This window comes from Citrobacter sp. RHB36-C18 (genome assembly GCF_013814485.1).
GTDB lineage: Bacteria > Pseudomonadota > Gammaproteobacteria > Enterobacterales > Enterobacteriaceae > Citrobacter > Citrobacter braakii.
This window is the reverse complement of record NZ_CP057125.1, coordinates 2936556-2992542: the sequence shown is the minus strand read 5'-3', so window position 1 is coordinate 2992542 and position 55987 is coordinate 2936556. Positions and strand designations below refer to the sequence as shown.

The window sequence follows — 55987 nt, the reverse complement described above, 5'->3', positions numbered from 1 at the left end:
CCTGCTTAGCTGGGCCTTTCGGAAACAGGCGATAGAGATAACGGCTGTTGCCTTTTTCTTCACCAAACTTGTTGGCCATCGCTTTTACCAGCATGCGGATTGCGGGGGAGGTATTAAACTCCAGATAAAACTCGCGAACGAAACGCACCACTTCCCAGTGTTCGGGGGAGAGAACGATACCTTCGTTTTCGGCGATTTTCTCCGCCAGCGGCTCGCTCCATTGCGTGGTGTCTTTCAGATAGCCTTCGCTATCGGTCTCAATTTCATGGCCTGCAAAAATGAACATAGTGCTCTGTCGATAAAGTAAAAACCGCCCTTAGTTTAGCAAATAAGGGGCGGCGTGAGAAACCTCGACCTACAGAAGAAGCTGTAGCAGATTGTTGGCATTAAGCTTCTTCAGCGCGTTGCATTTATACGTCGATACCTGTTTTTCGCTAATCTGCGTCATATGCGCAACATGTTTTACCGATTGACCGTTAACCAGCCTGTCGAGAACATTGAACTCCATACCAGTCAGGCAGCAATTCAGACTGCGTACCCGACGGGGCTCTTTAGCAAGCAGATACGCCGCATCCACGACGGCAATTCTGTCATCAATGATATGTAAGGTCAGCGTGGCAAAACGCTTTCGTAAATGCGTGGCCAGTGCCCAGCCTTTTTCATTGCACACCAGATAAACCGTTCCCTCCCAGCGCCTGGCCTCCAGTTGAAGCAGAATGTCGACCAGCGCCAGATGCGTCCTCGCGACGGAAAAGCGGCAACGCACAACGAGGGTGTCGCAGGCCAACAGCGAACGGTGCCACTGTAACGCGCCGCTCTCAACTTGAGTGTGAGCGTTACGGCGCAGAAGGGCGTAGCGCAACCCTTCGGCATAAAAACGATTATTATCAAGAATGACGTAATTCACGGCGGCCTCTTTATAACGTACTGGGTGTGTAGATGATGCGTAGCGTGCCGGTGTAATCCCCGGCGTTTTTACTGCTGGCTGCAAACGCTGGGGTTTTCAGAACAATAGGGGCAGGTACGCACAGTACGCTCTCACGTCCGCCGGGCAGGACGACCTGACGCAGATGCTGCGGATCGTTGGTGCCTTGCCAGACCAGGGTTTTACCGTTGGCGACGGTTTCGGTTGCGCCCGTGACGGGATTAGTGACGAAGACCTGATAGTCGAGACGATCCCGCGCATCGGTCTGACTTCCGCCGCGTCGCCGGATTGAAAATGCCTCTTCAGCACGGTCCGTTGAGGGGAGTCCGTCGTCCTCAAACCGAAGATAAGTGCGGGTGCTGGTACTGTTTTTGCCGTCGTACAGGCACATATCCAGCGTGTTTTCACCCTGGATTTCACTGCCACCCGGCCGCCCCGGGAAGTTGGTCAGGTTGAGGTTAACGATAGGCGTTGAGTGCGGAAATGCCGGCAGATAAATCTGCTGATTACCCGGATCGACAACCTCAATGCGCATCGTGGCCTGCCAGCTAGCAATGGCGCGATAGCCTGGACATCCGGTATTGGGGTCAGCGAAGTTCCCGCCGCAGTTGCCACTATCCCATTGACGCAGGTTCTGCCTCAGCGTTGCGGTCCAGATACCCGGCAGAGCGAGCTTTTCCAGTTCGCTTTTCACGATATAGAAATCGAAGTAGGGTTCTCTGGTCCAGTTTGCAACAATCTCTGTCCCTCCCGTGATAAAACTGGGATAGGTAAAGACTTTATTATTGAAAAACATGTAGTGGTCGCCATAGACCTTAAGATCCACCGTTTTGCTGGTAAGGGCATGCGTAAAACGTAAATTGATGGCATAAGGTGTCCCCGGGTTCGCCGTGAACCAGGCCGGGGCGGTCATGCAGGCGCCAACTGTGGAGTCGGTACGGGACAGACACGTCAGAGTATTACGTCCCCACTTTTGCGGATCGGCGACATCATAGCCGCTCGGTTCATGAACCCAGATATCAAAGCGCGCGGGGGGGGCCATGCGATCGAAGCTGATATCGACGCTGGTGTTTCTTCCGGCAGGGGCCGCTGCCTGGGTTTGGCCCGCCCACAGGCTTAAAAAAAGTAAAATAATTAAGTGCTTGTTCACATCATTTCCCTTTTGTGACGTTGTCTGCATTCATGGCAGTTGGACCCGTTGGTACCGATCGTCCGGCGAGCATCAGCTGTGCCTGTTGCTGGACAGTATCCGGCAGGGCAGAGAAGGTTAATTCCCGGCAAGGGATCGACCCGACGTAACGCACGACGTCGCGCATAGTCTTTACATTCAGCTCGCACTGATAAAACTGCTGCTGACGCACCAGGTAGAGGTTATGCAGCAGAGCGTCGCTTTGAGCGCTAAACCCGCCGTTGCCAAGGTCGCTCCAGCCATTAACGTTCAGTGGCACGCCGCCGATAAACGGCGAATGTTGCTCGTCAGTTAACTGGCCGAGCCAGGTGTAGCTTGCCGTGGTTTGCACGTCCCGGCGGAGCAGTTTGCCTGGCACCATAAACAACGTTCTGCTGCCTGAACCTTGTGTGATTTCACTGCTGGCACCCCGCGAGACATCCAGCGATTCGTTAATCGTCAACGTAGTCTGCTGATAGCCCGGCACGGCGAAGAGGGCGCGGCTATTGCCTGGAATGTCTGCGCTGCCGCCGTTATCCAGCGACACGGCAATGCTCGGATCCTGGGAATCTTCCGGTGTGGCAACGTTAACCGCGATGGCTGAAGCAGGACGTCCGTCGCTCCAGCGGCCCAGCCACAGACCAGAGCGCGACAGCGCAAGCGTGGAGTTGTAATTGCCGCTGCTGCTCAGGGTATGGCGCCCATCCTGACGATCCCAGGCATCGCTGACTGTCAGGCTCCCGTTGCCATATCGTCCGCCCTGGCGCGTGTAGGCAGAGGTATTGAGTGAATCGCTGTTAATACCTGATGCGCTCAGTCCATACTCATTTTCACCACGTGCGTCGGCATACCAGTTGTGCGCCACGTTATAGCTCAGCTGGTTTTTATCATGCTGCTGGTGCTGCCATGTCGCGCCCAGAGAGGTATAGCTTGTCGCATTGCCCTGACGGTTATGCGCCATTGACAGACTCACGCTCAGGTAGCCGCCTTTATCCCTGCCTTCGCGCGAGTCATCGTTACGCATGAAAAGGTTAATACTGCTGTTGATGTTCAGACCGCGCGTGCTGAAAGCCGTACTCAAGCCACCCTGCCAGGCCCGCGTGCGTGAGCGGGTCATATAAACCGACTCCCAGGGCAAGCCTGCATCGTGGCGATCGTCACTGTCCGGGAGTTCCCGACGAGAAACGTACCGTCCTTCGTTGCGGTTATCCGAATATCCCAGGCTGGCGTACCAGGTGCCGACAGGGACGGAGAACATCACCGACAGGCTTCGATAACAGCCATTTACGGCGTCATATCCCGCGCTTCGGGTATTGCAGTTTTCCGCTGATAACGCGTTGCGATAGAAGCTCAGTGAAAAACCGTCGTTATAGCTGATTTGCTGAATATTGCCGCGTTGTCCTTCGCTGCCGTAAAGGTAGCTAAACCGGGTCGAGAGTACGCCATCGATCGGACCCGCATTGAAACCACGACTCCAGTCGAATGCATTTTCCAGAAAACGTTGGTTTTTCTTTATCGCTGCGCCACTGGTGAGTGCCAACGTTGGAGTGACAGGCAGGCGGACACCCGCCTGCGCGACCGCGCTACGTTCATCGTTTTGATTGTTATTGTCGGTTTCGCCCGCCTGCAGGAACCACTCGACGCGGTCAAACGGCGTAATACCGGTGCGGGTAAACGGTATCTGCTCGGTACGTGTCAGCCGGTTATTTTCATAGACGGACAGCGTCACGGTATAGCTCCCATCGGGGAACGATCGCGTGTCCAGGGTCTGAGCCCCGGCATTGAGATAAAAACTGGCCAGCAGTTGATTGCCCCGGCGGGCGTCAATACGCGCATCATGGGAAAGCAGCACGGTGATGGGGGTACCCTTTGACTGCTGAACCGGATTGATCCATGCCCTTGTCGAGCCTGTGCGCAGGCCGCGAATTTTGCCCAGCGGCAGTTGGCTGAGGTTGATATTCCCACCAGCATTACTGAACAGATCGCGGGTATCCATCTCGCCTAACTGAATATAGTACTGACGCCAGATATCCTGGCGAAACCAGGCATTGTTGACGGTTATTTCTTGTTGCTGCTGGTGCCTTGAACGCTGCCCCAGCCAGGTCCAGTCGAGATTAAAGTAGCCGTCCTGCGTCATGGCCAACGCGCCATTGCCCTGAACGGTGGCTGACTGGTAATCCCTGTCGGCAACAAAATTGATATTTTGTTGATGGATCAACGCATTCTCAGTGCCTTGCGTAGGCTGATACCACTGGTTTTCTGTGGTCTGTTTAGGCAGAAATTTCTTGTCCAAAAACAGGCTAATGCGCGCGTTATTCTCATCATAGATAATGGCCGCGCGATGGGTATCAATGTAATCACATCCCGTTGCGGAGCCATTGCTGCTGCACGCCAGGTTGCCGTTACGGGCAAGTGGAACGGCGAGGGCTGCAGACACGGTGGCAACGAGGGCAGGAGCGTCATTAAACTGACGTTTGATAGCCGCGACCACGGTTTCGGGTGCGACAAAACTTACCGATTCAAGTGTGATATCCGTTTCAAAAAGGCCAAGCGATTCGCCATAGAGGTTAACCTCTATCCACAGGCGCTGCGTTTTCGCCAGATCTTCGAAACCTGCCGGGACGGCCATCTCGGCGCAGGCGAGTTGGATGGATGCGGGTAATAAAGCAACTAAGAGGAGAGTATTTCTGTGAAACGCCATGACCAAGCCTCGACATCATCCTGACGTCAGAGGGTGGGCACCCTCTGACGTTATCCCTTATGTACTGTGGTGTTACGCACCGCCTTCCGTGGTCGTCGCCTGCGTCAGCATCAGGCTGACAACGCCGCTGTACTGACCGGTTTTCAGAATGCCTTTGGTGGTCTGAGAAATGGTCAGTGGCAGTACCGCTGAACCGTTTTCAATGCTGCCTGGGAACAGTTCAGTTCCGGTAAATTCGGCATCGGTGGTAGACAGTGTTTTATCACCCAGAATCACCGTCATCGGTACAGTCTCGTCGCCATCCATATTGGTGAGCTTAGCTGCGCTAACGAGGCGCACTTTGACATTGCTGGTGGCGGAGTTCGACCACACCTTGGTGTTCAGGCGGTAGCTTTCCAGCCCACGACCTGGCAGGTACTGCATGTCGATGCTGGCCGGCAGTGGCGTGTTATCGGCCTGAGTCATATCCAACTGTGAGTCAACGCTGGCGTTGACGGTAATATCTTTTTGAATCGCCAGCGCGCTAAAGGACGAGGCCATCGCGGCAACAATCATCAGAGGTTTAATATAGTTACGCATTGATATCTCCATATTTACAAATGAGCACCTTGGCTCTTTAAACAAACTACGTGGGTTTTTACTGTGCCGTCGTGTTATTGCACGACGGGTAAATCAGCTTCTTCAGCGGTTTTATTCACCCAGTTGAAGTAGCGGAACTTATATTTCTGACCCTGTTTCATAGTGAGCGTTTTTAATTTCCGTTCAGTGTCCGGATAAATCGTCGCGTCTTCTTTTATCCATTTACACGATGAAACAGCATCACAAATACCAATCTCTCTGAGTGGCACACGCAATGTGCCGTTGTTTTTTAACGTTCCCCGGCGAGGGTCAATCGACAGTGAAATTACGTTTTCTTCTGGAGCAATGTGGACCAGTGCGCCCCAGATCACATTGACACCTAATGTCGCCATTGCTGCAGGGGTTTCTGCCTTGCCCGGAATAATGCTGTCTGGTTGTTTTACCCCTTCAAAATAGACACGCCAGGTGGTCTCTTTTTTCGGAGGTATAAGCGATACCAGACGAACAACGCGCATCGCGCCCGCAGCTAGAGCAAATTTCTCGGGCGTAACCACCACGCCACCTTCTTTCCACGAAGCGACGTCAATTTCTTTTTCCTGGGCTGTTCCGGGATTAAGAATTTTCTTTTGCCTCACCCGAATGAACTGAATATCATCCGTTTTTGAAGCCACCTTAATTTGCGCCGCACCGGATCTGTCTACATTCAGCTCCATGGGATACACGCTCATATTGGCCATTGTCATTTCTGAGAAAAATGGCAATGACAGCGCGGCGACATAAAAGGCGGTTGTCATGCTCACTCTTTTTTTCTGTTTCACAATCAGTCTGCCTGCTCTGAGTTTAAAGGCGGCGCGTTAACACCAGGACACCGTCTGCTTTCGTATCGCTTCAGGGCAGGGAAACTTTAACCAGAACAGCGATTTGTGAAAATTTGTATTAGTTAACTCGTTATATACAGTTTTTTATCCTGCTTTTCTGGCTTTAAGGTTGTATAGTTAAGCGAAAATACCGCGGCCAAGGATGGGAGGAAAATTCCTTCTGATGAAAAAATAAGCAGGTCAGGGGGCGGTTTTCATATCGACGTACCAGGGAATAAAAAGCATGCGGTAACAGCCGAGAATAAAAGATGTTTTTTATATGCAATAATTCGTTGTTATTTGATCCTGAAGCACATGCAATAAGTCTTGTTGGACAACCCGAGTCTGTATTAACACTTTCGGCGCCAGCCGTTCGTCTTTTACAGGAATTCATTAAACACCGAGGACGCGACTTAAGCCGGGAGGAATTGATCGCTCGCGTGTGGGAAGAATTTGGCTTTACGCCATCAGGAAATAATCTCAATAAAGCGGTAAGCGAACTGCGTAAAAGCTTCCAGTCTCTGGGAGAGGGGCACGAATTGATCGTCACTGTCCCGCGCTATGGTTTCCGTTTTGATGCTGATGTGATTTTTCAGCCTGGAGAGAAAATTCAAGCCGTTGATCCGCAACCCCCCTCAGCGCAACAAGACGTTCTGCCCCGGCGAGTATCCCTGAAAAAGTGGTTCAGAATAGGGGCATTGATTGCCGTGCCGTTGGGAGCGATCTTTTACGTTAGCCGCCCGCAGGAGATAACTGTTCCGGCGAAATTAAAGCCGGTCCAGGAAAAAATCGCGCGTTGTAGTATCTGGGTTATCGAAGATCATGGACGGCCGTTAGTGCTATCAAAATTAGCTGAGCGACTGGAGGCCAATGACGTGGCTTGCGAGCGCGAGGAGTATGCTATTTATTTTTTCAGCGCCCGTTTTTCGCTTGCAACTGCTGATGAACTGTTTATCGGGGCCTGCCCGGTCAATAAAACACGTCTGTGCAAGACCATTCGCTATAAAAACGGGGCTGGAAAATGAAAATAAGGCTTCTTTTTGGACTGGGCGGAGCCCTGGTCGGCGGCGCGCTGGCGCTGTTTTACTATTGCGGCGCGACGGGAAAAAGCGATGTGCTGGCCTGCAGCACTGAATTTAACTTTACGCGCAATGAAGGGAAAGCAAGTGAAGTGAAGGTAAATGCCCTTGCTCAGTTCTATTTTCATCGGGACGGTACAGGGTTGACCACCTATAAAGGTGCGGCAAGAGCTGGCGGGCAAAATTTTATCGTTGACAGGGATGTAGACTTTACGTGGGAGCAGCGGGACGATGACAACGTCATTGTATTGACCTACACCAAAACCTGGCTTCGCCACAATGACAATACGCCGAATGCCCAATGGGGGAGTTTCGCCTATCCGACCTCACGCTACTACCTGACGATCTCTGAACTTTCACCTGCTGTGTGGCTTATTCAGGACCGGCGCTATCCTACCTATATCTGCCGGGGTCAATAAGGTATAAAAAAAGAGAATGCCATTGGCATTCTCTTTTTTCGTATCAGTGATGCTGCTTAATCGCGGCTGGCGAAGCCCAAAATGCTCAGCAGGCTGACGAAGATGTTGTACAGCGAAACGTACAGGCTGACGGTGGCACGGATATAGTTGGTTTCACCGCCACGGATGATATTACTGGTTTCAAACAGGATTGCGCCTGAAGAAATCAGAATAAACACCGCGCTGATCGCCAGATGTAAAGCCGGCAACTGCAGGAAGATATTCGCAACCATACCAATGAGCACCACCACGATCCCTGCCATCAGCATACCGCCGAGGAAGGACATGTCTTTCCGCGTGGTCAGCACGTAGGCTGAGCAGCTGAAGAAGACCAGCGCCGTACCGCCCAAAGCCATGGCGATAACATCACCCATGCCCGCAGACAGGTATGTGTTCAGGATCGGTCCCAGAATGTAGCCCAGGAAGCCGGTGAAAGCGAAAGCTGACAGAATACCAACCGGTTTATCCGCCGTTTTATAGGTCAGGAACATCAGACCATACATACCCACCAGCGTCAGGATAAGCCCCGGAGAGGGCAACATCAGTACGGTACTGGCAGTCGCAGTGAGCGCCGAAAACGCCAGCGTCAGGCTGAGCAGGAAATAGGTATTGCGCAGCACCTTATGCGTGCTGAGTAGCGATGTACGATCGCGTGAAGAACTAATAATACGATCCATGAGTCACTCTCTTATGACAGATGTAATTAATGATGGAGGATAATGAAATCAAGGGGAATGACACAGCGGTTTTACCCATCTTTACGCATTTTAACCCGCCAGGCTTAAGCATATTATTTCAACAAAAGCTCCCGAATCAGATGTTAGCACTATATGTGTAAAAATGCCTGTTAGATATCTGCCAGGTAACTGAAAAATATTGCGTTATTCCTGTTTCTCTCTGACAGTGACAGCGGTGTCTACATAAAACAGAGCAATAAGGTAAAGGGAATGATTCAACATAAATCGAAGATATTGACGTTTACGCTGTTGACTGTCTGTTTGATGTCTATCAACGGCGCGGCGATGGCGGCAAATGTTCCCGCAGGAACAATTCTTGCAGAAAAACAGGAACTGGTCAGAAACAATGGCAGTGAGCCAGCGTCGCTGGATCCGCATAAAGTCGAAAGCAACGTTGAGTTTAATTTAATCAGCGATATGTTCGACGGACTGGTGGCGGTTAAGTCGGATGGGTCTATCGAACCCCGGCTGGCCGCGTCCTGGGAGAACAAAGACAACACCGTCTGGACCTTTCATTTACGTCCGGGCATAACCTGGTCAGATGGGTCTGCCATTACCGCACAGGATGTCGTCTGGAGCTGGCAGCGTCTGGTCTCACCGCAAACAGCTTCACCTTATTCCTCGTATCTGGGCAATATGCACGTAGCAAACGCCCTCGATATTGCCCAAGGGAAAAAAGATCCTGCCGATATCGGGGTCAAAGCCCTGGATGATAGCACGCTGGAAATTACCCTGACGCAGCCAACGGCGGCTTTTCTGGCGATGCTAGCGCACCCGTCACTGGTTCCGCTGGATAAAGTGCTGATCGGCCGCTTTGGTGATAAGTGGACCCGGCCAGAACATTTTGTCTGCAGCGGGGCGTACAAGTTATCGCAGTGGGTAGTCAATGAGCGCATCGTTGCCGTGCGTAACCCGCATTATTGGGACGATCGGCACACCGTCATTGATAAGGTCACTTATTTGCCCATCAGTTCAGAGTCCGCAGACGTTAACCGCTATAAGGCCGGCGAAATCGACATTGTGTATAGCGTCCCGGTCAATCAGTTCGCGCAGTTGAAAAAGACGATGGGCGATGAACTCCATGTCTCACCTCAGCTTTCAACCTATTACTATCAGTTCAATACGACTCGAGCGCCGTTTAATGACCCGCGCGTGCGCCGGGCGCTGAATATGGCGTTAGATAAAGACATCATCGCACAAAAGGTGATGGGGCAGGGGCAACGCGCGGCGTGGGTTATCAGCCAGCCGGAAATAGGGGGAGTGCAACTGCATGCGCCGGAATATGCGGCGTGGCCGCTCGAAAAACGCATTGCCGAAGCTAAGAAACTGCTGGCTGAAGCTGGTTTTGGCCCTGAGCATCCGCTTAGCCTAAATCTGCTCTATAACACCTTCGAAACGCACCAGCGTATTGCCATTGCCGCATCGTCAATGTGGAAGAAAAACCTCGGCGTAGAGGCGAAGCTGCAAAATCAGGAATGGAAAACCATGCTGGATACCATGCACACCGGTAATTTTGACGTCGTGCGCTACGCATGGATCGCCGATTATGATGATGCCTCAAGTTTCCTCAATATTTTCCGTACCGGCGATAGCGAGAATACCACCAGGTACAGCAATCCCGCTTTTGATGACGCGATGCGCAAGGCGGCGAAAGCAACTTCGCTGGAGGAGCGAGGCAAATACTACCAGCAGGCTGAAGACCTTTTAGGAGAGGATGTGCCAGCGATTCCGGTTTACCACTATGTCCGCACGCATCTTGTGAAGCCGTGGGTGGGAGGATTTGCGCCAGATAACCGGGGAAATTACTACACCAAAGATATGTTCATCAAAAAACATTAAGCGCTGTAGCCAGTATTTGTGCTGAATAAACGGTCAATCTGTTGTTATTTCAGTCGATTAACAATATTTTGGCTGTTTTTCAGGCAAACGAACGCATTGGTGCTTTACAGGTCCGTTCGGGATGTTTATAGTGCGCCTCATTGGAAGCGTGGCCGAGCGGTTGAAGGCACCGGTCTTGAAAACCGGCGACCCGAAAGGGTTCTAGAGTTCGAATCTCTACGCTTCCGCCAAACATAAACCCCGAGCTATTTAATAGCTCGGGGTTTTTTCGTTTTGTGCAGTTAATGTCATGCCATCTTTCACCAGCCTTAGTCGCGCAAGGGCAACTCAGCGCTGCTGCCCGGCGGAAAGCTGACGAACTGAATCATCTTCATATCTGGCAAGGCCTACATGAGCGAACGCCTTTTCATTCGTCGTAATATCCATAGCAGCCCCAGCATAAAGGCCAGGTAGCCCATAACGTAATATCCCAGCTGTCTTCTTTCTGCGAGCGTTGGGTCGGCTGCCCATGCCAGAAAGGCGGTGACATCCCTGGCATATTGCTCTTCCGTTTCAGCTTGTAGCGACGCCGGGTGCCATTGAATCTCTCCGCTGGTCAACGGTTTCGGCATGTTAATCACGCCGCCGGGAAAATAGCGATTAGCCTTCAGTTCGGGATCGGCAGGTTGATAACCGGTTAGCAGTGCGTAGACGTAATCTGCTCCCTGGTCCGTGTAGGGCAGAAAAGCATCCAACAGAAATTGCGGGAATCCGCGATCGTATGAGCGGGCACGTACGATATAGCTCAGGTCAACGGGAGAAGCGCCATTGTTAAGGTATCGTGCTTCCTGCTCGTTTAGATATGGCGATATGAAGCTGTCATTTAGCGTCCCGTCTCGCTCGCCAATCTGGCCGTCATCCTGAAGCTCAGGAAACTGATAGCCGCTGGCGATACTTCTTGCTTCTTCAGCCGTGAGTTCCGGACCGCCGGGCCTGGTCAACGACCGAAAGCTAAGGTGCTTTATGCCGTGACAAGCGCGACACTTCTCTTCATAAACCTGCAGGCCACGTCGAAGCTGCGCTTTATCATACTGGCCATTGATGCCGCTGAAGCTCCATTCCTGCCGTTCAGGCGTGGCTTCCTGCGCATAAGAGGAACCTAGTCCCAACAGAGAAAAGGACAGAATGCTGATTTTCAATAGTTGTTTCATCATCAGTCCTGTTTTTCCAGAAAACGACGGCAAGGTAATACGATTAAAAACCAGGCAAACCAAATCAGAGTCGAAAGCTGCGATGCGGCACGGATCCAGCCCTCTTCGTTACGGAAACCGTCAATAAGATCGGGGCCAACCAGCGCTTTCGACCCTAACCAGCCTAAAAAGCAGGCATTAATGACCCACAGCCAGAATCCGCATTTAACCAGTTTGCTGTAATGGCGAAAACGAGCCCGGGAAGTATCAAGCCAGGGAAGGAAATAGAAAATCAGTACCGAGCTGCACATTGCGGCTAAGCCAACGAATTCATTTGGGAAGCAACGCAAGATGGAGAAGAAGGGAAGAAAATACCATTCCGGCGCAACAATCGCGGGTGTAACTGTTGGGTCCGCAGGAATAAAGTTATCGGCGCTGCTCAGATAGTGCGGCGCGAAGAATAAGAACCAGGCGAAGATCATCAAAAAAAGGATGATTTTGATGGCATCAAGATCGGTAATTTTGTAATCGAACAGCAGGCTCCTGGACTCTTTCTCGCTAAACCTCTTTTTCATCGCCTGCGCAAACGCCGACTGTACGGTGCGAATATGAAAAACCGTTGCGCCGACAATCACAAAGGGAAGAATAAAGTGGAGAACAAAAAAGCGGCCAAGCATCGGCGTTCCCGGAGTATGGCTGCCGACTAAATATGCGTAAAGGGTATCACCCACCAGCGGAATGGCCTGGGCAAAGCGGGTAATTACCGTGGCCGCCCAGTAGCTTTTTTGCCCCCAGATAAGGCTATAACCAAGAAATGCGGTCATCATCAGCAGGATATATAGCGTCACGCTAATCATCCACATTGTCGTCCAGGGCTTGCGGTAAACGCTGTAGTACATGCCACGAAAAATATGCAGATAACAGGCAAAGAAAAAGAGCGACGCGCCAATAGCATGCATGTTGCGTAACAGTTCTCCATGGCGAACCGCACGCATAATATGAATAATGGAGTCAAATGCCAGCTCGGCTGTCGGCACGTAAAACATCGCCAGCACGATACCCGTAAGGATCTGCACACCGAGTATAACCAGCAGGATGGCGCCGATTGCGAATACCCAGAGTCCGGCAATCGAGCGAGGAAACGGGATACGCCAGCGAAGCGAATAGACGCGCTCACTCCTCATTTCAGGCTTCCTTCGTGCCGATACGCACGGCCTGACCATCCGAATGAATAACGTAGTCCGGGATTGCCAGGTTGGTCGTCGCGGGGCCGCGCGTTACGCGCCCGGAGGTATCAAACTCTGAGCCGTGGCACGGACAGATCCAACCCACCCCTCCTGGTCGGGCGTTGGGTACGCACCCGGCATGTGGGCAATACCCTTGAACCACCAGCCATTGAGGATGAGTAGCAGAGACCCTCTCGCTGTCCGGTTGTGGGTCGATAAGCGTATGCCAGTCGGCACTTCTGGCAGTAATAATCTCATCCTGGGTGCGATGGTGAATAAGAATCAGCTTTCCCTGCCATACGCGTCTGACGGTTTGTCCAGCAGCAACCCCCGCAAGAGAGACATCAATCGGTTCATTTTCCGCAAGAGTCTTCTCATCCGGGCCCAGGGCCGCAACCAGCGGCCAGACGGCAGCAGCGACGCCTGCTGCGCCGACGAATTTTGTCAGTTTACACAGGCATTCCCGGCGCTGTTCCTGGATTTCGCCATCTGCAAGTTTATTCTCTGTCACCTCGTATTTCTCCCTGAGCATCGCGGATTAACGTTTGTCGATACGCGCGTAAATTTCCTGAAAGCGCTTATCAGCAATGCCCGGCGCTTTGAATGCCCGATAGCTTGCTGGTAACTTGGCATCTCCAACCTTTATCAGCATCACCATGCCCTGAGCGTAATGTGGTGTACATTTGATGCCGTAAAATCCGGCATTGTCATAAGTTACTTCGATCTCTTCATCTATTTTTCCCATAAAACCGGGATAGTTAGCCGGAGACAATTCAGCGATTGAAGCCGCGTTGTGGCTCTTATGTTTACGGATAAACTTCACCGTATCCCCGGGCTGGATCTCCAGATAATCCGGCTCATAGACCATTGGTCCCGCAGACCCTCGATTTTTCATCAAAACGTCGTGAGTTTGTGCGAAGGTTGAAGAGGCGAGGGCGAGTAAACATAAAACTTTCAGGCTCTGTTTGAGATATTTCATCGATTCTTCCTTAAAATTCATCAGGTCTTTGATAACGGATAAAACAGTTTTCAGCGCCAGTTTCATGTTCAACAATGGCGTCGATACCAAACCAGGCATGGAGGTTTTCACGGGTAAACACGGCGCAAGGAGTCCCCTGCATCGCCATATGCCCGGATGTCATGACGATGATGCGATCGCAGAACATCGCGGCATGATTGAGGTCGTGCAGAGCGGCAATGACCGTGAGCTTTTCACGTTTAACCAGACTAAGCAGGCCAATCTGATGTTGAATGTCGAGATGGTTGGTGGGTTCATCCATCAGTAACAACTGCGGCTGCTGCGCCAGCGCCCGGGCGATATGCAGGCGCTGTTTTTCTCCCCCGGAAAAGGTATGCCAGCATCGGTGCTGTAATTCACGGAGATCGACCTTCCCCAGCATAGTTTGCACGATATCGTCATCTTTGGCGGACCAGGGCGAGAGCAGGCTAAGCCAGGGCGTCCGCCCCAGAGAAACGGCTTGTAAAGCGGTAAGACGCTCGCTGGTTTCTGCCTGTTGTTCGACCAGCGCCACCCGCTGCGCAAGGTGACGCCGCGAATAATGCTGGAGCGCCTTTTGCTGCAGGGTGATACGCCCGGAAGTTGGCTTCAGCAAACCGGCCAGCAGTGAAATCAGTGACGTTTTGCCCGAGCCGTTGGGACCGATGATGCCGACAAACTCGCCGGGCGTTACGCTGAGCGAAATATCTTCAACAATCGTCTTACCTTTTACCCTCCAGTACAAATTACAGGCTTCAATAACGACTTGCGCAGAGGCAGCGAGTGGCTGTACGAGGTTCACCGTCATTTGTTCTGGTTTCCTCTAATCAGAATGATTGAAAACGCAGGAGCGCCGACCAGAGCCGTGATCACGCCTATTGGGAGTACCTGACCGGGTAGTAACGTGCGGGAAATAACATCAGCGATAATGAGGAAAATAGCTCCGGTAAGCGCACTAACCGGCAGCAGTCGATGATGCTGGTTGCCGACCAGCAGACGAGCAGCATGAGGGATCACCAGACCGACAAAGCCGATCGCACCCACAATGGAGACCATAATCGCCGTCATGCCGGTGACGGCGGCAATCAGTACTGCACGGGTACGTTTTACCGGAATGCCCAGCGATGCCGCAGACTCCGCACCAAAGGAGAAAGCATCAAGATGGCGGGCATAACAGAAGCACAGCGCGATACCGACCAGAGCGGTAGGAATGGCTAAGACTACATCGGGCCAGCGTACACCGCTCAAATTGCCCAACAGCCAGAACATAATACCGCGTGCTTGCTCGGCGTTTGCTGAGCGGGTGATGATAAGCGATGTAATCGCATTGAAAAGCTGGGAGCTGGCGATCCCGGCAAGGATGATTTGGGTTGTTACACCCCCACCTTGTCTACCGCCAGCGGCCATCGCCAATAGCGCAACGAACAGAAATGCCGTCAGCGCACCAATGAAAGCGCCCAATGACATACTGATGATGCCAGCCCCAAGTCCAGTGAGAGCAATCAGCACCGCTCCGGTGGACGCTCCGGCAGAAATCCCCAGTAGATAGGGTTCGGCGAGCGCATTGCGTAGCAGCGACTGTAACACTACGCCGGAAACAGCCAGGCACGCGCCGCAACTGGCCGAGACCAGCGCTCGGGTCAGGCGGTAGTTCCAGACGATCCCTGCATCCAGCGCATCGACAGGATAGTGTGTATCAAAAAGATGATTTGCCAGCGTGCTGAGAACATGCTGCCAGGGGATAAGCGTTTCGCCGATGGAAATCCCCGCCAGCAGTACGCCACACATTAGCGCACTGACCCAAACGGCATGCCCACTGACTCTCACCGCAAGCTGACCAACAGCGCGACGCATCCTGCGTGAATCACTCATGATTATCTGCGTTCCTGAGTAACGGAGATGCGCTACACCGTGTGAGGATATAGCGCAAAACGTAGATTAATGAGCAGCCTGCGGATGTGCTAAGCCATATTCAACAAGGGCATCAGCCAGTTTTTCCACACCATCAATAGTTCTGATTCCGGCATTCATGGTCTGTACGTCAATGACCGGTAGATGGTTTTCCTTGACAGCAGGAACCAGTTTGGCGACAGGATCGGACTTGAGGTATTCCATCTTGACCTTCCAGTCATCCGCCGGGAAGCGGCGACGGCTCATCTCACCGAGCACTATGAGTGAAGGATTCGCTTTTGCGATGGTTTCCCAACCCACCGTTGGCCACTCTTCAGCAGAATCAATCACATTCTTCACTCCCAGCGTTTGGGCGATCCATGCCGCCGGACCAAACTTCCCGGCAACGTAAGGGTCAAGCTGGAGATCGGCGCTTGAGAACCAGAACACGGCGGAAACATTCTCATTCATTCCGGTAATTTTGTTTTTCGCTGCGGCTTCACGTGCTTTAAGGCTGGCAATCAGTGCCTCGCCTTTATCCTGAACATCGAAGATTTTCGCCAGATCGGCGACTTCCTGATACACCATGGCAATATCAAACATGCCCTTACGGACACCATCACCACCATCTTCGTTATCTTTCGCACAGTCAGCTGGCGCGGTGTAAACGGGAATTTTCAGTTCACTAAACTGTTCGTAAGAGGCAACCGTGCCAGCAGGGCCGATTTGCCACTCAAACTGACTGGCGATCAGATCCGGTTTTTTCGCCACGATCCCTTCAAAGCTTGGAATATTTTGCGCGATAACGGCGACTTTTTCGTTTGCTGTTTTATAAGCCTCCAGTACCGGGCCAAACCACAGCGAAGTACCCACGACGCGATCGGCCAGCCCCAGTGAATAGAGAATCTCGGTACTGTTCTGACCCACCGTCGCCACGCGCGTTGGTGCCTGATTGAAGGTAATATCGCGGCCACAGTTTTTAATCGTCAGAGGATATTCGGTTTTTGCTGCCTCGGAAAAACCGGAAGTAAGCAGGAGAGCAGTCGTGCCAAAAATAGCCAGAAGCGTTTTTTTAGAGAAGTAAAAGGTAGAATTAGCGTGCATTATCATCGTCCCGTTGATGCCAGAATCTTAAGGTCTGGTCATGGCTTATTTCATTCCATATATCGGGAGGAGACATGAAGATAGATGACATTGAATCGTGAAATTTAAGAATGAAGATATGCAAAAAATGCAAATAAGCTTTACTCAGCCAAAATCTTATTCATAAATACACTACCGCTTGCGTCAAATAATTCATCCCATGGACCATCCCGTCCACTCAATGGCATATACCTTTGACAGCAGGTCTCCTGACTCACGGTAATCAGAATATCGGCCTTCCCATAAAGATGAACTTTACAGTGACCTGTGGTTTATGAGCCACACAGGGATATTCTGCATCCGCCTACAGTTGCGGGGGCAGTTATGGAATTGAATTGAATAATTCTCACCATATTCCTATTCATATACAAAAATGTAATGAAATGCTGTCGAAAGCGACTCTAACGGCAATTGTTAACAAGGTCAACCATAGAGGGTAAGAGATAAAAGGTAGTGGTGTAGAAAGAAATACCCATTTAATACAGTGAGTTATGATTTTGTTGGTTACTGCGATGTTGTAAATGAAAATAACAACAGGAAGCTAAATGAGAATTGGTTGATATTGATCAAATTACACGCATACTGAAATTTCTGTGTATGAAACATATTGATCACCATCAAAAGTTCCGCATATCAGCGCTTGACTCTTTTTTTTGTGTACTCTCCATATGTACCAATTGCCACTCATCCTGCATATCCATAATCACGTTAAAATTGTTACGCAACCAGAAATAATACCCTCCGGGTAAAAAATGATGTGTATGGAGATACAAAGTCTTATATTGATGTCGCTGACAGAATACCTCAGCTAAAGCAAACAATTGACTTCCGATCCCCTGTCTGCGGTAGCGCTCATCCACGTAGCAACGACAAATTTCCGCCGTTTCAGACAAGTTATAGCGACCACGTAGTTCAGTAATACGATCATCATATTGACATACCGCCAGTGTGGCGATTAATTCCTGGTTTTCACTCCACGCGCAAAGCAATGAATTCCTTTCCTGCAAGATATACTGTTGTTCGAGATCAAAGAGATCTTCTTCGGCAGAAGGCATGGCTCTACCGGCATTGAAGTATAAATTAAGATGCTCAACAAGAAACGACTGAACAGCAGGAATATCGGCGGGAGTCATCTCACTAAACCTAAATGGGATCATGGCAGCATAACTCAAATTTAGAACGGAAAATGATAATAACAATAAGACCACTTTAAAAACAATATTGAGCAGTAAGAGACAGACTCGCAATTGCATACGGAGCTATTCTCATTACGGGTTATAAATGGGTGTTTGGGCGGCCACCACAGAGTGCAATCAGGCAGAAACACTTAACAAAACTCTTCGCGCAGAAGGTCAGGCTGTCGCGAGAACTAAGGTTTTCAGCGTCTTCTTGGGACAGAAAAAAGAATTGCATCCTATTGGGCTGCCAGGTATTTGCAACTGAGGCTGCATTTTTTTCTTCATTACCTGGATTGCCCTAATAGAAAAGCATCTGACATTTTGTTTTTGAAAACGACGTCTCAAAACATATCTGTATTCATTCTCTAAGCAGAATATTATAGAAACTAAATTATGAGTGGTAAGAGTAAATGTCACAACAAGGCGATTTACAATATGGATTATTTCATACTGTAATAGTTGATTAAGGTTAGGGTTTAGAGTATCTTTAATCTAATCGTAGATTTTCAAATAAAAGCAGACAATAACAGTATGAAAACCAGACTCTATAATTTTTCAGAAGACACAAATGAAATTTTTGTTTTTAGATGGACTCGGAAGCACTATGAATTTTGCATGGATAACGATATCTTTTTGAATCATAGAGGTAAGAAAGTTTATAAAGAAAGAAATTTGTTACTGTTCGCGAAAGGTGACAAAATTAGAATTGAAGCTGATGTTATTGCTGAACAATATTCCACAATGCCAGTAAAAAGTTTTTCTAGCGTTGGTGCGTTTTCATTTCCAACCTGTTATTTTCCGGGTAATGTAAATATCGGAAGATTTTGTAGTATTGCATCAAACGTAAAAATCATGGGAGGAAACCATCCTATGAATCGTTTTACAACTCATATGCTTACTTATAATGGCGAGTTTGATAAATATGCTGCCAACGAGTTCGGACAAAACTGGGTATTGAAACCATTTATTACAAAGCCTAAAAATACAACGATTGGCAATGATGTCTGGATTGGCAATGATGTCGTTTTAAAAGGTGGTATTTCAATTGGTGATGGTGCTGTTGTTGCAGCAAATTCCGTTGTTACTAAAGATGTGCCTCCATATGCTATTGTTGCAGGGGTTCCTGCGAAAATTATCAAATACAGATTTGAGTCAGATATTATTGAACAGTTGTTAAAAATAAAATGGTGGAACTATAATTACACCGATTTACCCGATAACAGCAAGTGTGATGATATTATAAATTTTGTCACTGAAATGAGCTCGTTGATATCGAATGGCACTATAAAAGAAAAAGCATATAAAAAATTTAATCTTACCGAAATATTTACAACTCTTTAGTTTAATATGTCATTGTTGGGACTGTTATCCGGCGAAAGCAAAATGAGATAAGGACAACACGATGACAAAAGTTAGCATCTTGCTAGCGATGAGCGTTTTGCCATTGTCAGCATACGCAGCAACGACCGGACTAACCAGACTGGCACCGAGCGTCTGTGTAGAAACGATCGCTATTTCGGGCCAGATGGTAAGCGTAGCGGGAAAGTGAATACTCGTTACACCGCTCTATTGTTCAGACAGAACGATAAATCCTGATAGTCCTGCGCGTTTTCCCTGCCTGCGCGGCGGGGACGCCGTTTTCTGCTTTTCCATCTGCCCGCAACACTAACTCTCAGAAATGAGAGGCCGATCCTCTGAGCAGGACTTTTGTCCTCAATCCTGTGCAATCCTCTGGTTACAATCCCTGCATATCTTCAATACCCATAATTCAGGAATTGTTATGACTGCACATATTAATGCCAAAGCGGGTGATTTTGCGCCAACCGTTATTATGCCGGGCGATCCGCTTCGCGCTAAGTTTATTGCCGAAAATTATCTAATGGATTACCGCGAAGTCACCAATGTACGCAATATGCTGGGCTATACCGGTCTTTATTTTGGGCAACCTGTTTCGGTGATGGGACATGGCATGGGTATTCCGTCAATGACGCTTTATGCTCATGAACTGGTACATGACTTCGGTGTACAGAGAATTATTCGTGTTGGCAGTCTTGGGGCAACACAACATCATGTCAAAATGCGAGATATTATTCTTGCCGTCGCCGCCGGAACGGATTCCGTCACAAATTTAAAACGTAGCGCGGGCTACACGATGGCGACATCTGCCCATTTCCCATTATTGCAGCAGGCGTGGGCATTGGCGCAGAAGGCCGGTATTGACGTTAAAGTCGGCAATGTCTTCAGTGGCGATCTTTATTACGATCCTGACGAAAATTTAATACCTGCACTGGAAAAGTTTGGTGTGCTGGGTATGGATATGGAAGTGGCAGGGTTATACGCTTTAGCGCATCAGTTTAATATTGAAGCGTTGGCTATATTAACCGTATCCGATCATTGCCTGACAGGAGAAGAAACAACGGCGGAAGAACGGCAGTTAACCTTTAAAAATATGATAGAGCTGGCGCTTAATACAGCTGTTACGGCTTAGCATCAGCATTTAAATGAACCAATCAGAGATGGCATTATATGAAGAATAAAATAGCACTTACGCTGATTAGTTTTCTGGCAAATTTTATTATGGCAGGATTTGCCAGTCAGTTTGGCATGCTGATTGAACCGATTGCAGTACGCTACAGTGCCGATGTGAATACCGTCGCCTCGATATTTTCGTTGCTTAACGGTGGGGCGTTAGCCGGGACCATCGCCGCCTTTTTCCTGATTGAGAAAATCGGCGTTAAGCGTATGACGCTCATTATCTATTCGATAGTGTTCCTCTGCGCTCTGGCAATGCACTTAAGCCCTGGCTTATGGCCGGTGATGGTCGCCATGACCCTGGTGGGTTTCTGCGGCGGGATTGGTCTGTGCGTGGCGGGAACGATCGTGGTGTCGGTTTGGCAGGATCGCATTCAAAGTACGATGCTGGTGGTGCAGGACGCCACCTTTAACGTCGCGGGCGTAGTTTTCCCGCTGATTACCACCTTCGCCCTGACGCACAATATGTCGTGGAGTTACAGCTATCTTAGCGTAGGCATAGTGGCCTTACTCACGTTGGGCGTTGTGGCTCTCACCCGCTTTACCGCCTGTGAAACGGCTCCTGCAGCGGATAGCGCAGACCCGGTGAAATCCGAGTGGAATCCAGGGATTATCAGCGGAGGCATTGGCCTGTTCTTAGGTATGTTGGCGCTGTATACCTTCCTGACCTGGGCACCATTATTTGTGAAGAACAAATTTGGTATTCCCTTCGAAGAAGCAGGTAATATTATTACGCAATACTGGGGTGCTGCGCTGGTCGGCGCGTTAGTCTCAACCGTTATTGTTTCCCGCGTAAAGATACATTATTTTCTGCTTAGCATTATTTTGTTAGCTTGCGTTATTACTACCATCATTGTCACGAAGGAAAATATCTCCGGGCTTGATTATCTGGCCTATAGTTACGGGTTTGTCTGCGCAGCGCTGTATAACTCCTTTATTGCCTACGGGGTTTCTTTCGTGAAGCGCGCGAGTAGCCAGAACGTTTCTTATATTTTAATTAGCGGTAGTGCTGGCGCCATGTTCAGTCCGGAGATCAGTGCGTTAATGGAAAAAACTATGGGATTGCAGAAAATTATGTACGCAATACCGGTGTTGTATTTAATTATCTTTATTATGTTGATGGGTACATTAAAACTCAAACGTAATTAAACACAGTAATAACGCTTACCTCTTTAATTAGATAGCCCGCCGTCACGCCATTTATCTGGTGGGGCGACACTCAACCTTGCTCAAAGGAATTGAAAATGCTGAAGAAAAATAAATCAATGATGAAAAAAACAGTTCTGGGTGCGGTAATTGCGATATGCTGTACGCAAGCGCTTGCGGCTGATTATGCCGATGGCAACATCCGCAAAAATGATTTTAACTGGATGCAGATGAACTTAATGCAAAGTGTGGATGCGAAAGTGCCTTATGGTATTCGTAATGACACCTATCTTGAGCTGGAGTTTGGCGCACGATCCGGGATTATCGATCTGTATGGTTATGTGGATTTCTTTGATATTTTGGATCGCGAGCAGGACGATCGTCACGGGGGGGATAACTTCTTTGCCAAGATATCTCCACGTTTTTCCCTGGACGCCATTTTTAATAAAGATTTATCCGTTGGGCCATTTAACGAATTCTATATCGCAACGGTAAATAACATTGGTGACCGGGAATTATTTGAGCATTACGTTGGTCTCGGCACGGATGTTAAAGTGCCGTGGTTTGGTCTGGTGGGAATGAACATTTATGCGCACTATGTACGTGAAAATTACGGTGCAGATAACGAAGGCAAGTGGGATGGTTACATGTTCTCGACCAACTGGTCGACGCCGTTCTATACGTTCGCCAACGGCAGTTATTTGAACTATCAGGGTTACTTTGACTACCAGTTCGCCGCGAACAAGATTGCTAACCAGCCGTTATATAGCAATAACGCGATTGAATGGTATAACGGCATCTACTGGCATTCAGAGCATTATGCGGTAGGTTATGGCTTAAAATATTTCCGCAACATGGCATTGATGGAAAACCACGGTGGAGCAGGGCGTACCACCGGGCTGGGTCACTATTTCAACCTCACCTATAAGTTCTGATTGCGCTGAAATGACACACCAATGCTCCGTTTGCCAGGGTTGGTGTGTCAGTCAATGATGTCATTGCCGAGAAATTTACGCAGCCCATCCAGATCCTTAATCTCCAGTCCTTGCTTCGTGCGCGTTACCAGCCCGGCATCCGTCAGCGCTTTCACCGCCCGTCGATAGACCCGGTCGGTGGTGCCGAATCGCTCAGCTTCCTGGTATTTTTTATGAAAACCATCCATTGGCTGCTTGTCCTGATGCTGGCGATACAGGTCATACGCTACGTTATGTACGATAGGGTAGAGCATCCGGTGCAGGAAGATTTCCAGCATATCCTGATAATCAACGGCCATTGCGCTGGCGAAAAATATCGCCAGTCTGGGGCGCTGGTTCAGCGCTTCCTCCAGACGGTCACAGTTGCATACCGCCACGGTCAGCGGTTCTTCGGCTACGATATCAAGCTGGCAACGATACCCGGTAAAAAACTCCATTTCGCCAAACAGTTGCTCATCACATTCCATTGCACCCAGTTGGAAACGGCGACCATTCTCCGCGCTATAACGCAGAGAAATTCTCCCTGACTGCACCATGATTAGTCGATCGACTACCTGTCCCTGGCGGTAAAGATAGTCATCTTCCTGGATAATCTGTGTTTCAGAGAGCAACTCCTGGAATATCTTCTCAATTAAGGCATCATCTTGCTGCCAGATATTGTGAAAACGACCTTTTGTGAGGGGCTTAAGCTGCATGGCTCAACGTCTTATTGTTTGAGATAATTCTTATCGCTGACTGTATGCCATCTGCTGCGCAATGTCATTAAGAGCGGGTTGCGGATAATAAAAGGGCCAGCACCATGCTGGCCTTGACACACTAAGGATGGCTGATAAAGCGAGACAATCGCTGGCGCAGCAGGCGGTTTTCCTGCCGCAGTTGAGCGTTATCTTCCAGCAATGTCAGCGCAACGGCAATTCCCGGCCAGTCAAGTTCCAGCTCCTGACGCAGGCGTATCGCGCGACGCATGACGGTCAGCGCATGATCGTCAAAAGTCTCGTCTTCATGAGGTTCTATCACCCCTAAGCCGACAATCTCATGTAGCTCTTCTTCTGACACACCGGTGTACAGACAAAACTCGGTAATGGTAAAGGTGACGGTGACGTTAGCCATTATGCTTTCCCCCACTCTTTGCGCGGATCAAAGGTCTTTTGTGCATCCGCCAACTGCTGCCACAGGGCGGCGCTGGCGTCGTCAGGTTTCGGCGGCATGACGATTTTGATCACCGCATACAAATCGCCGGTATGTTTTTTACTTACCAGACCTTTGCCCTTAATGCGTAACCGCTGCCCGGCCTGGCTGCCTGCAGGAATGGTCAGCAGGATGCTCTCTTTTAACGTCGGAACGGTTACTTTCGCGCCCAGCGCGGCTTCCCACGGCGCCAGGGGAACGACCACTTCCAGATCCTGATTAACGATATCGAACAGCGGATGTGGCGCGATATGAATCACCAGCCACAAATCACCGTTTGGCCCGCCGTTTTCACCGGGGGTGCCCTGGCCTTTCAGACGAATACGCTGACCGTTACCGACGCCAGCCGGAATTTTCACATTCAACGTTTTAGGAATTTCACGTTCGACCATGCCGAACGCATTGTAAACTGGCAGGGTGTAACTGATCGTGCGGCTATGCTCAGTAAGCGTTTCTTCGAGGAATACGGCGACTTCAATTTCAATATCGTGCCCGCGGCTGGCATGACGCTGGCGAGACTGTTGCGCATGCTGACCAAAAATGGAGGAGAAGATATCGTCGAAATCTTCGGCGTTATAGCGTTGATTCTCTCCTTGTTGGAATTGACGGTTGAACTGTGGGTCGTTGCGGTGCTGCCACAACTGGTCGTACTCGGCGCGTCGCTGTTCATCACTCAGGACTTCCCAGGCTTCAGCAACCTCTTTAAACCGGGCCTCCGCGTCAGTCTCTTTGCTGACATCAGGATGATATTTACGGGCGAGTCGACGATAGGCGGTCTTGATTGTCTTGAGATCGTCTGTCGGTTTCACGCCCATAATGGCGTAATAATCCTTTAATTCCATAGCGTTCTCTCGTGTAAATCAACACTTGCAGAAGGTGAACCCTGACAACAGGTATCACCGCTAAGTTTAGGGTAATCCTGATAACGGAGAATGCCAACCGGGAAGGGAGGATATTGCTATAAACGATGCGGGCATTGCACCACCAACAGCGCTTTTTAACGTTATGGCGTCTGTTGTGTGGTGCGAATAGTGAGATTAGCTAAACATCAGGATTTAGTGATCAGAAAGCGGACCGTATCAGCATAGTTTTGTACGAACGCGTTAAGGTCATCAGATTTCAGTCCTTTCGGATTGATCATATATTTACCGTTGATAAAAATGGCGGGCACCCCGGTTAAATCTACAGCTTTAGCCATTTCTTGCTGTTTGGCGGTTAGTGATTTTACGGCAAAACTATTCCATGCAGCATCATAATCACTGGCACTGACGCCCGCGCTGATAAATACGTTACGTATATCGTCCGCCGATTTAATGGTTTGTTTTTTCTGCACGGCATCAAAAAGCAACGGTTTGACTTTATCTTGCACGTTCAACAGCATGGCGACGGACCAGGCGTGCGTCATTTCCTGCCCCAGAGGGCCTAAAAAGTCGACGTGGTATTCGGTGAGTTTGACGTCAGCAGGCAAAACTTTTTTCACGTTATCAGTGATTTCAAAAACTTCATCGTACTGATAGCAGGAAGGACAATAGAATGAGAAAAACTTCAGCGCTGCCGGGGCTGAAGCGACGGGTTTTTCCAGTGAGATAAACTCTTTGCCGTCGGTAAATGGTGCTGCCTGAGCGCTAACGGTAAAAAGTAACCCAATCAGGGGTAATAAATATTTTTTCATTTCCATATACTCTAAATAACATTCAATAAACAAATTTTCTGCGAATGAATACGCTCTTCATTGCGTCGGGCTATAATACGATAATCACCTAAAAATGCGCTGACCCTTACTTTCATTTACGCATCAATACGTAGCGGGACAGTATTTATGTACTGTTCTGCGAATATCCTTTGGTACTCTTCGTAAATAGTGAATGATCACTTCCGTGATATTTTCGCAATTACTTTGGCAATGTTATATTGTAATAAATAAAAACGGAAATATGATTAATAATCATTTGATTTATAAAACGTGAGCCGCAACGCCTTGCGCTATGTTCTGTCAACGCAGCCGTAAGATTCTCTTTTTCTTGTAGCGTGTGAATGAATAGGGTAAGTGTCTGAGATGAGCAACCAAAATGGATATCGCTATGATTGACCACCTGGATCATCTGGTATTGACCTCCAATAATGAAGAGGCATGCGTTCGTTTTTATGTCGAACTTTTAGGGATGAGGCTGGAAACCTTCGCGCAAGGGCGGAAAGCCTTCGTCTTTGGCAATCAGAAAATTAACCTCCACATTCGGGGAAAAGAGTTTGAACCCAAAGCTTACGCGCCAACGCCGGGGGCGCTGGATTTGTGTTTTATCACCACACGTGCGCTGGAAGAGGTGATAGCCACGTTTCAAACGCACGGGGTAGATATTGTTGAGGGACCGGTTGCACGAACCGGTGCGATGGGACCGATTCGCTCGGTTTATGTCAGAGATCCCGATCTCAATCTGATTGAAATCGCGGTATATCCTGCCGATGACAGGACATAACTTTACAGCGCAAAGGTTGCCAAAACCTGGTGAGTGGTTAAGATAACTCGCATCAATCAGTGAGGGTATAATGGCGAAACGTCAACGGATGGGATGGTGGTTCCTCTGTCTGGCATGTGTTGTGGTGATGGTTTGTACCGCACAACGCATGGCGGGCCTGCACGCGTTGCAGATGGACACCGTTGCCACAAGCGTGGTCGTAAGCGCACAAGCGCAGACCGATGAGGCCTCGTCCGTTACCCCTTGTGAACTAAGCGCGAAGTCATTACTGGCGGCGCCCCCGGTACTGTTCGAAGGCGCTATTCTGGTGCTGTGTCTGCTACTGTCGCTGCTGGCGCCAGTGCGGGCGTTTCGTCTGCCTTTTTTCCCACCGCGAGCCATCTCGCCGCCCACGCTAAGGGTACATCTGCGATTTTGCGTCTTCCGTGAATGACAGAACAGCCGTTGCTGACTGTTAGATAATTATTCACGGAGAAAATATATGATGACTGTTTTCAGGCAGGCGCTGCTCTGTCTGTTATTGCTATGGCTGCCCGTATCCTGGGCGGCTGAACCCGGCTGGCTGCGTTCATCCGATAACGATCACGCCAGTGTGCGGTTACGCGCTGATACGTCCTCAGGCGGCGAAACTCGTCTGTTGCTGGATGTTAAACTGGAGGACGGCTGGAAAACCTATTGGCGTTCGCCGGGCGAGGGAGGCGTCGCGCCATCTATCGCCTGGCAAGGGGAAATGCCTGCGGTCGACTGGTTCTGGCCAACCCCTGCACGCTTTGAGGTCGCTAATATCACGACCCAGGGCTATCACGATAATGTGACATTCCCGATGGTTGTGCGCGGCAGTTCGCCCGCCACGCTTAGCGGTGTTTTGACGCTATCCACCTGTAGCAACGTTTGCTTGTTGACGGATTTTCCTTTATCCGTGACCTCCACGACCCAGGACCCGACTTTTGCGCATGACTATGCGCAGGCAATGGGGCAGATCCCGCTTGCCAGCGGCCTGACCGATACTCTGCGCGCTGGCGCACGGGCCGGCGAGCTGGTCGTCGAGGCTTACCGCGCGGGAGGCTGGACTGCGCCTGGGCTGTATCTGGACGCCGTTGATGATGCTGATTTTGGCATGCCGCAAATTCACGTCGCAGGTGAGACGTTACGCGCCACGGTACCTGTTCATGACGGTTGGGGGGAAGGCGCGCCGGATTTACGCGGTAAGTCGGTTACGCTGGTGCTGGCAGATAACGGTGTTGCCCAGGAAAGTCGTCTTGCGATTGGCGAAGCCCCGGTTATTGAGAACGCCTCACTCCCATTGTGGCAGGTGGTGCTAATGGCGCTGCTGGGCGGTTTGATTCTCAACCTGATGCCCTGTGTGTTACCGGTTCTCGGCATGAAACTGGGCTCTATTTTGCTGGTTGAGGAAAAAAGCCGTCGCCAGATCCGCCGTCAGTTCCTCGCATCGGTAGCCGGGATCCTGGTCTCCTTTATGGCCCTGGCGCTATTGATGACAGTGCTACGTTTAACCAATCAGGCGCTGGGCTGGGGGATCCAGTTTCAGAACCCGTGGTTCATTGGCGTCATGGTCGTGGTGATGCTGACGTTCAGCGCCAGCCTGTTCGGGTGGTTTGAATTCCGCCTGCCTTCGGCGATGACCACCACGCTGGCGACTCGCGGTGGCAACGGCTTGTCGGGACATTTCTGGCAAGGCGCATTTGCGACCCTGCTCGCCACGCCGTGCAGCGCCCCGTTTCTCGGAACGGCGGTAGCGGTGGCATTGACCGCTTCGCTGCCAACGTTGTGGGGACTGTTTATCGCACTCGGCCTGGGGATGAGCTTGCCGTGGCTGCTGGTGGCTCTGCGTCCCGGTCTGGCGCTGCGTTTGCCGCGTCCGGGACGCTGGATGAATATTTTGCGGCGTCTTCTCGGTGTCATGATGCTGGGTTCGGCTATCTGGCTTGCGACGTTGCTGCTCCCACATTTAGGGCTGGCCGGACACGCTAGCGCTAAAGAAAGCGTGAACTGGCAACCGCTTAGCGAGCAGGCGATTGAGGATGCGCTGGCGCAACATAAGCGTGTGTTCATTGACGTCACTGCCGACTGGTGCATTACTTGTAAGGTCAACAAATACAACGTGTTGCATAAAGATGACGTACAGGCCGCGTTGCAACAGCCGGATGTAGTGGCGCTGCGCGGCGACTGGACGCTCCCTTCTGAAGCCATCACCGAATTTCTGAAAAAACGCGGCCAGGTTGCTGTGCCGTATAACCAAATTTATGGCCCCGGTCTGCCGGAAGGCCAGGCGTTACCAACGTTGTTAACCCGCGATGCGGTATTGCAAACGTTGACCGACGCCAAAGGAGTAACCCCATGAAAATAATGATTGTTCTGCTGTTAACCCTGTTTTCTGCCGTCAGCGTAGCTAAAGAACCTGCACCGTTTACACCGGAACAGGAAAAGCAAATTGAAGCGTTAATCAAGGAGGCCCTGTTTAACGATCCCAACAGCCCGCGGATTGGCGCTAAGCAGGCGAAACTGACCCTGATAAACTTCACCGATTACAACTGCCCGTACTGCAAGCAACTGGATCCCATGCTGGAAAAAATTGTGCAGAAATATCCTGACGTGGCGGTAGTGATTAAACCGCTGCCGTTTAAAGGGGAAAGTTCGGAACTGGCGGCGCGGACCGTGCTGACTACCTGGCTTGAGCATCCGCAGCAGTTTCTGGCGCTACATGAAAAACTGATGCAGAAAAAGGGTTACCATACCGATGTCAGTATCAAACAGGCGCAGGAAAAATCGGGAGCCAGTCCGGTGACGCTGGGTGCCCAAAGCGCTGAAACGCTAAGCACTAACCTGCAACTGGCGCGACTGGTGGGCGTGCAGGGCACCCCCGCAACGATTATTGGTGATGAGCTTATTCCCGGTGCGGTGCCGTGGGAAACCCTTGAGGAAGTGGTCAAAGAAAAGCTGGCGGCGGCCAATGCTCAGTAAACTGCGCCGCTGGCTGCGCGAAGGGCTGATCTTACTGGCGCTGTTGGCAGGGGCGATGCTGCTGATGGATGTCTGGCGCGCGCCGCAGCTCCCTGGCTCTTTTGACAGCACGCCTTTGCAAACGCTGGATGGTGAAACCGTCACGCTGGCGGCGCTCAGCAAAGACGAGCCGGTGCTGCTTTATTTCTGGGCGAGCTGGTGCGGCGTTTGCCGCTTCACGACGCCGGAAGTCGCCAGGCTGCGTTCGGAAGGGGCAAACGTGATGACCATTGCGTTACGCTCCGGCAGTGAAGCTGAGGTGTCTCGTTGGCTGTCGCGTAAAGGCGTGGACTTTCCGGTCATCAATGATGCGAACGGGGCAATTTCCCGCAGTTGGGCGATTAGCGTCACGCCCACGCTGGTGGTAGTGTCACAAGGTCGGGTGGTGTCAACAACCAGCGGCTGGACCAGCTACTGGGGCATGAAGCTTCGGCTGTGGTGGGCCAAAACGTTCTGATAATGTGCCGGGGAAACCCGGCATTTTTATATTATTACCCGTAAGCGGGAAGACATATTTCGTTGCCTGGCGAAGCGAGTGCCGCGATTAACGTCCAGAATGGGTCATCTTCTCTTTTTCAGGAAAGTGCAACATGACGAGTTCGTTAGCGTTTGGGCCCGCTCTGGTGATGATGATTGCCGCCACGTTTGTCCTCGCCGGGATGGTAAAAGGCGTCACTGGTATGGGATTGCCCACCGTGGCTATGGGGATCCTCGGATCGCTTATTTCGCCGGTTGCGGCGGCGGCCATGCTGCTGTTGCCTTCGCTGATTAGCAATCTGTTTCAGTTTGGCGGTGGCGGAAATACGCGTCAATTAGTCAAACGACTGTGGCCAATGTTATTGACGGTGGTGGTGGCGACACTGCTTGCCAGCGCCTGGATTACCGGCGGCGATACCACCCGTACCCAGTTTGCGCTTGGCGTGGCGCTGGTGGCTTACGCTATCTGGACGCTGGCCGGAAAGAAAATCGCAGTGGCTCCGCAGCATGAAAAACCGTACTCCCTCGTCATAGGATTTGTTACTGGCTTATTGACTGGTGGAACCGGTGTGTTTGTGATGCCCGCCGTGCCCTGGATCCAGTCATTGGGTTTTGAGAAGGATGAACTGGTTCAGGCGCTCGGGATCTCTTTTACGTTTTCGACATTGGCTTTGGCGCTTGGTCTGTGGTGGCACAACGCGCTGCCCGTACAGTCGTTGAGCTTATCGGCTTTGGCCATTGTTCCCGCGCTGATTGGTCAGTGGTTAGGAACCCGTGTACGACGGGTTATTTCTCCGCTCGTGTTTAAACGTTGTTTTCTGTTTTGTTTGGTCGGGTTGGGTATCGAGATGATGCTGCGTGCGGTGTGACCTGTGCGCTGACTTTAGAACGCTTTCATGGCATCGTTAATTCAGACATTCAGGGTCAAAGAGGTCGCTATGGCATCAGTGATGTTAAGTGAGGAAGAGAGCGCTCTGGAGTCGCGAATGGCGCTCACCGCGGCGGCGATGGCCGATAAATCGCGCTCGCGAATGTTGTGCGCCCTGATGGATGGCCGCGCCTGGACCGCGACCGAGCTCAGCGCAGTGGCGGATGTGTCAGCGTCAACCGCCAGTGCGCATCTGGCGCGTCTGTGCGAACAACGTTTTGTTGTGGCGCTCGCGCAGGGCAGGCATCGTTATTTTCGCCTTGCAGGCTCCGATATCGCTGAACTGCTGGAGCGCCTGATGGGCGTGGCGTGGGCTACATCTACGCCACGAAAAATCACGACGCCGCCAGGCTTACGACATGCCCGAACCTGCTACGATCATCTTGCTGGCGAGGTGGCGGTGAGGCTGTTCGATACGCTGGTTTCCCGTCAATGGTTAACGCCGGATGGTGAAACGCTGACCTCTCTTGGGCAGGAAAAACTGGCACAAATGGGGATTGTCCTTGCTGCGAGCGCATCGCGGCGGAAATTAACCTGCGGTTGTCTGGACTGGAGTGAACGACGTTACCATCCCGGCGGCGTGCTTGGCGCATCGCTGCTACGCTGGCTGATTGAAAAACGATGGATAAAAACGGAGCTGAGTGGTCGCCGCGTCACCTTCACCCCGCTTGGCATTCGCAAATTAGAAACCGAGTTCGGTATTAAAACGACACCGTAGATGGTTCGTTTTGCGAAAGCGTTCCGGGAAATATGTCATATTTCTGTCACACTCTGTTGTGATTGATAACAACAAGAGGTCGTAGGGATGAATAAATCGTTAATCGCCGCAGCCGTGGCAGGGGCTGTATTAATGTCAACCGCCGCGCAGGCGCAGACCGCGCCGGAAGGCTATCAGCTTCAGCAAGTATTGATGATGAGTCGGCATAACTTACGCGCACCTTTAGCCAATAATGGCAGTGTTCTTGAGCAGTCCACTCCCAAACAATGGCCAGAATGGGATGTCCCCGGCGGGCAACTGACCACCAAAGGCGGCGTGCTGGAAATCTATATGGGCCACTATATGCGAGAGTGGCTGGCAGAGCAGGGGATGGTGAAATCGGGCGAATGTCCGGCGCCGGGTACGGTTTATACCTATGCTAACAGCCTGCAGCGTACGGTCGCGACGGCGCAGTTCTTTGTCACCGGTGCTTTCCCGGGTTGCGACGTCCCGGTCCATCATCAGGAAAAAATGGGCACCATGGATCCCACCTTTAACCCGGTGATCACTGATGATTCCGCCGCCTTCAGCCAGCAGGCGGTTCAGGCAATGGAGAAAGAGCGTAGCCAAATGCAGCTCAACGACAGCTATCAGTTGCTTGAGCAAATGACCGACTACAAAGACTCTCCGTCCTGCAAAGAAAAACAGCAGTGTTCCCTGACCGATGCCAAAGATACGTTTAGCGCGAAATATCAGCAGGAGCCTGGGGTTTCGGGGCCGCTGAAGGTCGGAAATTCGCTGGTTGATGCCTTCACGCTGCAATATTACGAAGGCTTCCCGATGGATAAGGTTGCCTGGGGCGAGATTAAATCCGATCAACAGTGGAAGGTTCTGTCGAAGCTGAAAAATGGCTATCAGGACAGCCTGTTCACCTCCCCGGAAGTGGCGCAGAACGTCGCCAAACCGCTGGTGAAGTATATTGATAATGCGCTGGTTACTGAACGCGTAAAAGCGCCAAAAATAACCGTGCTGGTGGGGCATGACTCAAACATCGCATCGCTGCTCACCGCGCTGGATTTCAAACCGTACCAGCTTCACGATCAGAACGAGCGTACGCCGATTGGCGGGAAGATTGTCTTCCAGCGCTGGCATGACAGCAACGCGAATCGTGATCTGATGAAAATCGAGTACGTGTATCAGAGCTCACAGCAGTTGCGTAATGCAGACGTTTTGACTCTGAAATCCCCGGCGCAGCGCGTAACGCTGGAGCTGAAAGGGTGTCCGATAGATGCGGATGGCTTTTGCCCGATAGATAAGTTCGACAGCGTGTTGAATGAGGCGGCTAAGTAAAAGAAAAACTCCCCCGTGTTCGCGGGGGAGTCTGAGCGCTAGACGTTTTTGCGTTCGATAGTCTGTTCACCCCAAAAGAGCGAATCTTTGTCTGTTTTCTTAAAGGCTTTGATGAGCACCTCGTCGCTACCTTCTTCCCAAATTTTTTCCGCCAGTTTCTCGTCATAATGCGCGACTTCAAAAATGGCTTCGGCTATTTCCGGCGATGTATTGCGCAGACTTGCCCATTCGCCGACGCGATGGGCTTTCGCTTCTTGAGTTGGCATTCGAATCCTCCTGTTGAAGATTAGCCGTTGAGTTTTACTGCCAGACCTGCGACATATTCACCCTGATAGCGGGCGATAGATAATTCTTCCTGACTTGGCTGGCGTGAGCCGTCGCCTCCGGCGATGGTGGTTGCGCCGTAAGGGGTACCGCCGCGAACTTGAGAAACATCAAACAGCTCTTGCGCCGCGTAACCGATAGGCACAATCACCATCCCATGGTGAGCAAGCGTAGTCCAGGTTGATGTAATGGTTTGTTCCTGACCGCCGCCGGTTCCTGTCGAGCTGAATACGCTGGCGAGTTTGCCGTACAGGCCGCCTGAAGCCCACAGCCCGCCAGTCTGGTCGAGGAAGGTGCGCATCTGACCGGACATATTGCCAAAGCGTGTGGGGGTACCAAAAATAATGGCATCGTAATCTGCCAGTTCTTGCGGGGTTGCGACTGGTGCGTTTTGTGTTTTGCCGCCAGCTTTGAGGAAAATCTCCGGCTGCATGGTCTCTGGTACGCGTTTAATAATCACTTCCGCGCCATCAACCTTATTTGCGCCTTCTGCGACTGCATGGGCCATAGTTTCAATGTGTCCGTACATGGAATAATAAAGCACCAGAACTTTTGCCATTTTACACTACTCCTCGAGTTAACCGTGTCCGTAGCGACTCGCTACCTACCTTTAAAGATATGACGTACTGTCAGGAGTGCAAATTTCACAATCACTTCTTTGATTTATAACAATTTTTATAACAACTTCTCTTGTTGCAAAATGATACATATTTAACCGGGTGGAATTTGGTAGTCATAAGAAAGACTTATTGATTTCTCGCTGTGATTATTTCTCTATCACCGCCAATCCTGTTGCAGGATATTACAGTTAGCGGCTGCTCAGGCCACGCTTCACTATGCTTAATCCCACGCAGTTATTTTCAGGGTATCGCCCGTAACGCTGCGTGAGGTATCACTCCTCAGTACCTATGCAATATGATGTCTAATCAATGACGGAGGTCAGTAATGGCAAACCATCGAGGCGGTTCCGGCAACTTTGCGGAAGATCGCGAAAGAGCATCAGAAGCAGGTCGAAAAGGTGGCCAGCACAGCGGGGGCAATTTTAAGAATGACCCGCAACGCGCTTCAGAGGCAGGCAAAAAAGGGGGCAAAAATAGCCACGGCAACAACAAATCGTAATTGCCAGGCTAGCTGTCAGATATGCCGTGACGGCTGAGGATCAGAGTCAGACGTTACGTAGCCACCCACCGCCGCCGGTTTCTTCCGGCGGTTTTTTTGTCTGCAAGGTTGAACTGTAACAAAACGCAACGCAGACTAACGACATTCAGTTAATCGGGTGTCTCATGTCATTACTTTCTCGTTATTCCTTCTCTGTTAAACCTCAGGAAGCGATCCTCATTGTGATCACCATGTTCTGGGGGGGCACGTTTTTGGCCGTGCAATATGCCGTTACCCTGAGCGGACCTTTTTTCTTTGTCGGCGTGCGTTTTGCCACCGCTGCGCTGGCGGTCGCGCTTTTGTCACTACGCACATTGCATAAACTGACGTGGCTGGAAGTCAAAGCAGGCGTTGCGATCGGTATCGCAATTGCGTTGGGCTATAGTCTGCAAACCTGGGGGCTACAGTTTATTCCCAGCAGTAAATCGGCGTTTATTACCGCGATGTATGTGCCGTTGGTCCCGCTTTTACAATGGCTGTGTCTGGGGCGTATGCCCGGCCTGATGCCGTGTGTCGGCATTGTGCTGGCCTTTATCGGGTTGATTTTTCTCGCCGGACCAGGAGGCAATTTTCTGGCTTTAGGTGAAGGAGAGTGGATCACACTCGCCGGCGCGGTGGCGATTGCGGCAGAAATTATCCTGATTAGCGCGTGGGCGGGAAAAGTGGATGTGCGGCGGGTAACGGTGGTACAACTGGCAACCGCTTCGATAGTGGCGTTTATTGCCATGGCTCCGGCCGGAGAGTCCGTACCACCGATGTCTACGGGATTGCTGGTGGTGGCGCTGGGATTGGGGATTTTCAGTGCGATTATTCAGGTCACCATGAACTGGGCACAGCGCAGCGTTTCGCCGACGCGCGCGACGGTCATTTATACCGGTGAGCCGGTGTGGGCGGGGATCTTTGGTCGCCTGGCGGGGGAACGCTTACCGCTACTGGCTTTGCTCGGCGCAGCATTCATTATTGTTGGCGTGCTGGTCAGCGAACTGAAGTTCAAAAAGAAAAAAGGGGTAGTGCAAGAGGCACCGCCGGAGTCGCTTTAATTTAACCATTCACCGCGTGATTTGGTATGCTGACGCCCTCACAAGAAGGAGAGGGCGCATGGTCCAACGCGCAGAGAAAAAAACAGGTAAGCGCTCGCAGGCCGTCAGTGCAAAACGCCAGGCCATATTAACCGCGGCATTAAATATCTTCTCCCAATATGGGATCCACGGCACGCGTCTCGAACAGGTCGCTGAGCAGGCGGGTGTGTCAAAAACGAATCTGCTTTATTACTACCCGTCAAAAGAGGTGCTCTATATTGCCGTTTTGCGGCAAATCCTCGACGTCTGGCTGGCTCCGTTGAAGGCTTTTCGCGAAGACTTTGCGCCGCTGGTGGCCATTAAAGAATACATTCGCCTTAAGCTGGAAGTGTCGCGCGATTACCCTCAGGCTTCACGACTGTTTTGTATGGAGATGCTGGCAGGTGCGCCTTTATTGATGGCTGAATTAACGGGCGATCTCAAAACGCTAATTGATGAGAAATCGGCGCTGATTGCCGGTTGGATCAAAAGTGGGAAACTGGCTCCGGTCGATCCGCATCATCTGATTTTTATGATTTGGGCTTCAACCCAGCACTACGCCGACTTTGCCCCACAGGTAGAGGCGGTAACGGGCGCAACGCTGCGTGATGAAGCCTTTTTTAACCAAACGGTGGAGAGCGTGCAGCGGATGATTATTGAAGGGATCCGCGTGCGTTAACTGGCTGGCGGTAACGGACAGCTTAAATCGCCCTCTTCGCACTGTAAGAGTGAGGCGAGAAACGCTTCACGCTCGTTGGTTTTATCCGTCAGGCACTGGCTGGAAATCATCGCCTGGGCGCTACCGCCTTCGGTGCCGGAACTGATTAACGCGCAGTCCGCATCGCGCAGGGTTATCCATGAGATTTGCGCTTTTTTCAGTAAATCGCGCTGGGTCGGGGCGGCGCGCTTAAGCGCATTCTGATAAGTGTCATTAAGTTTGGTGTCGGCCGCCTTAAACTGCTCTGCCGCACAGGTGTTCATCTCAATCTGAGTGTTCGCGTTGGCGCAGTCATCCGCCAGCGCCTGGCCGCTCAACAGCAGCGCTGCACATGTCAGTACGATTCGTTTCATGCTTCCCTCTGGCTTCATAAAAAAAGGCCCCGTTACCGGAGTCATGCTTGTCAGTTAACGAGGATGAGTGGCACATACGGAGGTAATGAATCTGTTGCCTCCGGTATATTGCTACGTTCACCTTATGTTTGTCACTTCTCTGAAACGATCCTCCCTGTGAACGTGTTAAGGGTACTATCGCCGTACCCTTAACAATCCCGGCTCCCGGCGGGAAAATTGCCACTTCGTGGTCCCCTCCGTTTATTCCTCCAGGCTACCGGGCCGGGCGCGAGGAAACTTCCCTGTAAAACGCGCCCTGAACCCGCATCCCTGCGGGTTCTCCCGGCCTTACGGAAACACGTCGGCAATTTTCAGCCGGACCAGCCCACACCTGGCCACCTGCGTTTTTTATCTGAACAGCAAAACAGAGTTAACTGGAAGTCAGTGCGTTGCAGCGATGACCCCGTTCCGGCTGAAAATCGATGAGGTGTTGACGGCTGACCGGGTCTGCCCGCAGGGATGCGGGCAGAGGGGGCGGCCTGCAGGGACGCAGGCCCGGCCCCCGACCCGAAGGCAGACGGCATAAGACGAATGAATCGCGCAGCGACGATTTTCCCGCCGGGAGCCAGGGATGCAAGGGAGGCAGCGGTGAGCCTCTCTTGCACGTTCACGGGTGTCTGAGCCTCAGAAAAGTGATACCACTGAGGTGAACGGAACCCTGAGCCGAAATCACATGTTCGCCGTAATGCTTAATTGACAGGCATTACCCCCTAACCGGAGCCTTAATTAACCACAACCTTAGCCGATTGTCATCAGGCTGGCGTTCCCCCCGGCAGCGGCGGTATTGACGCTCAGGGAGCGTTCAATGTACAGCCTCTCCAGCAGAATATTGCTTTCGCCACGGGCAAAGCCCTGGACTGATACAATCGCCCCTTCGCGGGCAGCTACCGCTTCGCACAGGGAACGCAGTTGGTCGGAATCGCCGTGGAAAATAACGGCATCAAACGGCTGCGTAGTGATGTTGTCCGCTTTGGCAAACTGAATGCGCCCGGAGACGGCGGCTGGCAGACGTTTTGCCAGTTCACGATGGAACGCATCATCTGGCCACAGGATTAAGCTACCAACGGAAGCCACGGCGGCAACCTGTACCAGCGCGTCCTGTTCATCATCGGCGATACACAGTACGCGTTCACGCGGCAACAGCGTCCAGGTATTGCGCTCGCCAGTGGGGCCTGGCAGCAGACGCTGAGTACCGGCCTGCGCCAGTTCGCCAAACTGCTGGCAGAGCGCCTGCAGCGAGGGTCGATCGGTTGCCCATTCGCTGAGCGCTTCCAGCGGCTGAACGAGTGCAGCTTTAAGCTGCGCATCGACCGGGTAGTCTGCATCCTGACGGGCCAGCGTAATGCCTAACGCATTTTCCGGGCGGTTAGCCAGCAGGCGATACAGATACAGCGGTCCACCTGCTTTTGGCCCGGTACCAGACAAGCCTTCGCCACCGAATGGCTGCACGCCGACGACGGCGCCGACCATATTGCGGTTAACGTACAGGTTCCCCACGTGTGCCGATCCTGTGACCTGGGCGATGGTTTCATCGATACGGGTGTGTACGCCCAGCGTCAGGCCGTAGCCGGAGGCATTAATTTGCTCAATCAGGTTGCCCAGATTGTTACGGGTGTAGCGCACGACGTGCAGTACCGGACCAAACACCTCTTTTTGTAATTCGTCGAAGCTTTCCAGCTCGATCAGCGTCGGAGCAATAAATGTACCGGTTTGCCATTCACGCGCATCGTCGCTGTTTTCGCGCACGGCCTGAAACACCGGGCGTCCTTTGGCGCGCATGGCCTGAATATGGCGCTCAATATTGGTTTTGGCTTCTTCATCAATTACCGGCCCAATATCGGTGGTCAGGCGACCTGGATTACCCATGCGACATTCCGCCATCGCGCCGCGTAGCATTTTCAGCGTATGGTCGGCTACATCATCCTGCAGACACAGGACGCGCAGCGCGGAGCAGCGCTGTCCGGCGCTGTCAAACGCTGAAGCCAGAACGTCGACCACGACCTGTTCCGTCAACGCGGAGGAGTCGACAATCATTGCGTTCATCCCACCGGTTTCGGCGATAAGCGGGATTGGACGCCCCTGAGCATCAAGGCGGGTGGCAATATTGCGTTGCAACAGCGTGGCGACTTCCGTTGAGCCGGTAAACATGACGCCGCGTACGCGCTCATCGGAAGTGAGCTGAGCCCCGACGGTTTCACCCTGACCAGGCAACAGTTGCACCACGCCCGGCGGTACACCCGCTTCGAGCAAAATAGCGATGCCCTGGGCGGCAATTAACGGGGTTTGTTCCGCCGGTTTCGCCAGCACGCTGTTACCCGCCGCCAGCGCGGCGGCAATCTGCCCGGTGAAAATGGCCAGCGGGAAGTTCCATGGGCTGATACAAACCACGGGTCCTAACGGTCGATGGGTTTCATTATCGAAATCATCGCGAACCTGACCGGCATAATAATGCAGGAAGTCTACCGCTTCGCGCACTTCCGCAATGGCGTTGCTGAAGGTTTTACCCGCTTCGCGTACCAGGATGCCAATCAACTGCTGCATCTGACCTTCCATCAGAACGGCGGCACGATGCAAAATGGCGGCGCGCTCTTGTGGCGGTGTGGCGAACCAGATCGGTGCGTTATTCGCTGCGTTCTGTAACGCCTGTTCCACTTCAGCGTGAGTCGCCTCACGCACGTAACCGACAATGTCTTTCGGCTCGGCCGGGTTAACGACTGGCGTCATTTCGCCGTCAGCAACCGGGTGCTCCAGAATGGGTTTAGCGTGCCATTTTTGTAGCGCGCTGTTGAGCAGGGCAGAGGACAGCGAGGCCAGACGATGTTCGTTAGCTAAATCCAGCCCGCCTGAGTTTTCGCGGCCTTTACCGTACAGGTCACGCGGCAGGGCAATCTTCGGATGCGGCAGACCGGCCTGACCTTCTTGCTGCGCCAGTTTTTCAACAGCCTCGACCGGATCGGCAACCAGTTCATCCAGCGGCAGTGTCGTGTCGGCAATGCGGTTGACGAACGAGGTGTTGGCGCCGTTTTCTAGCAGACGACGCACCAGGTACGCCAGCAGCGTTTCGTGCGTGCCGACCGGTGCATAAATGCGGCATGGACGGTTCAGTTTGCCATCCGCAACTTTGCCGGTAACCTGCTCATACAGCGGTTCGCCCATGCCGTGCAGGCACTGGAACTCGTACTGACCCGGATAGTAGTTTTGACCGGCTAACTGATAAATCGCCGCCAGCGTATGGGCGTTGTGGGTGGCGAACTGCGGGTAGATCAGATTCGGTACGGCAAGCAGTTTTTTCGCACAGGCCAGGTAAGAAACGTCGGTGTACACCTTACGGGTGTAGACCGGATAACCTTCCAGACCGTCCATCTGGGCACGTTTAATTTCGCTATCCCAGTAGGCGCCCTTAACCAGACGGATCATCAGGCGGCGGCGGCTGCGCGTGGCGAGGTCAATCAGATAGTCGATAACATACGGGCAGCGCTTCTGGTAGGCCTGGATAACAAAACCGATCCCGTTCCAGCCTGCCAGTTCGGGCTCAAAGCACAGTTTTTCCAGCAGATCGAGGGAGATCTCCAGTCGGTCAGCCTCTTCGGCGTCGATATTAATGCCGATGTCATACTGACGTGCCAGCAGAGTAAGCGATTTCAGACGAGGATAGAGTTCATCCATCACGCGATCGTACTGCGCACGGCTGTAACGCGGATGCAGTGCCGACAGCTTGATAGAAATACCTGGCCCTTCGTAGATACCGCGCCCGTTAGAGGCCTTACCAATGGCGTGGATCGCCTGCTGGTACGAAACCATATAAGCCTGTGCATCGGCGGCGGTCAGGGCCGCTTCGCCCAGCATGTCATAGGAGTAACGGAAGCCTTTTTCTTCCAGTTTACGCGCGTTAGCCAGCGCTTCAGCGATGGTCTCCCCGGTGACAAACTGCTCGCCCATCAAGCGCATGGCCATATCGACGCCTTTACGCACTAGCGGCTCACCGCTCTTGCCGATAATACGGTTGAGTGAGCGTGAGAGGCTGGCTTCGTTATGCGTTGAAACCAGACGACCGGTAAACAACAGCCCCCAGGTCGCCGCGTTGACGAACAGAGACGGGCTGCGGCCAATGTGCGACTGCCAGTTACCGTTGCTGATCTTGTCGCGGATTAACGCATCGCGGGTCGCTTTATCTGGAATACGCAGCAAGGCTTCGGCCAGACACATCAGCGCGACGCCTTCCTGTGAAGAAAGGGAGAATTCCTGCAATAAACCTTGTACCATCCCGGCGCGGCCGCTGGCGGTCTTCTGGTTACGCAGTTTGTCTGCCAGATCGTATGCCAGCTTATGCGCCTGCTCGGCGATAGGCTGCGGCAGACGAGCCTGCTCCATCAGCATCGGTACGGCGTCAGTTTCGGCGCGGCGGTAAGCAGCGGTGATTGCCGCGCGGGAAACTGACTGCGGCAGGATCTGTTCAGCAAATTCCAGGAAAGGCTGATGCGCTTCATTTTGCAACGTGGTCGACTCATCGCCCTCATTCGCAGCACCCGCCAGCAGGGCCGGTAGTTCAGGAAGCGCGTCGTCATTTTCCAGTCTTTCGAGATAATTAAAAATGGCTTGTTTGATCAGCCAATGTGGCGTGCGATCGATTCGTGATGCTGCTGTTTTAATACGCTCGCGAGTGGCGTCATCCAGCTTAACCCCCATCGTGGTGGTTCCCATGCCGTTTACTCCTGTTGTACTGAAATACGGGGCTGATAGTTACCGAGAAATATCCACTATGTTGCAACTTTGTGCAACCGTGTTAAATGTGACTTGGTTTGCAAGCTTGGAAATGAATGAAATGTTAATAAACGTGAGTGTTTTGACGGGGGCTATAAAAGTTGCCGAATCTTTTTCTCTGCGGTAGTTAACACTTTTAAAAGGTGCAACCGAAAAAAGTGTGAGAGAGTGCAACCTACAGAAAAATGCTATCTACTCTGGATCAAATTTGATGTAAATGGTGTGTTAAATCGATTGTGAATGACCATCGCTTCCGGCAGGATACGGTCGCCCTGGTAAACATAGATATCTTTGCCACGTTCCGGCAGGGTAATAAAACGGCAAGCCACGGCATTGCTGATACATAATTTTGGAGAGTTTTGATGGCTATTAGCACACCGATGTTAGTGACATTCTGTGTCTATATTTTCGGCATGATATTGATAGGGTTTATTGCATGGCGTTCAACCAAAAACTTTGACGATTACATTCTGGGTGGACGCAGTCTGGGTCCATTCGTGACCGCGTTATCCGCCGGGGCATCTGACATGAGCGGCTGGTTGCTGATGGGGCTGCCTGGCGCGATTTTCCTGTCGGGGATTTCAGAAAGCTGGATCGCTATTGGCCTTATTTTGGGCGCGTGGATCAACTGGAAACTGGTGGCCGGACGTTTACGCGTGCATACCGAATACAATAACAATGCGCTGACGTTACCGGATTACTTTACCGGTCGCTTTGAAGATAAAAGCCGTATTCTGCGTATTATCTCCGCGCTGGTTATTCTGCTGTTTTTCACCATCTATTGTGCTTCCGGTATTGTGGCAGGGGCGCGTCTGTTTGAAAGCACCTTTGGCATGAGTTACGAAACAGCGCTGTGGGCAGGGGCGGCCGCGACGATTATTTATACCTTTATCGGTGGTTTCCTGGCGGTAAGCTGGACCGATACCGTCCAGGCCAGCCTGATGATCTTCGCCCTGATCCTGACGCCGGTAATGGTAGTCATTGGCGTGGGTGGGTTTGATGATTCGCTGGAAGTGATTAAACAAAAGAGCATTGAGAACGTGGACATGTTCAAAGGGCTGAATTTTGTTGCCATTATTTCCCTGATGGGCTGGGGTCTAGGCTATTTCGGTCAGCCGCATATTCTGGCGCGCTTTATGGCGGCTGATTCTCACCATAGCATTGTTCATGCTCGCCGCATCAGTATGACCTGGATGATCCTGTGTCTGGCAGGTGCAGTTGCCGTTGGCTTCTTTGGTATCGCTTACTTTAACAACAACCCACAGCTTGCCGGTGCCGTTAACCAGAACGCCGAACGCGTGTTTATTGAACTGGCGCAAATCCTGTTCAACCCGTGGATTGCCGGTATTCTACTGTCTGCGATCCTCGCTGCGGTGATGTCGACTCTGAGCTGCCAGCTGCTGGTGTGTTCCAGCGCAATCACCGAAGACTTGTATAAAGCGTTCCTGCGTAAAAATGCCAGCCAGAAAGAGCTGGTATGGATTGGTCGCATCATGGTGCTGGTTGTGGCGCTGGTGTCTATCGCGCTGGCGGCGAACCCGGAGAACCGTGTGCTTGGTCTGGTAAGCTACGCCTGGGCCGGCTTTGGCGCGGCGTTTGGTCCGGTGGTTCTGTTCTCCGTAATGTGGTCGCGTATGACGCGTAACGGCGCGCTGGCCGGGATGCTCATCGGTGCGGTGACGGTAATCGTCTGGAAGCAGTTTGCCTGGTTGGGTCTGTATGAAATCATCCCAGGCTTTATTTTCGGCAGCATCGGTATTGTGGTCTTCAGCCTGTTGGGTAAAGCGCCTTCAGCCGCTATGCAGCAACGTTTTGCCGAGGCTGATGCGCATTATCACACAGCTCCGCCATCACGTTTACAGGCAGAGTAATCCGCCTCGATCTTTAAGCCCGCCGCGTGCGGGCTTTTTTATTTGTCCCCGCTGCAAAACCGCCCTAATCGTTACCCGCCTAACTGTTTACATTAAGTCATCATTCTCAAAACATTCTGCTTGAGTTTTTCTTTACTGTAATGATAATCACTATCACTGTAATTTACTTTTCTTTTCATCAATTGACTGAGAATAACGTTTAAGGGTTCTTCGCATGTTTGTTCCATTTCTTATTATGTTGCGCGAAGGGTTAGAGGCCGCGCTGATAGTCAGCCTGATTGCCAGCTACCTGAAACGGACTCAGCGTGGTCGATGGATTGGTGTGATGTGGATTGGTGTTCTGCTGGCGGCGGCGTTATGCCTGGCGTTAGGCGTTTTCATCAATGAAACCACCGGTGAATTTCCGCAAAAGGAACAGGAGCTGTTTGAAGGCATCGTGGCGGTCATTGCCGTGGTGATCCTCACCTGGATGGTGTTCTGGATGCGTAAAGTTTCGCGCAACGTCAAAGTCCAGCTTGAACAGGCTGTCGATAACGCGTTGCAACGCGGCAATCATCACGGCTGGGCGCTGGTAATGATGGTCTTTTTTGCCGTTGCCCGTGAAGGGCTGGAATCGGTGTTCTTCCTGCTGGCGGCATTCCAGCAGGATGTAGGCATTTGGCCACCGTTAGGTGCGATGCTGGGGCTGGCCACCGCGGTGGTACTGGGTTACTTGATTTACCTCGGCGGCATTCGCCTCAACCTCGGGGCATTCTTCAAATGGACCAGCCTGTTCATTTTGCTGGTGGCCGCGGGTCTTGCCGCTGGGGCCATCCGCGCGTTCCACGAAGCCGGGTTATGGAATCATTTTCAGGATGTGGCGTTTGACATGAGCAGTGTGCTTTCGACGCATTCGCTGTTTGGCACATTGATGGAAGGTATTTTCGGCTATCAGGAAGCGCCGAGCGTCAGTGAAGTCGCCATTTGGTTTATCTACCTGATTCCGGCATTGATTATGTTTGCACTGCCGCCGCGTTCAGGCACTACGGCATCGCGTACCGCACCCTGATAAAAACGCGATGCAGAACACCCCTTAGTTACAACATACTTATTTATAGGGATAGGTTATGACGTTTAATTTTCGCCGTAGTGCGCTGCAGTTGGGTATTGCCGCGCTGTTTGCCTCCGCTTTTTCTGCACAAGCCGCCGATATTCCGCAGGTGAAAGTCACGGTTAACGACAAACAGTGTGAGCCGATGACGATCACGGTTAACGCTGGGAAAACGCAGTTCATCATCCAGAACCACAGCCAGAAAGCGCTGGAGTGGGAGATCCTTAAAGGGGTTATGGTGGTTGAAGAACGTGAAAACATTGCGCCGGGCTTTAGCCAGAAAATGACAGCTAACCTGCAGCCTGGTGAATATGATATGACCTGCGGTCTGTTGACCAACCCGAAAGGCAAACTAATTGTAAAAGGTAGCGCAACGGCGGATGCCGCGCAGGGCGATGCTCTGCTGAGCCTAAGTGGCGCGATTACTGAATACAAAGCCTATGTGACAGCCGAAACTGCACAACTGGTTGCGGGCACCAAAGCATTCACCGATGCGATTAAAGCTGGCGATCTGGAAAAAGCGAAATCGCTGTATGCGCCAACCCGTCAGCATTATGAGCGTATTGAACCGATTGCTGAACTGTTCTCTGATCTCGACGGCAGCATCGATGCACGTGAAGATGATTATGAGCAAAAAGCCGCCGATCCTAAATTCACCGGCTTCCACCGTCTGGAGAAAGCGTTGTTCGGCGACAACACCACCAAAGGCATGGACAAGTATGCCGACCAATTAAACAGCGATGTTCTTGACCTGCAAACGCGTATTAGCGAGCTGGCCTTCCCACCGTCAAAAGTGGTTGGCGGGGCAGCAGGACTGATTGAAGAAGTCGCTGCCAGCAAAATCAGCGGAGAAGAGGATCGCTACAGCCATACCGATCTGTGGGATTTCCAGGCCAATATCGATGGCGCGCAGAAAATCGTCGATCTCCTGCGCCCTCAGTTACAAAAATCCAATGCTGAGCTGTTGGCGAAGGTGGATGCGAACTTCAAAAAAGTCGATACCATTCTGAGTAAGTACCGTACCAAAGACGGTTTTGAAACCTATGACAAACTGACCGACGCCGATCGCAATGCGCTGAAAGGGCCAATCACGACGCTGGCGGAAGACTTGTCGCAATTACGCGGTGTTCTGGGTCTGGATTAAGCAAAATGCAGCACGATAATGAAAACGGCGTGAGCGAACCTTCACGCCGACGTTTACTGAAAGGGATGGGCGCCCTGGGTGGGGCGCTGGCGCTGGCGGGTGGATGTCCGGTTGCCCACGCGCAAAAACCACAAAGCGCGCCGGGAACGCTGTCCCCCGATGCGCGTAGTGAAGTGCAGCCGTTTTATGGTCAGCATCAGGCAGGGATCCTGACGCCGCAGCAGGCATCGATGATGCTGGTGGCGTTCGATGTTCTCGCCAGCGATAAGGCTGATCTGGAACGCTTGTTCCGCTTGCTGACCACCCGATTTGCGTTTCTGACCACGGGCGGGCCGGCGCCGGATACGCCGAACCCGCGTTTACCCCCTATGGATTCCGGTATCCTCGGCGCATACATTGCGCCAGACAACCTGACGATGACGTTGTCAGTCGGCGCCTCGCTATTTGATGAACGTTATGGCCTGAAATCGCAGATGCCGAAAAAGCTGCAAAAAATGACCCGCTTCCCGAATGATTCGCTGGATGCGGCGCTGTGCCATGGTGATTTGCTGCTGCAGATTTGTGCCAACACGCAGGACACCGTTATCCATGCGCTGCGCGATATCATTAAACATACGCCCGATCTCCTTAGCGTGCGCTGGAAACGTGAAGGGTTTATTTCCGACCATGCCGCGCGCAGCAAAGGCAAAGAGACCCCGGTCAACTTGCTTGGCTTTAAGGATGGCACCGCGAATCCGGACGCGACGGATGCGAAGTTGATGCAAGACGTGGTGTGGGTTACGGACGGGCAGGGCGAACCTGTCTGGGCGCAAGGTGGTAGTTATCAGGCCGTCAGGCTCATTCAGTTTCGCGTCGAGTTCTGGGATCGTACGCCGCTGAAAGAGCAGCAAACGATATTTGGTCGAGATAAACACACCGGCGCGCCGCTGGGTATGCAGCACGAGCATGATGTGCCTGACTATGCCAGCGATCCCGAGGGTGAGGTGATTGCGCTCGACAGTCATATCCGCCTGGCGAATCCGCGCACGAAAGAGACCGACTCCAGCCTGATGATGCGCCGTGGCTACAGCTATTCGCTCGGTGTGACCCCATCCGGTCAACTGGATATGGGACTGTTGTTTGTCTGCTATCAACACGATCTGGAAAAAGGCTTTTTGGCTGTGCAGAAACGCCTCAACGGTGAAGCGCTGGAAGAGTATGTCAAACCAATTGGTGGGGGCTACTTCTTTGCTTTGCCGGGTGTCAAAACCGCAGATCAATATCTGGGACAATCTCTACTCGAAGCCTGATGATTACGCCCCGTTGTACAGCGGGGCTTTTCCTGACATCTGTATGAATGAACAAATTATTTTTTATGATCGGTACGAGACTGAAATAATTCTGTCATCTCTCTGCAAGAGACTGTCTCTGGTGATTAGATAGAATTTAAGTTAACGACAAGTAAAAATATTGTTGCATTAACGAAAGATTATGATGTAATTATAAGAAACAGCGGTAGTTCCCGGCGGTGATAGTCGTTCACTATGGAGATCGCGATGGAAAAGTCCTGTATTGGACACATTTTTCACAGTAGCTGCAGTACGTTACGCGGACGTTTCTCTTCCGGTAGCCACCTCGTCACCGCCAAATCTCTCTCCCTTTCACTTCTTATCTTCGTAACTGACACCTTGTACGGTGCGCGTAGCCGTGTGTGGCGTCTTATCCGAAAGCAAGCAATGGCTTACAAGGAAGCCAACCCTCAGATGTTCGTGCGCATAATCGTGCCGCCAACGGCGCGTGTGATGTATACCTACAACTCAAGGTGCTATCCATGGGAAGACAAAAAGCAGTGATCAAAGCTCGTCGTGAAGCAAAACGTGTGCTGAGGCGGGATTCGCGTAGCCATAAACAACGTGAAGATGAATCGGTCACCTCGCTTGTGCAGATGGGCGGCGTAGAAGCGATTGGTATGGCGCGTGATAGTCGCGACGCCACGCCAATCACGGCGCGGAATGAAGCTCAGGCCCAGTACCTGAATGCTATCGAGAGTAAACAGCTGATCTTCGCTACCGGTGAAGCCGGGTGTGGTAAAACCTGGATCAGCGCGGCAAAAGCAGCAGAGGCCCTGATCCACAAAGACGTGGACAGGATCATTGTAACCCGTCCAGTTCTGCAAGCTGATGAAGACCTCGGCTTCTTACCTGGAGATGTTTCCGAGAAGTTTGCGCCTTATTTTCGTCCAGTGTATGACGTGCTGGTGAAACGTCTGGGCGCCTCCTTCATGCAATATTGCCTGCGGCCTGAGATTGGTAAGGTGGAAATCGCGCCATTCGCCTATATGCGTGGACGCACATTTGAAAATGCAGTGGTCATTCTTGACGAGGCTCAGAATGTTACTGCAGCACAGATGAAGATGTTTTTGACTCGCCTCGGGGAGAATGTGACGGTGATTGTGAACGGGGATGTGACCCAGTGCGATCTACCCGCCCACGTTCGCTCAGGGCTAAGCGATGCGCTGGCCCGTTTCGAAGAAGATGATATGGTTGGGATTGTTCGTTTCAATAAAGACGATTGCGTCCGTTCGGCACTCTGTCAGCGGACGCTCAATGCTTACAACTGATAAGTACTCCGTCTTCAAGGCCCGGGAAACCGGGCTTTGTTATTTGACGTCAGCAGATTACTTTCTTTTGCTGCTCCAGTAGTTGGCGCAGGCCTGGTCAAACAGCTGGTTATTTTCGTCTATTTTCTTTAGCGCTTGTGCCAGAAAGGTCAGTAGGTCATCCTTATAAATCCCACCTTCCGTAGTTTCTTTTCGTAAGATCCCATTGCTGGTGTAGGTTTTTTTAATGGTGACGTTATGCCTGACGTTGCAAATAACCATTCGCTGATACTCTTCGTAGAATCGGCTGTCAGGATCGAAAAACGGATTTATTTCATTCGGTGTACGTTTGAGGATTTTTCGCGAGAAAACCTTCAACGGAATAAATCCTGCTTCGTCTGCCTGCGACATGATCTCATCAAGCAAAGTTCCTTCTATGTTTAACATGCCGTTATTTTCCTGATTGCTTGAGAAAGCGGTAGTTACAGCATAAGAGTGGTTTAGATAATGTGCAACGGGGCGGGGGATGATGCTTGATAGCGCGATGCTTATCAGACCTACAGGTTAACGCTATTCAGGACGGGTCACATGCGAAAAAAAAGCCCGTACTTGCGTACGAGCTCTTTCTCGAATATGGCGGTGAGGGGGGGATTCGAACCCCCGATACGTTGCCGTATACACACTTTCCAGGCGTGCTCCTTCAGCCACTCGGACACCTCACCATATTGTTGTTCCTGTGCTACCGGAACGGGCGCTAATTTAGGGAAATACCGCTCCGGCGTCAATCAACTTTTTGAAAAAAACGTGCATTTACACAAACTTCAATCAATATGCAGCTTAAATAAGCGGGAATTGTTTTTTTTGCCAGCACCCTAAAATTTGCTACTCTGATGTTCCCTCGAAAAATGATGATTATAAGTGCGAGTACGTTCCGCATAACAATGTTCAGGAGACGTTATGGATATAATTTTCTATCACCCAACATTCGATACAACCTGGTGGCTTAATGCGCTGACAAAGGCCATACCTGGCGCGCGGGTCCGTGAGTGGAAGGCAGGTGATAATGCGCATGCTGACTACGCGCTGGTCTGGCATCCTCCGGTTGAAATGCTCGCCGGACGAAAATTAAAAGCCGTATTTGCGCTGGGTGCGGGCGTCGATTCTATTCTCAGTAAACTAAACGCTCATCCGGAAATGTTGGATGCGTCGATCCCGCTTTTCCGTCTGGAAGATACGGGGATGGGCCTGCAAATGCAGGAATATGCGGTTAGTCAGGTATTGCACTGGTTCCGTCGCTTTGATGACTACCAGGCATTAAAAAACCAGGCAAAATGGCAACCGTTGCCAGAATATACTCGCGATGAGTTTAGCGTCGGGATCATGGGCGCTGGTGTTTTAGGCGCAAAAGTTGCAGAAAGTCTGCAAGCATGGGGGTTCCCGCTACGCTGCTGGAGTCGTACGCGTAAATCCTGGTCTGGTGTGGAAAGCTTCGCCGGTACCGAGGAACTGGGCGCGTTTTTGAGTCAAACTCGCGTGCTGATCAACCTCCTGCCTAATACGGCAGAAACCGTAGGCATTATTAACGCTGATTTACTCAGCCAATTGCAGGATGGCGCTTACGTGCTCAACCTGGCGCGCGGCGTTCATCTCAATGAAGACGATCTTCTGGCATCGCTGGACAGCGGCAAAGTGAAAGGTGCCATGCTGGATGTCTATAGCCGTGAACCGCTGCCGGAAACCAGCCCGCTATGGAAACATCCGCGTGTGGCAATGACGCCGCATATCGCCGCGGTAACACGCCCGGCAGAGGCGGTGGACTACATCTCCCGTACGATTTTGGGCCTGGAAAGTGGGAAATCCGTAACGGGTCAGGTCGATCGCGTTCGGGGATATTGATGGTAACCCGGCAAGTGCCGGGTTTCAGCTAATAAATGGCGACGATACCTGCTATCCTTGACGGAAAATGACTACAGGAGAGAGTTATGTATCCCGTTGACCTGCATATGCATACCGTCGCCAGTACCCACGCCTACAGCACTTTAAGTGATTACATCGCTGAAGCCCATCGCAAAGGCATCAAGCTGTTTGCCATAACCGATCATGGACCGGACATGGCGGATGCGCCTCATCACTGGCACTTTATTAATATGCGCATTTGGCCTCGTATCGTCGATGGCGTAGGGATCCTGCGCGGTATCGAGGCGAATATTAAGAATATTGAAGGCGAAATCGACTGTTCAGGTCCGATGTTTACTTCCCTGGATCTCATCATCGCGGGCTTCCATGAGCCGGTTTTTGCACCTCACGATAAAGACACCAATACCCAGGCAATGATAGCCACGATGGCCAGCGGTCACGTGCACATCATCAGCCATCCGGGGAATCCCAAATATCCCGTGGATATCACAGCGATTGCGCAGGCGGCGGCAAAATACCAGGTCGCACTGGAAATCAATAACTCCTCGTTTTTGCATTCGCGTAAGGGGAGTGAGGACAATTGTCGCGCGGTCGCTGCGGCGGTGCGTGATGCCGGAGGCTGGGTGGCGTTAGGGTCGGATTCACATACCGCTTTCACACTGGGTGAATTTGGTGAATGCCGTAAAATTCTGGATGATGTAAATTTCCCGGAAGACAGAATTTTAAACGTCACCCCTAAACGCCTGCTGGCGTTTCTGGAATCGCGAGGCATGGAGCCGATCGCGGAATTTGCTGAACTGTAATTGTTACTAACTGGAATATATCAATGAACGAGTTTTCTATCCTGTGTCGTGTACTGGGCTCGCTGTTTTACCGCCAACCGCAGGACCCTTTACTGGTTCCTCTGTTTACCCTGATTAGTGAAGGTAAACTGTCTGCCAACTGGCCGCTGGAACAGGACGAACTGCTCACTCGTCTGCAGAAAAGCTGCGATATGCCTCAGTTAGCTGCGGATTACAACGCGCTGTTTGTCGGCGACGAGTGTGCGGTGCCGCCTTATCGTAGCGCCTGGGTAGAAGGGGCGAAAGAATCCGATGTTCGTGCTTTTCTTTCTGCCCGCGGAATGCCGCTGGCAGATACGCCTGCAGATCATATTGGCACGCTGTTGCTGGCGGCTTCATGGCTTGAAGACCAGTCTGCGGAAGATGAAAGTGAAGCACTCGAAACCTTGTTTGTGGAATACCTGTTGCCCTGGTGTGGCACATTCCTTGGCAAAGTTGAAGCGCACGCAAACACACAGTTCTGGCGTACCATGGCACCGTTAACGCGTGATGCCATTGGCGCGATGTGGGACGAATTGCAGGAAGATACCGAAGAGTAAATGTGATTTAGATCTCATTAAACTGCAACTCAAATCACATCATTGCATGAATTGTGTGCACGATCTCATTCCCATGCCGTTTTTCTGCTAAGATACGCGGCATGAACATACTTCTCTCAATTGCAATCACAACGGGCATTCTCTCTGGGATTTGGGGATGGGTGGCCGTATCTCTTGGTTTACTCAGTTGGGCTGGCTTTCTGGGCTGCACGGCCTATTTTGCCTGTCCACAGGGTGGGCTGAAAGGGCTGTGGATCTCGGCGTGTACGCTGCTAAGCGGTGTGGTGTGGGCGTTGGTGATTATTAACGGTAGCGCGCTTGCCCCGCATATGGACATTATTGGTTATGTCATGACGGGAATTGTCGCGTTTCTAATGTGTATTCAGGCAAAGCAATGGTTGCTTTCATTTGTGCCGGGTACCTTTATTGGCGCATGCGCAACGTTTGCAGGGCTGGGTGACTGGCAGTTGGTCGTGCCTTCTCTGGCGCTGGGGCTGGTATTCGGCTATGCGATGAAAAACAGCGGATTGTGGTTGGCATCTCGTCGTGAGAATCGGCTATCGTCGACGCTGACCAGTAAATAAAAAAAGCGTGAGGGTTTTCCTCACGCTTTTTATGCTGTATCGAGCACTCAGGATTCCGGAGGTACCGACAAATGGCGGTATTTAACCAGGATGTCATTATCAACTTGTTTCTTATCCTGCAAATCCCACAATCCGCGATCAATCCCGTCATTAATCAGGAAGATAACACCGGTTTCAATTGCTGACATCAGACAAAGCATAACCGGTTCGTTAGAGGTGTAGCCAATTTCACCTTCCAACAGTCGCTGGTAGTCAATGAAGCGGAATACCCCAGCCTGCACTTCATAAGACAAGATAGTTTTGCTGGTATTCACCGATGAGAGGATTTCACCGGTACTAACGTTAACCACACGCAGGTTGACCGCTATCTGGTCGAGCTGGTACTGCGTATCGGCGCCAATACCGAAATAGCGCGCACCAACGCCACCCGATTTAACGTTGCTTTCATAACCAATAATTGACCCTTCTACCATGATGTTTGCCGCGGTCAGAGACTGCAGAGGGATCCGGTTATTAATGGCAACTGTGCCGTTTTCCTGAGCCGCACGAATGATTTTTCGTTCGTTAAGCAAGTTCTGCAATCCCTGACGTTCCAGCGGAACGAACCAACGAGAATCCTTCAATGCGGTGACAAGCATCGCCGTGGCGCTTTGCGGGACGGCGGTTGAGAAGTTACTTGCCGGATAAGGTTTAAACTGGCCAGTCTCATCCTGAATATTGTATACCGAGACAAATATCTTACCTGTAGGCATGGGCAGGTGCGTCAAGTCTTTATAGCTTTGGGCTCGGGGCATTAATGTCGGCTTAGCGGCTTCTTGCGGCGGGGCTGTTAAACATCCGCTGAGTAAAATTACTGCCACCATGATAAGTAAGCGCTGCATGATTTTTTCCTTTCGTGGCTATAATTTAGAAATCGGTCGACTGATTTTGTAAACCCGACACTTCAATAGTCGACGTTCTCCCCGTTTTCCTGTCCGTGACATTCAGTTGCAGTTGTCCATCCCGGTTGGCGATATCAACGATAAAATCGCTGGTTACCATCCTTCCCGGCTTACCGGTATTGATATTGGTAAGTAAGCCACCGAGTATTTGTGACTGGATCGCCTGGGTAAAGTTATCCAGCGCTGTTGGGGTTTCAATGCCGTAGTCGCCGGCACTCGGATCTTTATACGAGTTTTGCGCCTGTGCGCTGTTCAGTAAAAAAGAGCCGTTATTTGGGTTACCACCAAAGTTAGGGTTGCGGAACTGGAACGTCATATTTCCGGCCCAACTTAATGGTGAAATCAGCATGAGCAAAACCACTGCATGTTTGACACGCATGAAAGCCTCCGGACAAAATCATGTTTTAGAATTCATCGCGCGCTAAATCGCTCGTGCTTAATAGTGTTTGATCTATTTGCCGACGATTTAATGCTTCCTCAGTTTCTGCCAATGCAAAGACCACAATTTTGTCGAAGTCTCTTTTCGTCGGGAATAAAAAAGTCTGGAAGATAACGTCCTGATTGACCGTTATGGTGATCCAACTTCCCCAACGTGCACTGGGTCTTTCATTAATGGTTAAGTTTCCTGTGTACTTACTTTCCCACTTGTCACTAAAGGCCCGGTAAAAATCATGGCCAATGGAAGAGACAGTGTGGTCAGTTAACAGTCCGGGAACCTCCACCTCTACTGCCGCGTGTAGATTCCCGGCAGCAAGGAACAAATTTGCTGCCACAATCCAGGTCAAATAGCGTTTCATGGCTTTATCGCCTGAGGTTATCATTGGCCCACGAGACCGCCTGCGTACGATTTTTGACAGCTATCTTTTTGAAAAGATTATAAAGATGTGTTTTCACCGTATTTTCACTAATAAATAGTGAACGCGCGATTTCAATATTTGAGGCGCCGATACGCAGTTTATTAAGGATCTCTTTTTCACGGTGTGTAAGTAATGCCGACTCCGTGCTGTTATAGCGGTAGTTCCCGGAATGCGTGATCAGGTAGCTGGCGAGCTTTTGCGAAAAGTAGCATTCGCCCCGCAACACACCCTGCAAACCGCTGACTACACGCTGCTCATCTTCAGTTGCGTAAAATACGCCATTGATATGCGGCCAGTTTTCAATATCCCGGTAAGGATAATCATCTGGGGTATTCAACAATAAAGTTTTTATATTGTTGTTTTTTCTGCTCAAATTATCTTGCCAGTAATGGATCAGTTTTTTATCTGCCTCCATCATATCCAGTAAAACAATGCAGCTGGAGGATATATCATCCAGAGAACGTTGAATATTATGTAGTTTTCCGGTTAACGCCAGCGATTGCTTTAAATGCTGTAATAACGCAGTTGCCTGCAGGGATGGTTTAGTGATCAACAATAATGTATGACCATGAATACTATGGACTTCATTAAACATGATGAAACTCCACTTTTTTAGTCGCACACCTGACAGTTGCCTCTACTAAAATAGAGGCACCAGAAGTACTGACAGATGTTGCACTGCTGTGTAGAAATAAAACTTCGACCCAACGGGGTGAAAATATTAAAACAAATGGACTTCAACTGATTTCAATCTAGCTATTACAAATCTTAAAGCAAGTGTTAAACATGTTACATAATGTAAATTTATATATTAAAATGTGATTTTTGCGTTTTTGTGGAGTTTAGATTTGATAGTAAAGTTGTACATTTTAGCGTTATTGCATAGATTTAAAAAATCATACAAATTATAATATCTTATTGAATTTTAAGAAATAAAATTATAGTTAGATGGTTTTAGATTTCTAATGAATTTTGATTTTTTTGTCTCACTTTAAGTTGAAAAATTTTAGATAGAAAAAAATGACACTTGTCACGACTTGTACCGATGACAATCCCACTACCGTCTGCAAGGCCCAGGAAACGCGGGAAACGCGTTTTTTTGTTACTGCATAGAAATTCACTCATCGGGTTACAAAAGAAATAAAATCCAGAGCTATAACGGTGTTAATTGCGGTTAATTAGTACTTTGGGGTGAATCTGGATATAAAAATACAACTGGTGGGTGAGTTATTTAAAATGTTTCAACGGACATACTCTTCATCGTAACGTGGCGTTAACAAATGTAAGTCACGTTAACAATAATTTGAGTGGTAAATAATTTAACCTTATGTACGACCAGGTCCAGGGTGACAACATGAAAAACAAGTTGTTATTTATGATGTTTACAATGCTGGGTGTGCCTGGGATTGCATCCGCTACAAGTTATGATTTAGCTAACTCAGAATATAACTTTGCGGTAAATGAATTAAGTAAGTCTTCATTTAATCAGGCAGCCATTATTGGTCAGGTTGGCACTGCGAACAGTGCAAATACTCGCCAGGGGGGCTCGAAGTTATTGTCGGTTATTTCGCAAGAAGGTTCTGGTAACCGAGCGAAAACAGACCAGACGGGGTCATATAACTTTGCATATATTGATCAAACGGGTAGTTCCAATGACGCGAGTATTAAACAAGGTTCATACGGTAATACGGCGGTAATTATCCAGAAAGGTTCTGGTAATAAAGCCAATATTACTCAGTACGGTACACAAAAAACAGCAGTTGTGGTGCAGAGACAGTCGCAAATGGCAATTCGCGTTACTCAACGCTAATCCATTAACGACGATTAAATCAATCCGATGGGGGTTTACCATGAAACTTTTAAAAGTGGCAGCATTCGCAGCAATCGTAGTTTCTGGCAGTGCTCTGGCTGGTGTTGTTCCGCAATGGGGCGGCAATCATCATGGTGGCGGTAGTAACTATGGCCCGGACTCTTCACTGAGTATCTACCAATATGGGTCAAACAACGCTGCGAATGCTCTGCAAAGTGATGCGCGTAAATCAGATGTCACCATCACACAACAGGGGCGCGGTAACGGGGCTGTAGTTGGTCAGGGCGCTGATGACAGTACCATTAGCCTGAAACAGACTGGCTTCCAGAACAATGCCACTATCGATCAGTGGAATGCTAAAAATGCTGATATTAGTGTAACCCAGTTCGGTGGCCGTAACGGTGCGTTGGTTAATCAGACCGCTTCTGACTCCAATGTGCTGATTCAGCAAGTTGGCTTTGGCAACAACGCTACAGCTAACCAACACTAATTCAGTTTTCTGACTGATAATAAACAGGGCGTGAGCCCTGTTTTTTTTTCGGGAGAATATGATGCATACGCTATTACTCATTGCCGCGCTGGCAAATCAAATAACATTCAATACAACTCAGCAAGGTGATATGTACACCATTATTCCTCAGGTGACGTTAACCCAACCGTGCGTATGTGA

The 55987-nt window shown here is 50.9% G+C and carries 58 protein-coding genes, 2 tRNA genes, 1 pseudogene and 1 riboswitch (2 of these 62 only partly in view); of the genes and pseudogenes, 32 read left to right on the top strand and 29 right to left on the bottom strand.

The window, feature by feature from the left end; all coding sequences use genetic code 11:
- From tusE to HVZ52_RS14380, 6 genes are all read right to left on the bottom strand, one after another.
- Positions 1–286: the 5' portion of a sulfurtransferase TusE gene (gene tusE, locus HVZ52_RS14405; protein WP_016152493.1), read on the bottom strand. Its footprint begins 44 nt before the window's first position; 286 of the gene's 330 nt are visible here — the first part of the coding sequence; the start codon lies at positions 284–286; the stop codon falls past the left edge of the window.
- Positions 287–355: 69 nt separating this feature from the next.
- A complete protein-coding gene (locus tag HVZ52_RS14400; protein ID WP_016152494.1) occupies positions 356–907 on the bottom strand; it encodes a LuxR C-terminal-related transcriptional regulator in 552 nt (183 codons plus the stop codon).
- 10 nt (positions 908–917) lie between these two features.
- Positions 918–2075, bottom strand: coding sequence for a CfaE/CblD family pilus tip adhesin (locus tag HVZ52_RS14395; RefSeq protein WP_080858513.1), 1158 nt, complete (start codon positions 2073–2075; stop codon positions 918–920).
- A 1-nt stretch (position 2076) separates the two neighbouring features.
- Positions 2077–4794: a TcfC E-set like domain-containing protein gene (locus tag HVZ52_RS14390; protein ID WP_181598375.1), complete on the bottom strand. Its 2718-nt coding sequence runs from the start codon at positions 4792–4794 to the stop codon at positions 2077–2079.
- A gap of 72 nt (positions 4795–4866) precedes the next feature.
- Complete coding sequence (locus tag HVZ52_RS14385; protein WP_016152497.1) at positions 4867–5373, bottom strand: CS1 type fimbrial major subunit; 507 nt, start codon at positions 5371–5373, stop codon at positions 4867–4869.
- 74 nt (positions 5374–5447) lie between these two features.
- Positions 5448–6191, bottom strand: a complete 744-nt coding sequence (locus tag HVZ52_RS14380; RefSeq protein ID WP_047359363.1) for a fimbrial protein — start codon at positions 6189–6191, stop codon at positions 5448–5450.
- 308 nt (positions 6192–6499) lie between these two features.
- Between HVZ52_RS14380 and HVZ52_RS14375 the strand changes: the two genes are divergently transcribed.
- A complete protein-coding gene (locus HVZ52_RS14375; protein WP_016152499.1) occupies positions 6500–7255 on the top strand; it encodes a winged helix-turn-helix domain-containing protein in 756 nt (251 codons plus the stop codon).
- A complete protein-coding gene (locus HVZ52_RS14370; protein WP_019076424.1) occupies positions 7252–7728 on the top strand; it encodes a hypothetical protein in 477 nt (158 codons plus the stop codon). Before HVZ52_RS14375 ends, HVZ52_RS14370 begins: the two co-directional genes overlap by 4 nt.
- Positions 7729–7784: 56 nt before the next feature.
- Here HVZ52_RS14370 and yccA read toward each other — a convergent pair whose 3' ends face one another.
- Positions 7785–8444 (bottom strand): FtsH protease modulator YccA, encoded by a 660-nt coding sequence (gene yccA, locus HVZ52_RS14365; protein WP_016152501.1) that lies wholly within the window; start codon positions 8442–8444, stop codon positions 7785–7787.
- A gap of 270 nt (positions 8445–8714) precedes the next feature.
- Between yccA and HVZ52_RS14360 the strand changes: the two genes are divergently transcribed.
- Complete coding sequence (locus HVZ52_RS14360; RefSeq protein ID WP_109018055.1) at positions 8715–10343, top strand: ABC transporter substrate-binding protein; 1629 nt, start codon at positions 8715–8717, stop codon at positions 10341–10343.
- 142 nt (positions 10344–10485) lie between these two features.
- Positions 10486–10573: transfer RNA gene (locus tag HVZ52_RS14355), tRNA-Ser, on the top strand.
- A gap of 156 nt (positions 10574–10729) precedes the next feature.
- On the opposite strand, the gene HVZ52_RS14350 is transcribed toward HVZ52_RS14355, so the two are convergent.
- The 8 genes from HVZ52_RS14350 to HVZ52_RS14315 form a co-directional block, all read right to left on the bottom strand.
- Entirely contained in the window at positions 10730–11533 is an 804-nt protein-coding gene (locus HVZ52_RS14350; RefSeq protein ID WP_181599300.1) for a cytochrome c1, read from the bottom strand.
- Positions 11534–11535: 2 nt separating this feature from the next.
- Complete coding sequence (locus tag HVZ52_RS14345; protein WP_047501122.1) at positions 11536–12696, bottom strand: cytochrome b N-terminal domain-containing protein; 1161 nt, start codon at positions 12694–12696, stop codon at positions 11536–11538.
- A gap of 1 nt (position 12697) precedes the next feature.
- Positions 12698–13249: a ubiquinol-cytochrome c reductase iron-sulfur subunit gene (gene petA / locus HVZ52_RS14340; protein WP_016156147.1), complete on the bottom strand. Its 552-nt coding sequence runs from the start codon at positions 13247–13249 to the stop codon at positions 12698–12700.
- 27 nt (positions 13250–13276) lie between these two features.
- Positions 13277–13717 (bottom strand): pseudoazurin, encoded by a 441-nt coding sequence (locus tag HVZ52_RS14335; RefSeq protein WP_049271402.1) that lies wholly within the window; start codon positions 13715–13717, stop codon positions 13277–13279.
- 10 nt (positions 13718–13727) lie between these two features.
- The gene (locus HVZ52_RS14330) at positions 13728–14543 is read right to left on the bottom strand and encodes an ABC transporter ATP-binding protein (RefSeq protein WP_181598374.1); all 816 of its coding nucleotides are present in this window, start codon (positions 14541–14543) and stop codon (positions 13728–13730) included.
- Positions 14540–15607 (bottom strand): iron ABC transporter permease, encoded by a 1068-nt coding sequence (locus HVZ52_RS14325; protein WP_016156150.1) that lies wholly within the window; start codon positions 15605–15607, stop codon positions 14540–14542. The genes HVZ52_RS14330 and HVZ52_RS14325 overlap by 4 nt, the downstream gene beginning before the upstream one ends.
- Before the next feature lie 66 nt (positions 15608–15673).
- Positions 15674–16729 carry an ABC transporter substrate-binding protein gene (locus tag HVZ52_RS14320; protein WP_149381045.1) on the bottom strand — a complete coding sequence of 352 codons (1056 nt, stop codon included), beginning with the start codon at positions 16727–16729 and terminating at the stop codon, positions 15674–15676.
- 220 nt (positions 16730–16949) lie between these two features.
- Positions 16950–17174: riboswitch (cobalamin riboswitch) on the bottom strand.
- 211 nt (positions 17175–17385) lie between these two features.
- Entirely contained in the window at positions 17386–17925 is a 540-nt protein-coding gene (locus tag HVZ52_RS14315; RefSeq protein ID WP_172452816.1) for a GNAT family N-acetyltransferase, read from the bottom strand.
- 552 nt (positions 17926–18477) lie between these two features.
- Here HVZ52_RS14315 and HVZ52_RS14310 point away from each other — a divergent pair.
- From HVZ52_RS14310 to HVZ52_RS14295, 5 genes and pseudogenes are all read left to right on the top strand, one after another.
- The gene (locus HVZ52_RS14310) at positions 18478–19287 is read left to right on the top strand and encodes a CatB-related O-acetyltransferase (protein WP_181598373.1); all 810 of its coding nucleotides are present in this window, start codon (positions 18478–18480) and stop codon (positions 19285–19287) included.
- A 147-nt stretch (positions 19288–19434) separates the two neighbouring features.
- Positions 19435–19542: pseudogene (locus HVZ52_RS23055) on the top strand (hypothetical protein); the annotation flags it as partial.
- A 184-nt stretch (positions 19543–19726) separates the two neighbouring features.
- Positions 19727–20434: a purine-nucleoside phosphorylase gene (gene deoD / locus HVZ52_RS14305; protein WP_181598372.1), complete on the top strand. Its 708-nt coding sequence runs from the start codon at positions 19727–19729 to the stop codon at positions 20432–20434.
- A 38-nt stretch (positions 20435–20472) separates the two neighbouring features.
- On the top strand, positions 20473–21627 hold the full coding sequence (gene tsgA, locus HVZ52_RS14300; RefSeq protein WP_181598371.1) for an MFS transporter TsgA: 1155 nt from the start codon (positions 20473–20475) through the stop codon (positions 21625–21627).
- A 95-nt stretch (positions 21628–21722) separates the two neighbouring features.
- Positions 21723–22559 carry an outer membrane protein OmpK gene (locus HVZ52_RS14295; protein WP_181598370.1) on the top strand — a complete coding sequence of 279 codons (837 nt, stop codon included), beginning with the start codon at positions 21723–21725 and terminating at the stop codon, positions 22557–22559.
- 47 nt (positions 22560–22606) lie between these two features.
- On the opposite strand, the gene HVZ52_RS14290 is transcribed toward HVZ52_RS14295, so the two are convergent.
- From HVZ52_RS14290 to dsbA, 4 genes are all read right to left on the bottom strand, one after another.
- On the bottom strand, positions 22607–23293 hold the full coding sequence (locus HVZ52_RS14290; RefSeq protein WP_181598369.1) for a Crp/Fnr family transcriptional regulator: 687 nt from the start codon (positions 23291–23293) through the stop codon (positions 22607–22609).
- A gap of 121 nt (positions 23294–23414) precedes the next feature.
- Positions 23415–23708, bottom strand: a complete 294-nt coding sequence (gene cbpM, locus HVZ52_RS14285; protein ID WP_047359356.1) for a chaperone modulator CbpM — start codon at positions 23706–23708, stop codon at positions 23415–23417.
- A complete protein-coding gene (gene cbpA, locus HVZ52_RS14280; protein WP_016152571.1) occupies positions 23708–24628 on the bottom strand; it encodes a curved DNA-binding protein in 921 nt (306 codons plus the stop codon). Before cbpA ends, cbpM begins: the two co-directional genes overlap by 1 nt.
- A 206-nt stretch (positions 24629–24834) precedes the next feature.
- Positions 24835–25458 (bottom strand): thiol:disulfide interchange protein DsbA, encoded by a 624-nt coding sequence (gene dsbA / locus HVZ52_RS14275; RefSeq protein ID WP_046274463.1) that lies wholly within the window; start codon positions 25456–25458, stop codon positions 24835–24837.
- A gap of 397 nt (positions 25459–25855) precedes the next feature.
- On the opposite strand from dsbA, the gene HVZ52_RS14270 reads away from it, so the two are divergent.
- From HVZ52_RS14270 to agp, 8 genes are all read left to right on the top strand, one after another.
- Positions 25856–26260: a VOC family protein gene (locus HVZ52_RS14270; RefSeq protein ID WP_016156158.1), complete on the top strand. Its 405-nt coding sequence runs from the start codon at positions 25856–25858 to the stop codon at positions 26258–26260.
- Positions 26261–26330: 70 nt separating this feature from the next.
- Positions 26331–26693 (top strand): hypothetical protein, encoded by a 363-nt coding sequence (locus HVZ52_RS14265; protein WP_016152574.1) that lies wholly within the window; start codon positions 26331–26333, stop codon positions 26691–26693.
- Between the two features lie 48 nt (positions 26694–26741).
- Positions 26742–28622 (top strand): protein-disulfide reductase DsbD domain-containing protein, encoded by a 1881-nt coding sequence (locus HVZ52_RS14260; protein ID WP_181598368.1) that lies wholly within the window; start codon positions 26742–26744, stop codon positions 28620–28622.
- A complete protein-coding gene (locus HVZ52_RS14255) occupies positions 28619–29242 on the top strand; it encodes a DsbA family protein (RefSeq protein WP_080858580.1) in 624 nt (207 codons plus the stop codon). The genes HVZ52_RS14260 and HVZ52_RS14255 overlap by 4 nt, the downstream gene beginning before the upstream one ends.
- Positions 29232–29738, top strand: a complete 507-nt coding sequence (locus HVZ52_RS14250; RefSeq protein ID WP_080858581.1) for a protein disulfide oxidoreductase — start codon at positions 29232–29234, stop codon at positions 29736–29738. Before HVZ52_RS14255 ends, HVZ52_RS14250 begins: the two co-directional genes overlap by 11 nt.
- Before the next feature lie 133 nt (positions 29739–29871).
- Positions 29872–30627: a sulfite exporter TauE/SafE family protein gene (locus tag HVZ52_RS14245; RefSeq protein WP_016156161.1), complete on the top strand. Its 756-nt coding sequence runs from the start codon at positions 29872–29874 to the stop codon at positions 30625–30627.
- Positions 30628–30696: 69 nt separating this feature from the next.
- Complete coding sequence (locus tag HVZ52_RS14240) at positions 30697–31404, top strand: winged helix-turn-helix domain-containing protein (RefSeq protein ID WP_047414227.1); 708 nt, start codon at positions 30697–30699, stop codon at positions 31402–31404.
- 87 nt (positions 31405–31491) lie between these two features.
- On the top strand, positions 31492–32733 hold the full coding sequence (agp, locus tag HVZ52_RS14235) for a bifunctional glucose-1-phosphatase/inositol phosphatase (protein ID WP_016156163.1): 1242 nt from the start codon (positions 31492–31494) through the stop codon (positions 32731–32733).
- A gap of 38 nt (positions 32734–32771) precedes the next feature.
- Here agp and HVZ52_RS14230 read toward each other — a convergent pair whose 3' ends face one another.
- Positions 32772–32999 carry a YccJ family protein gene (locus HVZ52_RS14230; RefSeq protein ID WP_016152581.1) on the bottom strand — a complete coding sequence of 76 codons (228 nt, stop codon included), beginning with the start codon at positions 32997–32999 and terminating at the stop codon, positions 32772–32774.
- A gap of 20 nt (positions 33000–33019) precedes the next feature.
- Complete coding sequence (gene wrbA, locus HVZ52_RS14225) at positions 33020–33616, bottom strand: NAD(P)H:quinone oxidoreductase (protein ID WP_003832057.1); 597 nt, start codon at positions 33614–33616, stop codon at positions 33020–33022.
- Positions 33617–34002: 386 nt separating this feature from the next.
- Here wrbA and HVZ52_RS14220 point away from each other — a divergent pair, with 386 nt between their 5' ends.
- The 3 genes from HVZ52_RS14220 (at position 34003) to rutR (ending at position 35952) form a co-directional block, all read left to right on the top strand.
- Positions 34003–34176 carry a general stress protein gene (locus tag HVZ52_RS14220; protein ID WP_003036022.1) on the top strand — a complete coding sequence of 58 codons (174 nt, stop codon included), beginning with the start codon at positions 34003–34005 and terminating at the stop codon, positions 34174–34176.
- A 164-nt stretch (positions 34177–34340) separates the two neighbouring features.
- Positions 34341–35255: a DMT family transporter gene (locus HVZ52_RS14215; protein WP_181598367.1), complete on the top strand. Its 915-nt coding sequence runs from the start codon at positions 34341–34343 to the stop codon at positions 35253–35255.
- Between the two features lie 58 nt (positions 35256–35313).
- Positions 35314–35952, top strand: coding sequence for an HTH-type transcriptional regulator RutR (rutR, locus tag HVZ52_RS14210; protein WP_016152583.1), 639 nt, complete (start codon positions 35314–35316; stop codon positions 35950–35952).
- Here rutR and HVZ52_RS14205 read toward each other — a convergent pair.
- Together HVZ52_RS14205 and putA are read right to left on the bottom strand one after the other, a co-directional pair.
- Positions 35949–36344, bottom strand: a complete 396-nt coding sequence (locus HVZ52_RS14205; RefSeq protein WP_016156166.1) for a lysozyme inhibitor LprI family protein — start codon at positions 36342–36344, stop codon at positions 35949–35951. The two genes, rutR and HVZ52_RS14205, sit on opposite strands and share 4 nt — an antisense overlap.
- A 777-nt stretch (positions 36345–37121) precedes the next feature.
- Complete coding sequence (gene putA, locus HVZ52_RS14200; RefSeq protein WP_016152585.1) at positions 37122–41084, bottom strand: trifunctional transcriptional regulator/proline dehydrogenase/L-glutamate gamma-semialdehyde dehydrogenase; 3963 nt, start codon at positions 41082–41084, stop codon at positions 37122–37124.
- A gap of 422 nt (positions 41085–41506) precedes the next feature.
- Here putA and putP point away from each other — a divergent pair, with 422 nt between their 5' ends.
- From putP to phoH, 5 genes are all read left to right on the top strand, one after another.
- Positions 41507–43015: a sodium/proline symporter PutP gene (gene putP, locus HVZ52_RS14195; RefSeq protein WP_016152586.1), complete on the top strand. Its 1509-nt coding sequence runs from the start codon at positions 41507–41509 to the stop codon at positions 43013–43015.
- A 214-nt stretch (positions 43016–43229) separates the two neighbouring features.
- Positions 43230–44063 (top strand): iron uptake transporter permease EfeU, encoded by an 834-nt coding sequence (gene efeU, locus HVZ52_RS14190; RefSeq protein WP_019076441.1) that lies wholly within the window; start codon positions 43230–43232, stop codon positions 44061–44063.
- A 58-nt stretch (positions 44064–44121) separates the two neighbouring features.
- The gene (gene efeO / locus HVZ52_RS14185) at positions 44122–45249 is read left to right on the top strand and encodes an iron uptake system protein EfeO (protein WP_016152589.1); all 1128 of its coding nucleotides are present in this window, start codon (positions 44122–44124) and stop codon (positions 45247–45249) included.
- A gap of 5 nt (positions 45250–45254) precedes the next feature.
- Positions 45255–46538, top strand: coding sequence for an iron uptake transporter deferrochelatase/peroxidase subunit (gene efeB / locus HVZ52_RS14180; protein WP_181598366.1), 1284 nt, complete (start codon positions 45255–45257; stop codon positions 46536–46538).
- Positions 46539–47059: 521 nt separating this feature from the next.
- Positions 47060–47848, top strand: coding sequence for a phosphate starvation-inducible protein PhoH (phoH, locus tag HVZ52_RS14175; protein WP_016152592.1), 789 nt, complete (start codon positions 47060–47062; stop codon positions 47846–47848).
- A 57-nt stretch (positions 47849–47905) separates the two neighbouring features.
- Here the strand turns inward: phoH and HVZ52_RS14170 are convergent, their stop codons facing one another.
- A complete protein-coding gene (locus tag HVZ52_RS14170) occupies positions 47906–48274 on the bottom strand; it encodes a hypothetical protein (protein ID WP_181598365.1) in 369 nt (122 codons plus the stop codon).
- A 187-nt stretch (positions 48275–48461) separates the two neighbouring features.
- Positions 48462–48549 (bottom strand) — tRNA-Ser (locus tag HVZ52_RS14165).
- A gap of 235 nt (positions 48550–48784) precedes the next feature.
- Between HVZ52_RS14165 and ghrA the strand changes: the two genes are divergently transcribed.
- The 4 genes from ghrA (at position 48785) to HVZ52_RS14145 (ending at position 51709) form a co-directional block, all read left to right on the top strand.
- Positions 48785–49723 carry a glyoxylate/hydroxypyruvate reductase GhrA gene (gene ghrA / locus HVZ52_RS14160; protein WP_181598364.1) on the top strand — a complete coding sequence of 313 codons (939 nt, stop codon included), beginning with the start codon at positions 48785–48787 and terminating at the stop codon, positions 49721–49723.
- An 86-nt stretch (positions 49724–49809) separates the two neighbouring features.
- Complete coding sequence (locus HVZ52_RS14155) at positions 49810–50547, top strand: phosphatase (RefSeq protein ID WP_016156173.1); 738 nt, start codon at positions 49810–49812, stop codon at positions 50545–50547.
- A gap of 23 nt (positions 50548–50570) precedes the next feature.
- Complete coding sequence (locus HVZ52_RS14150) at positions 50571–51125, top strand: molecular chaperone (protein WP_016152596.1); 555 nt, start codon at positions 50571–50573, stop codon at positions 51123–51125.
- Between the two features lie 101 nt (positions 51126–51226).
- Positions 51227–51709, top strand: a complete 483-nt coding sequence (locus HVZ52_RS14145) for a DUF1097 domain-containing protein (protein WP_019076445.1) — start codon at positions 51227–51229, stop codon at positions 51707–51709.
- 47 nt (positions 51710–51756) lie between these two features.
- Here HVZ52_RS14145 and csgG read toward each other — a convergent pair whose 3' ends face one another.
- Genes csgG through csgD form a run of 4 tightly spaced genes read right to left on the bottom strand, consistent with a single transcriptional unit; the run spans position 51757 to position 54102 of the window.
- Complete coding sequence (gene csgG, locus HVZ52_RS14140; protein ID WP_016152598.1) at positions 51757–52590, bottom strand: curli production assembly/transport protein CsgG; 834 nt, start codon at positions 52588–52590, stop codon at positions 51757–51759.
- Positions 52591–52615: 25 nt separating this feature from the next.
- The gene (csgF, locus tag HVZ52_RS14135) at positions 52616–53029 is read right to left on the bottom strand and encodes a curli production assembly/transport protein CsgF (RefSeq protein ID WP_016152599.1); all 414 of its coding nucleotides are present in this window, start codon (positions 53027–53029) and stop codon (positions 52616–52618) included.
- Positions 53030–53054: 25 nt separating this feature from the next.
- Positions 53055–53447 carry a curli production assembly/transport protein CsgE gene (gene csgE / locus HVZ52_RS14130; RefSeq protein WP_016152600.1) on the bottom strand — a complete coding sequence of 131 codons (393 nt, stop codon included), beginning with the start codon at positions 53445–53447 and terminating at the stop codon, positions 53055–53057.
- A gap of 4 nt (positions 53448–53451) precedes the next feature.
- The gene (gene csgD, locus HVZ52_RS14125) at positions 53452–54102 is read right to left on the bottom strand and encodes a biofilm master transcriptional regulator CsgD (protein WP_003036091.1); all 651 of its coding nucleotides are present in this window, start codon (positions 54100–54102) and stop codon (positions 53452–53454) included.
- Between the two features lie 759 nt (positions 54103–54861).
- Here csgD and csgB point away from each other — a divergent pair.
- The 3 genes from csgB to csgC all read left to right on the top strand — a co-directional run.
- Positions 54862–55317 (top strand): curli minor subunit CsgB, encoded by a 456-nt coding sequence (gene csgB / locus HVZ52_RS14120; RefSeq protein ID WP_019076446.1) that lies wholly within the window; start codon positions 54862–54864, stop codon positions 55315–55317.
- 40 nt (positions 55318–55357) lie between these two features.
- Positions 55358–55807 carry a curli major subunit CsgA gene (csgA, locus tag HVZ52_RS14115; RefSeq protein ID WP_016156176.1) on the top strand — a complete coding sequence of 150 codons (450 nt, stop codon included), beginning with the start codon at positions 55358–55360 and terminating at the stop codon, positions 55805–55807.
- A 61-nt stretch (positions 55808–55868) separates the two neighbouring features.
- Positions 55869–55987, top strand: the 5' end (the start) of a protein-coding gene (csgC, locus tag HVZ52_RS14110; protein WP_016152602.1) for a curli assembly chaperone CsgC. It continues 214 nt past the right edge of the window; only the first 119 of its 333 coding nucleotides appear in the window; it begins with the start codon at positions 55869–55871; its stop codon lies beyond the right edge, outside the window.

Bases quoted from the DNA above. Each gene is read 5' to 3' on its own strand.
- HVZ52_RS14390 (WP_181598375.1), bottom strand. From the start codon at position 4,794: ATGGCGTTTCACAGAAATACTCTCCTCTTAGTTGCTTTATTACCCGCA.
- HVZ52_RS14385 (WP_016152497.1), bottom strand. From the start codon at position 5,373: ATGCGTAACTATATTAAACCTCTGATGATTGTTGCCGCGATGGCCTCG.
- HVZ52_RS14375 (WP_016152499.1), top strand. From the start codon at position 6,500: ATGTTTTTTATATGCAATAATTCGTTGTTATTTGATCCTGAAGCACAT.
- HVZ52_RS14370 (WP_019076424.1), top strand. From the start codon at position 7,252: ATGAAAATAAGGCTTCTTTTTGGACTGGGCGGAGCCCTGGTCGGCGGC.
- yccA (WP_016152501.1), bottom strand. From the start codon at position 8,444: ATGGATCGTATTATTAGTTCTTCACGCGATCGTACATCGCTACTCAGC.
- HVZ52_RS14360 (WP_109018055.1), top strand. From the start codon at position 8,715: ATGATTCAACATAAATCGAAGATATTGACGTTTACGCTGTTGACTGTC.
- HVZ52_RS14350 (WP_181599300.1), bottom strand. From the start codon at position 11,533: ATGAAACAACTATTGAAAATCAGCATTCTGTCCTTTTCTCTGTTGGGA.
- HVZ52_RS14345 (WP_047501122.1), bottom strand. From the start codon at position 12,696: ATGAGGAGTGAGCGCGTCTATTCGCTTCGCTGGCGTATCCCGTTTCCT.
- HVZ52_RS14335 (WP_049271402.1), bottom strand. From the start codon at position 13,717: ATGAAATATCTCAAACAGAGCCTGAAAGTTTTATGTTTACTCGCCCTC.
- HVZ52_RS14330 (WP_181598374.1), bottom strand. From the start codon at position 14,543: ATGACGGTGAACCTCGTACAGCCACTCGCTGCCTCTGCGCAAGTCGTT.
- HVZ52_RS14325 (WP_016156150.1), bottom strand. From the start codon at position 15,607: ATGAGTGATTCACGCAGGATGCGTCGCGCTGTTGGTCAGCTTGCGGTG.
- HVZ52_RS14320 (WP_149381045.1), bottom strand. From the start codon at position 16,729: ATGCACGCTAATTCTACCTTTTACTTCTCTAAAAAAACGCTTCTGGCT.
- HVZ52_RS14315 (WP_172452816.1), bottom strand. From the start codon at position 17,925: ATGATCCCATTTAGGTTTAGTGAGATGACTCCCGCCGATATTCCTGCT.
- HVZ52_RS14310 (WP_181598373.1), top strand. From the start codon at position 18,478: ATGAAAACCAGACTCTATAATTTTTCAGAAGACACAAATGAAATTTTT.
- deoD (WP_181598372.1), top strand. From the start codon at position 19,727: ATGACTGCACATATTAATGCCAAAGCGGGTGATTTTGCGCCAACCGTT.
- tsgA (WP_181598371.1), top strand. From the start codon at position 20,473: ATGAAGAATAAAATAGCACTTACGCTGATTAGTTTTCTGGCAAATTTT.
- HVZ52_RS14295 (WP_181598370.1), top strand. From the start codon at position 21,723: ATGCTGAAGAAAAATAAATCAATGATGAAAAAAACAGTTCTGGGTGCG.
- HVZ52_RS14290 (WP_181598369.1), bottom strand. From the start codon at position 23,293: ATGCAGCTTAAGCCCCTCACAAAAGGTCGTTTTCACAATATCTGGCAG.
- cbpM (WP_047359356.1), bottom strand. From the start codon at position 23,708: ATGGCTAACGTCACCGTCACCTTTACCATTACCGAGTTTTGTCTGTAC.
- cbpA (WP_016152571.1), bottom strand. From the start codon at position 24,628: ATGGAATTAAAGGATTATTACGCCATTATGGGCGTGAAACCGACAGAC.
- dsbA (WP_046274463.1), bottom strand. From the start codon at position 25,458: ATGAAAAAATATTTATTACCCCTGATTGGGTTACTTTTTACCGTTAGC.
- HVZ52_RS14270 (WP_016156158.1), top strand. From the start codon at position 25,856: ATGGATATCGCTATGATTGACCACCTGGATCATCTGGTATTGACCTCC.
- HVZ52_RS14265 (WP_016152574.1), top strand. From the start codon at position 26,331: ATGGCGAAACGTCAACGGATGGGATGGTGGTTCCTCTGTCTGGCATGT.
- HVZ52_RS14260 (WP_181598368.1), top strand. From the start codon at position 26,742: ATGATGACTGTTTTCAGGCAGGCGCTGCTCTGTCTGTTATTGCTATGG.
- HVZ52_RS14255 (WP_080858580.1), top strand. From the start codon at position 28,619: ATGAAAATAATGATTGTTCTGCTGTTAACCCTGTTTTCTGCCGTCAGC.
- HVZ52_RS14250 (WP_080858581.1), top strand. From the start codon at position 29,232: ATGCTCAGTAAACTGCGCCGCTGGCTGCGCGAAGGGCTGATCTTACTG.
- HVZ52_RS14245 (WP_016156161.1), top strand. From the start codon at position 29,872: ATGACGAGTTCGTTAGCGTTTGGGCCCGCTCTGGTGATGATGATTGCC.
- HVZ52_RS14240 (WP_047414227.1), top strand. From the start codon at position 30,697: ATGGCATCAGTGATGTTAAGTGAGGAAGAGAGCGCTCTGGAGTCGCGA.
- agp (WP_016156163.1), top strand. From the start codon at position 31,492: ATGAATAAATCGTTAATCGCCGCAGCCGTGGCAGGGGCTGTATTAATG.
- HVZ52_RS14230 (WP_016152581.1), bottom strand. From the start codon at position 32,999: ATGCCAACTCAAGAAGCGAAAGCCCATCGCGTCGGCGAATGGGCAAGT.
- wrbA (WP_003832057.1), bottom strand. From the start codon at position 33,616: ATGGCAAAAGTTCTGGTGCTTTATTATTCCATGTACGGACACATTGAA.
- HVZ52_RS14220 (WP_003036022.1), top strand. From the start codon at position 34,003: ATGGCAAACCATCGAGGCGGTTCCGGCAACTTTGCGGAAGATCGCGAA.
- HVZ52_RS14215 (WP_181598367.1), top strand. From the start codon at position 34,341: ATGTCATTACTTTCTCGTTATTCCTTCTCTGTTAAACCTCAGGAAGCG.
- rutR (WP_016152583.1), top strand. From the start codon at position 35,314: ATGGTCCAACGCGCAGAGAAAAAAACAGGTAAGCGCTCGCAGGCCGTC.
- HVZ52_RS14205 (WP_016156166.1), bottom strand. From the start codon at position 36,344: ATGAAACGAATCGTACTGACATGTGCAGCGCTGCTGTTGAGCGGCCAG.
- putA (WP_016152585.1), bottom strand. From the start codon at position 41,084: ATGGGAACCACCACGATGGGGGTTAAGCTGGATGACGCCACTCGCGAG.
- putP (WP_016152586.1), top strand. From the start codon at position 41,507: ATGGCTATTAGCACACCGATGTTAGTGACATTCTGTGTCTATATTTTC.
- efeU (WP_019076441.1), top strand. From the start codon at position 43,230: ATGTTTGTTCCATTTCTTATTATGTTGCGCGAAGGGTTAGAGGCCGCG.
- efeO (WP_016152589.1), top strand. From the start codon at position 44,122: ATGACGTTTAATTTTCGCCGTAGTGCGCTGCAGTTGGGTATTGCCGCG.
- efeB (WP_181598366.1), top strand. From the start codon at position 45,255: ATGCAGCACGATAATGAAAACGGCGTGAGCGAACCTTCACGCCGACGT.
- phoH (WP_016152592.1), top strand. From the start codon at position 47,060: ATGGGAAGACAAAAAGCAGTGATCAAAGCTCGTCGTGAAGCAAAACGT.
- HVZ52_RS14170 (WP_181598365.1), bottom strand. From the start codon at position 48,274: ATGTTAAACATAGAAGGAACTTTGCTTGATGAGATCATGTCGCAGGCA.
- ghrA (WP_181598364.1), top strand. From the start codon at position 48,785: ATGGATATAATTTTCTATCACCCAACATTCGATACAACCTGGTGGCTT.
- HVZ52_RS14155 (WP_016156173.1), top strand. From the start codon at position 49,810: ATGTATCCCGTTGACCTGCATATGCATACCGTCGCCAGTACCCACGCC.
- HVZ52_RS14150 (WP_016152596.1), top strand. From the start codon at position 50,571: ATGAACGAGTTTTCTATCCTGTGTCGTGTACTGGGCTCGCTGTTTTAC.
- HVZ52_RS14145 (WP_019076445.1), top strand. From the start codon at position 51,227: ATGAACATACTTCTCTCAATTGCAATCACAACGGGCATTCTCTCTGGG.
- csgG (WP_016152598.1), bottom strand. From the start codon at position 52,590: ATGCAGCGCTTACTTATCATGGTGGCAGTAATTTTACTCAGCGGATGT.
- csgF (WP_016152599.1), bottom strand. From the start codon at position 53,029: ATGCGTGTCAAACATGCAGTGGTTTTGCTCATGCTGATTTCACCATTA.
- csgE (WP_016152600.1), bottom strand. From the start codon at position 53,447: ATGAAACGCTATTTGACCTGGATTGTGGCAGCAAATTTGTTCCTTGCT.
- csgD (WP_003036091.1), bottom strand. From the start codon at position 54,102: ATGTTTAATGAAGTCCATAGTATTCATGGTCATACATTATTGTTGATC.
- csgB (WP_019076446.1), top strand. From the start codon at position 54,862: ATGAAAAACAAGTTGTTATTTATGATGTTTACAATGCTGGGTGTGCCT.
- csgA (WP_016156176.1), top strand. From the start codon at position 55,358: ATGAAACTTTTAAAAGTGGCAGCATTCGCAGCAATCGTAGTTTCTGGC.